Annotated in this window: 65 protein-coding genes, 2 pseudogenes and 1 riboswitch (1 of these 68 running past the window's edge); of the genes and pseudogenes, 22 read left to right on the top strand and 45 right to left on the bottom strand. The window is 59.7% G+C overall.

The window, feature by feature from the left end; translation table 11 throughout:
- On the top strand, window positions 1-169 hold the end of the coding sequence (locus IB248_RS20315) for an aldo/keto reductase (protein ID WP_018857063.1). 818 nt of this gene lie to the left of the window's left edge; the window shows 169 of its 987 coding nt (coding positions 819-987); its start codon lies beyond the left edge, outside the window; the stop codon is at window positions 167-169.
- A gap of 65 nt (window positions 170-234) precedes the next feature.
- On the opposite strand, the gene IB248_RS20310 is transcribed toward IB248_RS20315, so the two are convergent.
- From IB248_RS20310 to clpP, 6 genes and pseudogenes are all read right to left on the bottom strand, one after another.
- A complete protein-coding gene (locus IB248_RS20310; RefSeq protein ID WP_192241583.1) occupies window positions 235-2445 on the bottom strand; it encodes an esterase-like activity of phytase family protein in 2211 nt (736 codons plus the stop codon).
- Between the two features lie 71 nt (window positions 2446-2516).
- Window positions 2517-3417, bottom strand: a pseudogene (locus IB248_RS20305) (DMT family transporter).
- Between the two features lie 82 nt (window positions 3418-3499).
- Window positions 3500-3649: riboswitch (FMN riboswitch) on the bottom strand.
- 122 nt (window positions 3650-3771) lie between these two features.
- On the bottom strand, window positions 3772-4047 hold the full coding sequence (gene hupB / locus IB248_RS20300) for a DNA-binding protein HupB (RefSeq protein WP_007531759.1): 276 nt from the start codon (window positions 4045-4047) through the stop codon (window positions 3772-3774).
- A 207-nt stretch (window positions 4048-4254) separates the two neighbouring features.
- Window positions 4255-6669 (bottom strand): endopeptidase La, encoded by a 2415-nt coding sequence (lon, locus tag IB248_RS20295; protein WP_018857066.1) that lies wholly within the window; start codon window positions 6667-6669, stop codon window positions 4255-4257.
- A 413-nt stretch (window positions 6670-7082) separates the two neighbouring features.
- The gene (gene clpX / locus IB248_RS20290; protein ID WP_018857068.1) at window positions 7083-8360 is read right to left on the bottom strand and encodes an ATP-dependent Clp protease ATP-binding subunit ClpX; all 1278 of its coding nucleotides are present in this window, start codon (window positions 8358-8360) and stop codon (window positions 7083-7085) included.
- Between the two features lie 294 nt (window positions 8361-8654).
- On the bottom strand, window positions 8655-9284 hold the full coding sequence (gene clpP / locus IB248_RS20285) for an ATP-dependent Clp endopeptidase proteolytic subunit ClpP (protein WP_007792131.1): 630 nt from the start codon (window positions 9282-9284) through the stop codon (window positions 8655-8657).
- 424 nt (window positions 9285-9708) lie between these two features.
- Here clpP and IB248_RS20280 point away from each other — a divergent pair, with 424 nt between their 5' ends.
- Together IB248_RS20280 and IB248_RS20275 are read left to right on the top strand one after the other, a co-directional pair.
- Window positions 9709-10914 carry a GGDEF domain-containing protein gene (locus tag IB248_RS20280; protein WP_113470091.1) on the top strand — a complete coding sequence of 402 codons (1206 nt, stop codon included), beginning with the start codon at window positions 9709-9711 and terminating at the stop codon, window positions 10912-10914.
- A 43-nt stretch (window positions 10915-10957) separates the two neighbouring features.
- A complete protein-coding gene (locus tag IB248_RS20275) occupies window positions 10958-12202 on the top strand; it encodes a cytochrome P450 (RefSeq protein ID WP_113470090.1) in 1245 nt (414 codons plus the stop codon).
- A 75-nt stretch (window positions 12203-12277) separates the two neighbouring features.
- Here the strand turns inward: IB248_RS20275 and IB248_RS20270 are convergent, their stop codons facing one another.
- Window positions 12278-13612, bottom strand: coding sequence for a dicarboxylate/amino acid:cation symporter (locus IB248_RS20270; RefSeq protein WP_026371773.1), 1335 nt, complete (start codon window positions 13610-13612; stop codon window positions 12278-12280).
- A 239-nt stretch (window positions 13613-13851) separates the two neighbouring features.
- Between IB248_RS20270 and IB248_RS20265 the strand changes: the two genes are divergently transcribed.
- The gene (locus IB248_RS20265) at window positions 13852-15714 is read left to right on the top strand and encodes a sensor histidine kinase (RefSeq protein ID WP_018857073.1); all 1863 of its coding nucleotides are present in this window, start codon (window positions 13852-13854) and stop codon (window positions 15712-15714) included.
- Complete coding sequence (locus IB248_RS20260) at window positions 15711-17072, top strand: sigma-54 dependent transcriptional regulator (RefSeq protein ID WP_113470088.1); 1362 nt, start codon at window positions 15711-15713, stop codon at window positions 17070-17072. Before IB248_RS20265 ends, IB248_RS20260 begins: the two co-directional genes overlap by 4 nt.
- Window positions 17073-17126: 54 nt before the next feature.
- Here the strand turns inward: IB248_RS20260 and IB248_RS20255 are convergent, their stop codons facing one another.
- The 3 genes from IB248_RS20255 to IB248_RS20245 all read right to left on the bottom strand — a co-directional run bounded on the left by IB248_RS20255 (window position 17127) and on the right by IB248_RS20245 (window position 19298).
- A complete protein-coding gene (locus tag IB248_RS20255) occupies window positions 17127-17471 on the bottom strand; it encodes a cupin domain-containing protein (RefSeq protein WP_113470087.1) in 345 nt (114 codons plus the stop codon).
- A gap of 4 nt (window positions 17472-17475) precedes the next feature.
- The gene (locus tag IB248_RS20250) at window positions 17476-18759 is read right to left on the bottom strand and encodes an O-acetylhomoserine aminocarboxypropyltransferase (protein WP_018857076.1); all 1284 of its coding nucleotides are present in this window, start codon (window positions 18757-18759) and stop codon (window positions 17476-17478) included.
- 110 nt (window positions 18760-18869) lie between these two features.
- The gene (locus tag IB248_RS20245) at window positions 18870-19298 is read right to left on the bottom strand and encodes a CoA-binding protein (RefSeq protein WP_113470086.1); all 429 of its coding nucleotides are present in this window, start codon (window positions 19296-19298) and stop codon (window positions 18870-18872) included.
- Window positions 19299-19402: 104 nt separating this feature from the next.
- On the opposite strand from IB248_RS20245, the gene IB248_RS20240 reads away from it, so the two are divergent.
- Window positions 19403-19732, top strand: coding sequence for a hypothetical protein (locus IB248_RS20240; protein ID WP_113470085.1), 330 nt, complete (start codon window positions 19403-19405; stop codon window positions 19730-19732).
- A gap of 410 nt (window positions 19733-20142) precedes the next feature.
- Entirely contained in the window at window positions 20143-20979 is an 837-nt protein-coding gene (locus tag IB248_RS20235) for an EamA family transporter (RefSeq protein ID WP_192241573.1), read from the top strand.
- Here IB248_RS20235 and IB248_RS20230 read toward each other — a convergent pair whose 3' ends face one another.
- Window positions 20980-21813 carry an enoyl-CoA hydratase gene (locus IB248_RS20230; RefSeq protein WP_018857080.1) on the bottom strand — a complete coding sequence of 278 codons (834 nt, stop codon included), beginning with the start codon at window positions 21811-21813 and terminating at the stop codon, window positions 20980-20982.
- Window positions 21814-21886: 73 nt separating this feature from the next.
- On the opposite strand from IB248_RS20230, the gene IB248_RS20225 reads away from it, so the two are divergent.
- The 8 genes from IB248_RS20225 (at window position 21887) to IB248_RS20190 (ending at window position 27649) form a co-directional block, all read left to right on the top strand.
- Window positions 21887-22318: a PaaI family thioesterase gene (locus tag IB248_RS20225; RefSeq protein ID WP_018857081.1), complete on the top strand. Its 432-nt coding sequence runs from the start codon at window positions 21887-21889 to the stop codon at window positions 22316-22318.
- 224 nt (window positions 22319-22542) lie between these two features.
- Window positions 22543-23007: a 50S ribosomal protein L13 gene (rplM, locus tag IB248_RS20220; RefSeq protein WP_018857082.1), complete on the top strand. Its 465-nt coding sequence runs from the start codon at window positions 22543-22545 to the stop codon at window positions 23005-23007.
- A 2-nt stretch (window positions 23008-23009) separates the two neighbouring features.
- Entirely contained in the window at window positions 23010-23477 is a 468-nt protein-coding gene (gene rpsI / locus IB248_RS20215; protein ID WP_018857083.1) for a 30S ribosomal protein S9, read from the top strand.
- Window positions 23478-23613: 136 nt separating this feature from the next.
- The gene (locus tag IB248_RS20210; protein WP_018857084.1) at window positions 23614-23916 is read left to right on the top strand and encodes an antibiotic biosynthesis monooxygenase; all 303 of its coding nucleotides are present in this window, start codon (window positions 23614-23616) and stop codon (window positions 23914-23916) included.
- A 95-nt stretch (window positions 23917-24011) separates the two neighbouring features.
- On the top strand, window positions 24012-24971 hold the full coding sequence (gene speB / locus IB248_RS20205) for an agmatinase (RefSeq protein ID WP_113470084.1): 960 nt from the start codon (window positions 24012-24014) through the stop codon (window positions 24969-24971).
- A gap of 63 nt (window positions 24972-25034) precedes the next feature.
- On the top strand, window positions 25035-25967 hold the full coding sequence (gene argC, locus IB248_RS20200; protein ID WP_113470083.1) for an N-acetyl-gamma-glutamyl-phosphate reductase: 933 nt from the start codon (window positions 25035-25037) through the stop codon (window positions 25965-25967).
- Window positions 25968-25981: 14 nt separating this feature from the next.
- The gene (locus IB248_RS20195) at window positions 25982-26773 is read left to right on the top strand and encodes a sulfite exporter TauE/SafE family protein (RefSeq protein WP_113470082.1); all 792 of its coding nucleotides are present in this window, start codon (window positions 25982-25984) and stop codon (window positions 26771-26773) included.
- A 102-nt stretch (window positions 26774-26875) separates the two neighbouring features.
- Complete coding sequence (locus IB248_RS20190) at window positions 26876-27649, top strand: DUF4239 domain-containing protein (RefSeq protein WP_018857088.1); 774 nt, start codon at window positions 26876-26878, stop codon at window positions 27647-27649.
- Window positions 27650-27654: 5 nt separating this feature from the next.
- Here the strand turns inward: IB248_RS20190 and IB248_RS20185 are convergent, their stop codons facing one another.
- Window positions 27655-28062 carry a DoxX family protein gene (locus IB248_RS20185; protein WP_018857089.1) on the bottom strand — a complete coding sequence of 136 codons (408 nt, stop codon included), beginning with the start codon at window positions 28060-28062 and terminating at the stop codon, window positions 27655-27657.
- A gap of 158 nt (window positions 28063-28220) precedes the next feature.
- Window positions 28221-29111, bottom strand: a complete 891-nt coding sequence (locus IB248_RS20180) for an aminoglycoside phosphotransferase family protein (RefSeq protein WP_192241572.1) — start codon at window positions 29109-29111, stop codon at window positions 28221-28223.
- 293 nt (window positions 29112-29404) lie between these two features.
- Here IB248_RS20180 and IB248_RS20175 point away from each other — a divergent pair, with 293 nt between their 5' ends.
- The 4 genes from IB248_RS20175 (at window position 29405) to IB248_RS20160 (ending at window position 31253) form a co-directional block, all read left to right on the top strand.
- Window positions 29405-29548: a hypothetical protein gene (locus IB248_RS20175; protein ID WP_192241571.1), complete on the top strand. Its 144-nt coding sequence runs from the start codon at window positions 29405-29407 to the stop codon at window positions 29546-29548.
- Between the two features lie 7 nt (window positions 29549-29555).
- A complete protein-coding gene (locus IB248_RS20170; RefSeq protein ID WP_192241570.1) occupies window positions 29556-30467 on the top strand; it encodes a dihydrodipicolinate synthase family protein in 912 nt (303 codons plus the stop codon).
- A gap of 116 nt (window positions 30468-30583) precedes the next feature.
- Window positions 30584-30847: a hypothetical protein gene (locus IB248_RS20165; RefSeq protein WP_192241569.1), complete on the top strand. Its 264-nt coding sequence runs from the start codon at window positions 30584-30586 to the stop codon at window positions 30845-30847.
- A gap of 103 nt (window positions 30848-30950) precedes the next feature.
- On the top strand, window positions 30951-31253 hold the full coding sequence (locus tag IB248_RS20160; RefSeq protein ID WP_192241568.1) for a DUF1883 domain-containing protein: 303 nt from the start codon (window positions 30951-30953) through the stop codon (window positions 31251-31253).
- Here IB248_RS20160 and IB248_RS20155 read toward each other — a convergent pair whose 3' ends face one another.
- Together IB248_RS20155 and IB248_RS20150 are read right to left on the bottom strand one after the other, a co-directional pair.
- A complete protein-coding gene (locus IB248_RS20155; protein ID WP_018857095.1) occupies window positions 31254-32570 on the bottom strand; it encodes a replication-associated recombination protein A in 1317 nt (438 codons plus the stop codon).
- Window positions 32567-33970, bottom strand: a complete 1404-nt coding sequence (locus IB248_RS20150; RefSeq protein WP_018857096.1) for a DegQ family serine endoprotease — start codon at window positions 33968-33970, stop codon at window positions 32567-32569. Before IB248_RS20150 ends, IB248_RS20155 begins: the two co-directional genes overlap by 4 nt.
- Window positions 33971-34379: 409 nt before the next feature.
- Here IB248_RS20150 and IB248_RS20145 point away from each other — a divergent pair, with 409 nt between their 5' ends.
- Window positions 34380-34679, top strand: coding sequence for a lysozyme inhibitor LprI family protein (locus tag IB248_RS20145; protein WP_245267949.1), 300 nt, complete (start codon window positions 34380-34382; stop codon window positions 34677-34679).
- A gap of 35 nt (window positions 34680-34714) precedes the next feature.
- Here the strand turns inward: IB248_RS20145 and ilvD are convergent, their stop codons facing one another.
- Window positions 34715-36553 (bottom strand): dihydroxy-acid dehydratase, encoded by a 1839-nt coding sequence (ilvD, locus tag IB248_RS20140; protein ID WP_018857098.1) that lies wholly within the window; start codon window positions 36551-36553, stop codon window positions 34715-34717.
- A gap of 325 nt (window positions 36554-36878) precedes the next feature.
- On the opposite strand from ilvD, the gene msrP reads away from it, so the two are divergent.
- Together msrP and msrQ are read left to right on the top strand one after the other, a co-directional pair.
- Entirely contained in the window at window positions 36879-37826 is a 948-nt protein-coding gene (gene msrP / locus IB248_RS20135) for a protein-methionine-sulfoxide reductase catalytic subunit MsrP (RefSeq protein WP_018857099.1), read from the top strand.
- Complete coding sequence (gene msrQ, locus IB248_RS20130) at window positions 37826-38482, top strand: protein-methionine-sulfoxide reductase heme-binding subunit MsrQ (RefSeq protein WP_018857100.1); 657 nt, start codon at window positions 37826-37828, stop codon at window positions 38480-38482. The genes msrP and msrQ overlap by 1 nt, the downstream gene beginning before the upstream one ends.
- A 37-nt stretch (window positions 38483-38519) precedes the next feature.
- On the opposite strand, the gene IB248_RS20125 is transcribed toward msrQ, so the two are convergent.
- From IB248_RS20125 to tuf, 29 genes and pseudogenes are all read right to left on the bottom strand, one after another.
- A complete protein-coding gene (locus tag IB248_RS20125; RefSeq protein WP_026371776.1) occupies window positions 38520-38903 on the bottom strand; it encodes a VOC family protein in 384 nt (127 codons plus the stop codon).
- Between the two features lie 257 nt (window positions 38904-39160).
- Window positions 39161-39586, bottom strand: a complete 426-nt coding sequence (rplQ, locus tag IB248_RS20120) for a 50S ribosomal protein L17 (RefSeq protein WP_018857102.1) — start codon at window positions 39584-39586, stop codon at window positions 39161-39163.
- Window positions 39587-39631: 45 nt separating this feature from the next.
- Window positions 39632-40642, bottom strand: coding sequence for a DNA-directed RNA polymerase subunit alpha (locus tag IB248_RS20115; protein WP_007531694.1), 1011 nt, complete (start codon window positions 40640-40642; stop codon window positions 39632-39634).
- A gap of 100 nt (window positions 40643-40742) precedes the next feature.
- The gene (gene rpsK / locus IB248_RS20110) at window positions 40743-41132 is read right to left on the bottom strand and encodes a 30S ribosomal protein S11 (protein WP_003547577.1); all 390 of its coding nucleotides are present in this window, start codon (window positions 41130-41132) and stop codon (window positions 40743-40745) included.
- 134 nt (window positions 41133-41266) lie between these two features.
- Entirely contained in the window at window positions 41267-41635 is a 369-nt protein-coding gene (gene rpsM, locus IB248_RS20105; protein ID WP_016553566.1) for a 30S ribosomal protein S13, read from the bottom strand.
- A 220-nt stretch (window positions 41636-41855) separates the two neighbouring features.
- Entirely contained in the window at window positions 41856-42506 is a 651-nt protein-coding gene (locus IB248_RS20100; RefSeq protein ID WP_026371777.1) for an adenylate kinase, read from the bottom strand.
- Window positions 42503-43843: a preprotein translocase subunit SecY gene (gene secY / locus IB248_RS20095; protein WP_018857104.1), complete on the bottom strand. Its 1341-nt coding sequence runs from the start codon at window positions 43841-43843 to the stop codon at window positions 42503-42505. Before secY ends, IB248_RS20100 begins: the two co-directional genes overlap by 4 nt.
- Before the next feature lie 239 nt (window positions 43844-44082).
- Window positions 44083-44556 carry a 50S ribosomal protein L15 gene (gene rplO / locus IB248_RS20090; RefSeq protein ID WP_016553563.1) on the bottom strand — a complete coding sequence of 158 codons (474 nt, stop codon included), beginning with the start codon at window positions 44554-44556 and terminating at the stop codon, window positions 44083-44085.
- Between the two features lie 15 nt (window positions 44557-44571).
- The gene (gene rpmD / locus IB248_RS20085; protein ID WP_018857105.1) at window positions 44572-44781 is read right to left on the bottom strand and encodes a 50S ribosomal protein L30; all 210 of its coding nucleotides are present in this window, start codon (window positions 44779-44781) and stop codon (window positions 44572-44574) included.
- A 14-nt stretch (window positions 44782-44795) separates the two neighbouring features.
- Window positions 44796-45365 (bottom strand): 30S ribosomal protein S5, encoded by a 570-nt coding sequence (gene rpsE, locus IB248_RS20080; protein ID WP_007531680.1) that lies wholly within the window; start codon window positions 45363-45365, stop codon window positions 44796-44798.
- A 132-nt stretch (window positions 45366-45497) separates the two neighbouring features.
- A complete protein-coding gene (gene rplR / locus IB248_RS20075) occupies window positions 45498-45860 on the bottom strand; it encodes a 50S ribosomal protein L18 (protein ID WP_018857106.1) in 363 nt (120 codons plus the stop codon).
- A 12-nt stretch (window positions 45861-45872) separates the two neighbouring features.
- The gene (rplF, locus tag IB248_RS20070) at window positions 45873-46406 is read right to left on the bottom strand and encodes a 50S ribosomal protein L6 (RefSeq protein WP_018857107.1); all 534 of its coding nucleotides are present in this window, start codon (window positions 46404-46406) and stop codon (window positions 45873-45875) included.
- A 42-nt stretch (window positions 46407-46448) separates the two neighbouring features.
- Window positions 46449-46847, bottom strand: a complete 399-nt coding sequence (rpsH, locus tag IB248_RS20065) for a 30S ribosomal protein S8 (protein ID WP_004674934.1) — start codon at window positions 46845-46847, stop codon at window positions 46449-46451.
- Between the two features lie 12 nt (window positions 46848-46859).
- Entirely contained in the window at window positions 46860-47165 is a 306-nt protein-coding gene (rpsN, locus tag IB248_RS20060) for a 30S ribosomal protein S14 (protein WP_003573787.1), read from the bottom strand.
- A 32-nt stretch (window positions 47166-47197) separates the two neighbouring features.
- On the bottom strand, window positions 47198-47755 hold the full coding sequence (gene rplE / locus IB248_RS20055; RefSeq protein WP_016553557.1) for a 50S ribosomal protein L5: 558 nt from the start codon (window positions 47753-47755) through the stop codon (window positions 47198-47200).
- The gene (gene rplX / locus IB248_RS20050; RefSeq protein ID WP_007531676.1) at window positions 47755-48057 is read right to left on the bottom strand and encodes a 50S ribosomal protein L24; all 303 of its coding nucleotides are present in this window, start codon (window positions 48055-48057) and stop codon (window positions 47755-47757) included. The genes rplE and rplX overlap by 1 nt, the downstream gene beginning before the upstream one ends.
- 12 nt (window positions 48058-48069) lie before the next feature.
- Complete coding sequence (gene rplN / locus IB248_RS20045) at window positions 48070-48438, bottom strand: 50S ribosomal protein L14 (protein WP_018857108.1); 369 nt, start codon at window positions 48436-48438, stop codon at window positions 48070-48072.
- 260 nt (window positions 48439-48698) lie between these two features.
- On the bottom strand, window positions 48699-48938 hold the full coding sequence (gene rpsQ / locus IB248_RS20040; RefSeq protein WP_007787739.1) for a 30S ribosomal protein S17: 240 nt from the start codon (window positions 48936-48938) through the stop codon (window positions 48699-48701).
- Window positions 48939-48949: 11 nt separating this feature from the next.
- Window positions 48950-49150: a 50S ribosomal protein L29 gene (gene rpmC, locus IB248_RS20035; protein ID WP_007531673.1), complete on the bottom strand. Its 201-nt coding sequence runs from the start codon at window positions 49148-49150 to the stop codon at window positions 48950-48952.
- Between the two features lie 12 nt (window positions 49151-49162).
- The gene (rplP, locus tag IB248_RS20030) at window positions 49163-49576 is read right to left on the bottom strand and encodes a 50S ribosomal protein L16 (RefSeq protein WP_003573792.1); all 414 of its coding nucleotides are present in this window, start codon (window positions 49574-49576) and stop codon (window positions 49163-49165) included.
- Window positions 49577-49609: 33 nt separating this feature from the next.
- On the bottom strand, window positions 49610-50329 hold the full coding sequence (gene rpsC, locus IB248_RS20025; protein WP_018857109.1) for a 30S ribosomal protein S3: 720 nt from the start codon (window positions 50327-50329) through the stop codon (window positions 49610-49612).
- The gene (gene rplV / locus IB248_RS20020; protein WP_018857110.1) at window positions 50329-50718 is read right to left on the bottom strand and encodes a 50S ribosomal protein L22; all 390 of its coding nucleotides are present in this window, start codon (window positions 50716-50718) and stop codon (window positions 50329-50331) included. The genes rpsC and rplV overlap by 1 nt, the downstream gene beginning before the upstream one ends.
- A 2-nt stretch (window positions 50719-50720) precedes the next feature.
- Complete coding sequence (gene rpsS / locus IB248_RS20015) at window positions 50721-50999, bottom strand: 30S ribosomal protein S19 (protein WP_007531666.1); 279 nt, start codon at window positions 50997-50999, stop codon at window positions 50721-50723.
- Window positions 51000-51014: 15 nt separating this feature from the next.
- Window positions 51015-51851 (bottom strand): 50S ribosomal protein L2, encoded by an 837-nt coding sequence (gene rplB, locus IB248_RS20010; RefSeq protein WP_018857111.1) that lies wholly within the window; start codon window positions 51849-51851, stop codon window positions 51015-51017.
- Between the two features lie 11 nt (window positions 51852-51862).
- Entirely contained in the window at window positions 51863-52156 is a 294-nt protein-coding gene (locus IB248_RS20005) for a 50S ribosomal protein L23 (protein ID WP_016553551.1), read from the bottom strand.
- Window positions 52153-52773, bottom strand: coding sequence for a 50S ribosomal protein L4 (gene rplD / locus IB248_RS20000; protein ID WP_007531661.1), 621 nt, complete (start codon window positions 52771-52773; stop codon window positions 52153-52155). Before rplD ends, IB248_RS20005 begins: the two co-directional genes overlap by 4 nt.
- 13 nt (window positions 52774-52786) lie before the next feature.
- Complete coding sequence (rplC, locus tag IB248_RS19995; RefSeq protein ID WP_025659906.1) at window positions 52787-53428, bottom strand: 50S ribosomal protein L3; 642 nt, start codon at window positions 53426-53428, stop codon at window positions 52787-52789.
- Window positions 53429-53462: 34 nt separating this feature from the next.
- On the bottom strand, window positions 53463-53771 hold the full coding sequence (rpsJ, locus tag IB248_RS19990) for a 30S ribosomal protein S10 (RefSeq protein ID WP_003547547.1): 309 nt from the start codon (window positions 53769-53771) through the stop codon (window positions 53463-53465).
- Between the two features lie 311 nt (window positions 53772-54082).
- Window positions 54083-54209, bottom strand: a pseudogene (gene tuf / locus IB248_RS19985) (elongation factor Tu); the annotation flags it as partial.

The following is a 54209-nucleotide window of genomic DNA, read 5'->3' as shown; positions in this document are numbered from 1 at the left end:
CCTGATGAGCGATGCGGTCACTGTCGTCATTCCGGGTGCACGCAACGCCGAACAGGCACGCGCCAACGCTGCTGCAGCAAGCCTCGCGCCGCTCTCACACGAAGTGATGGAGGCCACGCGCGAGATCTACGACCGACTGGTCGCCCCTTACGTCCACCAGCGCTGGTAAGGCAGGCATTGCAAGAAAAATGGCCGGGCATAGACCCGGCCATTCTGTTTCTGGCTCAATCAATCTCAGTTCGTACCGACGAGGTTGACCTCGAAGAACAGAGTTTCACCCGAGGAATCATCCACGCCATCATTGTCCGTGACAGCGTAAGCCTTGCCGGAGGCGTCGAAGGCGAAACCTTCCAGCTTGTCGAGGACGTAGCCGTTGGTGGCAGTCTTCAGCTCCGGAAGGAAGTCGTGGGCTTCCGTCTTCTTGACGAGCGGCAACTCGCCTCCAAGCTTGCCGGGCTTCAGATCCGATACCGCGACCTTGTAGAGCTTCTTCAGCTTGGCTGCGTCACCGACGAGGTTGTCGCGCTCGATGATATAGACGCCGTCGCCCTGAGCGGAAATCTCAGACAGACCAACCCAACCGGCTTCGGACTTGTCCAGCGGATAGCGCACGGCGCCCCACTCCGTGCTCTTCGGGTTGTACGAGACGAGCTTTACGAAACCCTTCTCGTCATCCTTCCATTCGCGCTGAACAGCCATCCACAGGGTGGCATCGTCGCCGGAACCGATGATCGTCACGCCTTCGAAGCCGTAGCGGATTTCGTTGGCGGTCAGTTCGCTCGGCAGAGCGATTTCTTCCTTGATCTCGCCCTTCGGGTTTACGTGGTACAGCGCGTGCGGCAAAAGCTTCTCGCTGTTGCCTTCCGAGGCCAGCCAGAACCAGCCCTTCTCGTCGACGGCGATACCCTCGATATCGAGCTTTTGGGCCGGCTGGCCATCGCGCTTGACGGTCAGCGATTCGGTGATGACGGCCGGTTTCTTGGTGGCGTCGATAGTGTAGATCGTCGGCTGCATGCCGAGAACGCTGTCGCTGACGGCAAACAGCTGGCCCGGCTTTTCCGGAACGGCGGCAAGACCCGAAAGTGCTGCAAAGCCGAGCGGATTGCCCTCCTTCTCCGCCGCAACGATCTGCGGATAGGCCATTTCGCCTTCCGCAAGTTGATAGATCATTACGTGGGATCGCGGTCCGCCATCCTTGCCGAGATCGACTTCGTTGACGGTGGCAAACAGATTGCGCGACGGGACGGCCACGCCACCCTCGGGCGAGACGCCGGACGGAAGGATCTGGACGAGTTGCGGTTCCGCGCCGGTATCCTTGTAGACGCCGACGACCGAAGCGCGCTCCGAAAGCAGGAAGATGTATTTCTGGCCGCCGAAGGTCGCGACCTCCAAGCCTTCCGGCTCAACACCCTTGGCGGGAGAGCGCTTGTCCGGATAGTGGCCGATATTGGCGACAGCGCGTTCGAACGAGGCACCGGATTCGTAAAGTACCTTTCCGGTCTTGTCGAAAATCGTGAAGCCGCGCGAGCCGCCTTGATAGTCGCCTTCGTTCGCAACGACCAGACGGTCGTTGTCCAGCCACTTCACGGCGTCGGGCTCGCGCAACACGCCCTTGAGTTCGCCGGTGAACCTCAGCGCGCCGTCGCGCTTGGTATCGATACCCGCGAGATCGACGCTGCCCGCAGGGAAGTGCGCCTTTACCGTTGCGGTCGCCGCGTCGATAATGACGATCTCGTTGTTTTCCTGCAGGGTCAGGGCGATCTCGTTCTGGTCGTTGAAGGAGACGAATTCCGGCTCCGGATCTTCGGGTGCGATGCCCGCCAGTCCAGTCAGCATCACGTGCTTGATCGAACCGCAATCGACCGCGCCGTTCTTGACCTGGAACACGACAAGGTCGCCTGCCGGCATCTGCGGAATCTTGCCGTCGTTCACCTCTTCGTCACGCTCGTTTTCGATCGCGATCGCGCCGAGCGTCTTGTCCTTGTTGAGTGCGATCGAATCCGGCTGCCCCCCAAGGTCGCATGCGTTCTCGATCTTCTTGGTGGCAACGTCGACGATCGCGAGACGCCCAGAAGGCTTTGCCTTGCTCTTCGACGTATTGACGGCAACGAGCGCCTTTCCGGCGGTTGATGTCACGGATGTCGGCTCGCCGTCCATCATCAGCGCGCCCCCGGCCTTCGGAGCCTTGGCGTCTGAGATATCGACAAAACCAATCGCTCCGAGTGGGCTGTCGCTATAGATCAGCGTCATGCCGTCGTCGGTAGCCGTGATGATTTCCGCCGAAGTGGCCGAGAGCTTGTCTTTCTCCTGTGGCAGGTTGGATGCCACCGGAAAGGTTGCGATACGATTGAAAACGGGCTCTGCGGCGGCCGGAAACGCGGCCGTCGCCAGGAGCGCCGCAACGAGCACTGTCTTGCGCGATACAGTTGTCATGAAATCCCCCATGAGTTCACACAAGGTTTTTCTGGGGGATGGGCATGACACCGGGATGACACCGATGTCATATTTTGAACGCGCTAGCGGGTCTCCCGCTCCTTCTTCATTTCGTTCCGCATGATGAAGAGCGATGCCCCAAGGATCAGCACCGCGCCCAACCACAGATAGCCGGTCGGCGCATAGCCGAAGACCAGCCAGCCGGCGAACACGTTGAGCGGCAGCTTGAGATCGTCGAATGGCTGAATGTAAGCGGCATCGGCTGCCGAATAGGCTAACGTCAGGAAAATACTGCGCCATCACGGTCAGGAGGCCCGCCGCAACGAAAAGCAGGAGCGTCAAGCCGGTCGGAATGTCGAAGCCAGCCGCTAGCGCCAATCCGCCGTTGATCGGCGTGAGGAGCGCGAGCAGCCAAACGGTGATGGTCTCCGGTCGCTCGACTCCGGTAAGGCTCTTGGTGATCAACGAAGAGGCGCCCCAGAGAAGGGCCGAGAGGATCGGCAGGAGCGCCGCCCAACTGAAGCTGTCCGACCAGGGCTGCAGGATGATCATCGCTCCCAGGAAACCGGTTGCGGTCGCGGCCCATCGCGCAGGGCCGATATACTCACCAAGGTAGATGCGTGCGCCCATGATGATGAAGAACGGAGACGTCATTACCAGCGCAATCGCCTGCCAGATGGGTACTTGCGCAAGCCCCGCGACCCAGGTCGTTACCCCCAAAGGCAGCCAAGGCGACTCGTACAACATGACGCCAGTGATAACGCGTTCTCATTGCCCCAAGACCGGCGCGCCAGAGAAAGGGCAGCGAGAACACCAGGGCAAAGGCATATTGCCAGAAGGCTGCCGAGGCCGAGAGGAAAGCGAGCTTCATCGTCAGCCATTGCGTGACGATATTGAGGATAGAGAAGGCGATGCCCGCGGCAATCATCAGGCAGCACCGACCATTGCTCGCGAAGCGGAAAACGTAGGGGAAGTCTGATTCATGTCTTTCTTTCCGAAACCAACACAAATCAGGACGCATGAGCGCGATACCGCAGCGAGGGCAGAATCCACCCTCGCCCGCTCCGCTCATTCTCTTTCATCCGGACTGTAACCGTCGGCTCCGGAATTGCACTGGATCTGCTGACCCTCTCGGCACACGACCAAAAGGCGCTCGCGGGCTGGGGCCAAGGCCTTTACCGCCGGTAGGTACTTTCACCCCGCCCTGAGAACGGTCATTTCGTATGACATGCCGCGCGTGCCGACAAGGCCGCGAAAAGCAAAAAGGGTTCGGCCGTGGCCGAACCCTTCGAAACTTGTGCCGCCGGTCTCGTTGCCCGGCCGCCAAGTAAATTCATATCAGCCGTTGACGGCGTCCTTCAGGCCCTTGCCGGGCGTGAACTTCGGCACGTTGCGAGCCGGAATATCGACTTCTGCGCCGGTGGACGGGTTGCGGCCCTTCGTGGCTGCGCGATGGGAGACGGTGAAGCTACCAAAACCAGCGAGGCGAACGTCGCCCTTGCCCTTCAGTTCAGCCTGGACGACTTCGAAAACAGCATCAACCGCGGAAGCAGCGTCGGTCTTCGAGAGTCCTGCCTTTTCGGCAACTGCGGACACGAGTTCATTCTTGTTCATGTTTCCACCCCTTTCTAAATGGTTCGAAACGACTCAAATCTATAAGCCAGGCGCAGAATAGAGTTCATCAGGCCCGCCGCACCCCAAAGAGCCTGCAAATCAAGGAAATGCAAGCACCCGTGTGCCAATTTCACAAAAAAAGGCTGGCGAAAACGCCAGCCTTTTCAGGGTTTTTAAGCAATTGGGCACGAATGTGGCAAACAAAGCTCAGTGAGCTATGGTTGCACCCGTTTCGTCGAGCCCTTCGACCGTCGCGATGACGGGCGTTTCCACCGTGCCATCCCACTCGATTGCTTCCGGTCTGCGGACCAGCGCATGCTTAATCACCTCGCCCATGCGGGACACCGGGATGATCTCCATGTTGTTCTTCACGTTATCCGGAATCTCCGCCAGATCCTTGGCGTTTTCTTCCGGAATCAGCACCTTCTTGATGCCACCGCGAAGCGCTGCGAGCAGCTTTTCCTTGAGGCCGCCGATCGGCAGAACACGACCGCGAAGGGTGATTTCACCCGTCATCGCCACGTTCTTGTCGACCGGGATGCCGGTCATGATCGAGACGATCGCGGTTGCCATGGCAACACCGGCCGACGGACCATCCTTCGGCGTCGCACCTTCCGGTACGTGCACGTGGATGTCGCTCTTGTCGAAGCGCGGAGGCTCGATGCCGAAATCGACGGCGCGCGAGCGGACATAGGATGCCGCTGCGGAAATCGATTCCTTCATGACTTCCTTCAGGTTGCCGGTCACGGTCATGCGACCCTTGCCCGGCATCATGACGCCTTCGATCGTCAGCAGTTCGCCGCCGACTTCCGTCCAGGCCAGGCCCGTTACCACGCCGACCTGATCTTCGCGCTCTGCTTCGCCGTGGCGGAAGCGCGGAACGCCCAGGTAGTCGTCGATGTTTTCGGCCGTCACATGAACAGACTTCGTCTTGCCCTTGATGATCTCGGTGACCGCCTTGCGGGCGAGCTTCATCAATTCGCGTTCGAAGTTGCGAACACCAGCTTCGCGGGTGTACTGCTGGCTGATCGCCATCAGGGCATCGTCGCTGACCGAGAATTCATTCGGCTGCAGCGCATGTTCCTTGATGGCCTTCGGCAGCAGGTGCCGCTTGGCGATTTCGCGCTTTTCGTCTTCGGTGTAACCGGCGATTCGGATGACTTCCATGCGGTCCATCAAAGGTGCCGGAATGTTCAGCGTATTCGCCGTCGTGATGAACATCACGTCCGACAGGTCGTATTCGACTTCCAGGTAGTGATCCATGAAGGTCGAGTTCTGAGCCGGATCCAGCACCTCGAGCAGAGCCGACGACGGATCGCCACGGAAATCCTGGCCCATCTTGTCGATTTCATCGAGCAGGAAGAGCGGGTTGGACTTCTTCGCCTTCTTCATCGACTGGATGACCTTGCCGGGCATCGAACCGATGTAGGTGCGGCGGTGACCGCGAATTTCAGCTTCGTCACGAACGCCACCGAGAGCCATGCGGACATACTCACGGCCGGTCGCCTTGGCGATCGACTGCGCGAGCGAGGTCTTGCCCACGCCCGGAGGACCAACGAGGCACAGGATCGGACCCTTGATCTTGGTCGCGCGGGCCTGGACAGCCAGATACTCGACGATACGCTCCTTGACCTTATCGAGACCGAAGTGATCGGCTTCGAGGATCTTCTCGGCGTTGTTGAGATCCGACTTGATCTTCGACTTCTTGCCCCACGGAATTCCGAGCAGCCAGTCGAGATAGTTGCGGACAACAGTCGCCTCAGCCGACATCGGGCTCATCTGCCGCAGCTTCTTCAGCTCGGCGTCAGCCTTTTCCTTGGCTTCCTTCGAAAGCTTGGTCTTGGCGATGCGCTCTTCCAGTTCGGCCATCTCGTCGCGGCCTTCCTCGCCGTCGCCAAGCTCCTTCTGGATCGCCTTCATCTGTTCGTTCAGGTAGTACTCGCGCTGGGTCTTCTCCATCTGGCGCTTGACGCGCGAGCGGATGCGCTTTTCGACCTGAAGGACCGAGATCTCGCCTTCCATGAAGCCGAGCGCCTTTTCGAGGCGTGCCTTGACACTGGTGGTTTCCAGCATCTCCTGCTTCTCGGTGATCTTGATCGACAGGTGCGAGGCAACCGTATCGGCGAGCTTCGAATAGTCGTCGATCTGGCTGGCAGCGCCAACGACCTCGGGCGAGATCTTCTTGTTGAGCTTTACGTAGCTCTCGAACTCGGAAACGACCGAGCGGCTGAGCGCTTCAAGCTCGACCGGATCGTCATGCGGTTCTTCGAGAACGTGACCAAGGGCTTCGTAAAAGTCCTCACGATCCGTGTAAGCGTCGATCTCGGCGCGGGCGCGACCTTCGACCAGAACCTTGACGGTGCCATCAGGCAGCTTCAGCAGCTGCAATACGTTGGCGACAGTACCGACATTGTGAATGGCAGACGGTTCCGGATCGTCATCGCTCGCATTGATCTGCGTGACGAGCATGATCTGCTTGTCCGATCCCATGACCTCCTCGAGCGCACGGATCGATTTCTCTCGGCCGACAAACAAGGGCACGATCATATGCGGGAAGACGACGATGTCGCGCAGGGGCAAAACCGGATATGCTGTGCTCGCAACTGACGTTTTCTTCGTCATTTTATTTCCTTTCCATCGTCCCGTTTCCGGGCTCTTCTGGCGCGGCCACTAGAACCGGGCCGCACTCCACTTGAGACAACAAGTGGAGGTTCTGATTATGCTTTTCAAGCTGCGCCATGGCCGGTGTCCCCCTGGACATGACAGCTATGCTACAACGGAATACCTTCATTCTGGAGCGCCGTGCCAAGTCAGCGGCTACCACTTCCGAAGCGGCTAAAACACAAGACCGAAACACACCAACGGAATCATTCCATAATTGCCAAGGGCGGGGGAATCCGCAACGGCAACAGAAGTGGTTTCAGACCTCTTTAGCAAGATTTATCAGGGTCGTGCACTGATTTTGAAATAGAAAGGGGCCCGCCAACGGCAAGCCCCTCAAATTCACAGTTCGTATCGTAAAGATATCTCTAAAGTCACGCGGAAGCGTTGGCCTTCTCATCTTGACGATCGGCGTAGATGTAAAGCGGACGGGCGGAGCCGCGTGCCACTTCCTCGGAGATGACGACTTCGCGTACGCCTTCCAGCGCCGGCAGTTCGAACATCGTGTCGAGGAGGATCTTTTCCATAATCGAACGAAGGCCGCGGGCACCGGTCTTGCGAATGATCGCCTTGCGGGCGATCTCGCGGAGAGCGTCCTCGTGGAAGGTGAGTTCCACGTCTTCCATCTCGAACAGGCGCTGGTACTGCTTGATCAGTGCGTTCTTCGGCTCCGACAGGATCTGGATCAGTGCATCCTCATCGAGATCCTCGAGCGTCGCCAGGACAGGCAGACGGCCGATGAATTCCGGGATGAGGCCGAACTTGACCAGATCTTCCGGCTCCAGTTCGCGCAGGACTTCGCCGACACGACGGTCGTCCGGGGCCTTAACCGTTGCACCGAAGCCGATCGAGGTCTTCTCGCCGCGAGCCGAGATGATCTTGTCGAGACCGGCGAATGCGCCACCGCAGATGAACAGGATGTTCGTGGTGTCGACCTGCAGGAATTCCTGCTGCGGATGCTTGCGGCCGCCCTGCGGGGGCACCGAGGCAACCGTGCCTTCCATGATCTTCAGAAGCGCCTGCTGCACGCCCTCGCCCGATACGTCGCGGGTGATCGACGGGTTGTCGGACTTGCGGGAGATCTTGTCGACTTCGTCGATGTAGACGATGCCGCGCTGGGCGCGCTCGACATTGTAGTCGGCAGCCTGCAGCAGCTTCAGGATGATGTTTTCGACGTCTTCACCGACATAACCGGCTTCCGTCAGCGTCGTCGCATCGGCCATCGTGAACGGAACGTCGATGATGCGGGCGAGCGTCTGGGCAAGATAGGTCTTGCCGCAACCGGTCGGTCCGACCAGCATGATGTTCGACTTCGCCAACTCGACTTCGCCGTTCTTGGAGGCGTGTGCGAGGCGCTTGTAGTGGTTGTGAACGGCAACCGACAGGATCTTCTTCGCCTGGCGCTGGCCGATGACATATTCATCGAGGACCTTGATGATGTCCTGAGGCGTGGGAACGCCGTCACGGGACTTGACCATCGAGGATTTGTTTTCCTCGCGGATGATGTCCATGCACAATTCGACGCATTCATCGCAGATGAAAACGGTCGGTCCGGCTATAAGCTTCCGGACTTCGTGCTGGCTCTTTCCGCAGAACGAACAATAGAGGGTGTTTTTGGAGTCGCCGCCGTTGCTGCCGCTGACCTTGCTCATATCACTTTCCTTCCAGCACGCCGCATTTCAAGGTGAAATAACGGTCCACTCATTGGCCTGCTCCACGCTTGGAGCCCCAGCCGGCCAAGGCCGTTTAAGGGGTACGAACCGGTCCAAACTAAGCTGTCCTGGCGCCGGCGGCAACGAACTCCCCTTCGACTGCCGATGCTATGTCATAAAAATTCAACATAGCATTAATACTTGAGATTGCCGCACCCGCCACCGGGTTTCTTCCCTTGTTCGATCACAAATGAGATAGAACTGTGGCGGATACAACACCATTCCTACTTCTCACTAGGCGGCATCACCTTCCATCTCGACGCGAGATGTCAGGACCTTGTCGATGACACCCCAGGTCTGAGCCTCGTCCGCATCCATGAAGTGGTCGCGGTCAAGGGTCTTTTCAACTTCCTCGTAGGTGCGGCCTGTATGCTTGACGTAAACTTCGTTCAGGCGGCGCTTCATCTTGAGAATATCGCGGGCGTGACGCTCGATGTCAGATGCCTGACCCTGGAAGCCGCCTGATGGCTGATGCACCATGATGCGGGAATTCGGGGTGGCAAAGCGCATGTCCTTGTGGCCGGCAGCAAGCAGCAGCGAGCCCATGGACGCAGCCTGGCCGATGCAGAGCGTCGAGACGGCTGGCTTGATGAACTGCATCGTGTCGTAGATCGCCATGCCGGCAGTCACAACGCCGCCTGGAGAATTGATGTAGAGCGCAATTTCCTTCTTCGGGTTTTCGGCCTCGAGGAAGAGGAGCTGGGCGCAGACGAGCGTCGCCATGTGATCCTCGACAGGCCCGGTCAGGAAGATGATGCGTTCCTTGAGCAGGCGCGAATAGATGTCGTAGGAGCGTTCACCGCGATTGGTCTGTTCCACGACCATCGGCACGAGGGCCATAGCGGTATCGACTGGGTTTCTCATGTGCGTCCTTTGTCAACGTCTGCCGGCTATGGCCGGGAATCAAAGAAAATGCCTATCCCTACATAGAGCTTCCCTGCCCTCCTCTTCAAGACGCGCCGATGGATAACGTGAAGAGGGACCGGAGCAAGGCGAACAACTTTTCGCCCGATGTACGCTGATTCCGACGAAATAGATTCGAGGAACGGGCTACGATCGCGCTGTCGCACAGCTTTTGTCGGCATCAGGATAAACGAATTCTGAATCCGCCCGCAACTGCCCTTCATTCACAGAAAGGAAAGCCTAAAGACAACTCCGCACAAAAATGCAGTGGCGCGCAAGCACAATTAATGAAGTTGCCAGTTTTTTCCGAAAGGATACGCGCAATACAAGGGGTACTGCCGTGTTCAATGTTACGACTGGATTAGCCATTTGGTGCTCCGAAGCCATGACGCTCGCGCTGGTAGCGTTCATGGCCTGGCGCCACAATGTGCGAAACAAGGCCTATTTCTATTGGGGAACGGGCTTTCTCCTTAGCGGCGTGGGTTTCGCAATGGCGGCCCTGCGCGGGCAGATACCCGCCATCCTTTCCATCGAGATCGCCAACACGATCGCACTATCTGGGCAGAGCGCGTGGGTTGCCGGGTACCTCGCGCTTGATCGTCGCAAGCTCGAATGGTGGGCATTGCTGCCACCGCTCGTCTGGCTGGGCGGCGTCTTCCTGCCGTGGGTCAACGACGACTACACCAATCGCGTCATTCTCTACAATCTAGCCTCAGCCACCGGCGCGACGGCACTCGCGATGGCAGTCTGCATGGCAGGCAAGCGCAACGAGGGCTCGAGAGGCAAACTCGGCGCCATCTTCGTGGTCCAGGGCGTCCTGTGCTTCGGTACTGCGCTGGCAATGGCAATCCTCGGCCCCACTGATGCGGAAGCTGTCAACTTCGCGGGCAGCGCCGCGATGGCAACGGGCTTCCTGCTCATCCTGGCGTGCGCTCTCACCTGCCTCGTCATCATGGAGCGCTCGGAGAAGCATCTTCGCATGCTCAGCCTCACCGATTCTCTGACTGGCGTCTTGAACCGACGCGGCCTCTTCGGACGCTTCGATGCCATCCGGGAACGTGCATTCAACAGTAACCGTCAGGTCGCCGTGTTGCTTTTCGACCTCGACCACTTCAAGCGCGTCAACGACCGGTTCGGCCATCAGGCCGGCGACGTCGTGCTGACAGTGTTTGCCCGATTGGCCAATCAATTCGTGCCGGATGGAGCTTTCGGCCGCATGGGGGGCGAGGAGTTTGCAGCCTTCACGACCGTCGCCGACCAGACAGAAGCTGAAGCGCTGGCAGAGACGATCCGGGCGGAGTTTTGCCGTGTGCCCGTGAGCACCGGCGACGCGATCGTCCCGGCAACATTCAGCACCGGCGTTGCCCTTGCCTCAGCCATCGAGGCAAACATGGACAAGCTCGTATCGGCAGCCGATCGGGCGCTCTATGCCGCAAAGGCAGCCGGCCGCAACTGCACCGTCATCTTCGGTGAAGCCGAAGCCGCGGCACCACTGCCTCCGCAGCCGGATCAAACAAGTGGCGAACTGGTTCCAACACTCGACGACCAAATCCACGCGCTCCGCCGCGTTGGATCGCTGTCGAGAGGCTGACCCTATCTTTTCGAGGCTTGGCAAATCCGCTAAGCCTCGAAGCATGATGATCCCACCATTTCTTTCCATCGATCCCGCCACACGCCACGTCTCGCTGGACGCAAGCAATCCTGCCTTTTACAGCGATCCGAACAGCGTCTACGCGGCTCTGCACGCGCATTGCCCCACATTCTATTGGGAGCAGCAGAAGCAGTGGTTCTTCACAGGCTATGACCATGTGAACGGCCTGCTGCGCGATCGCCGCTTCGGCCGCCAGATCCTGCACATCGCAAGCCGTGAAGAACTCGGCCTTCCCGAACCGGAACAGCACGTGGCGAATTTCGATCTCGCGGAACGATACTCGCTGCTTGAACTGGAGCCGCCTGAGCACACGCGTCTGCGAACGCTCGTCAACCGCGCCTTCGTGTCTCGTCACGTTGAGAAGATGAAGTCGGAAATCGCCGAGCTTGCCAACAAGCTCATCGACGGCTTCGGGAAAAACAACGAAGTCGAGCTGCTTTCGGCGTTTGCCGACATCATTCCGGTGACGATGATTGCCCGCATGATCGGCATTCCGGAGGAAATGGGACCGCAACTCCTGGAGTGGTCGCATGCCTACATCCGCATGTATCTCTTCGGCCGAACCCGCGAGGACGAGGATGGCGCCGAACGGGCCGCGAAGGCGTTCTCGGACTATGTAAAGACGGTCATTGCCGAGCGTCGCGCCAACCCGCGGGACGACCTTCTGACGCACATGATCCACACCGAACACAAGGGCCAGTATCTCACAGAGGACGAGCTCGTTTCGACGACGATCGTATTGCTCAATGCCGGTCACGAGGCGACGGTGCACCAGATCGGCAACTCGGTGCGCATCATTCTGGACAGCGGACGCGATCCGGCCGACCTTTTTAAGGACGAAGCCACCACCGAGCGAACCGTCGAAGAGTCCCTGCGTATTTGCGCACCGGTCCACATCTTCCAGCGCTGGGCGCTGGAGCCCGTCGAGATCGACGGCATTTCGTTCAAGCGCGGCGACAAGGTGAGCCTCATTCTGGCGGCAGCCAATCTCGACCCGACAAGATTCAGTGATCCGCTGACGTTCAAGCCTGACCGCAATGAGGCCGCCAACGTGTCCTTTGGCGCGGGTATCCACTTCTGCATCGGGGCGCCGTTGGCTCGGCTCGAACTGAACGTCGTCCTGCCAATTCTCTTCGAGAGACTACCTGGGCTCAGGCTTGCCCGTACACCTGTTGTGAAGGACGTCTATCACTTCCACGGATTGGATCGGCTGGATCTCGCCTGGTAGGCACCAATGGAAAGGGTCCGCGTTCCGGAGAACGCGGACCTCTCTGTCATGCTTCCAACACCTTACGGTTTGGCGTTATTCCGCGGCCTGCAGAGCCGGCACACCGTCGACCGGTTCCGGAGGCAACCTGCCGGCCATGGCCGCAGCAAACCTCGTCTGATCAAGTTCATTTTCCCAGCGGGCGACGACGACCGTCGCGACCGCGTTGCCGACAAAGTTGGTCAGCGCGCGGCATTCCGACATGAAGCGGTCGATACCGAGGATTAGCGCCATACCTGCCACTGGAACCGAGGGCACTACCGAGAGCGTTGCGGCAAGCGTAATGAAGCCGGCACCGGTGATGCCGGCAGCGCCCTTGGAGCTCAGCATCGCGACCAGCAGAAGCAGGATCTGGTCTGCCAGCGTCAGCGGGGTATCCGTCGCCTGAGCGATGAAGAGGGCTGCGAGCGTCATATAGATGTTCGTGCCGTCGAGGTTGAAGGAATAGCCGGTCGGAATGACGAGACCGACGACAGAGCGCTTGCAGCCTGCCTGTTCCATCTTGGCCATGAGGCCCGGAAGCGCGGCTTCCGAAGAAGACGTACCGAGCACCAGCAGCAGCTCCTCCTTGATGTAACGGATCAGCGCAAGGATCGAAAACCCGTTGTAGCGGGCAACCGCACCGAGAACGACCAGAACGAAGAGCAGCGATGTCAGATAGAAGGTACCGATCAGCATTGCCAGGTTTGCAATGGAGCCGATGCCGTATTTGCCGATGGTGAACGCCATGGCGCCGAAAGCGCCGATCGGAGCTGCCTTCATCAGGACCGCCACCAGCTTGAAGACCGGCACCGTCAGTGACTGCAGGAAGTCAGCGACCGGCCGACCGCGATCGCCGACCATGGCAAGCGCGATACCGAACAGGACGGAGAAGAACAGCACCTGAAGAATGTCGCCGTCGGCAAAAGCACCAACGATCGTGTTCGGGATAATGTTCATCAGGAAGCCCGTGACGGTCGAGTCATGAGCCTTTTCCGCGTAGCTTGCGACGGCCTTGGTATCCAGCGTCGCCGGATCGATATGCATGCCGGCGCCCGGCTGTATCACGTTGGCCACCAGCAGGCCGACAGCCAATGCCAGCGTCGAAAAGACGAGGAAGTACAGCATCGCCTTGCCGGCAACGCGTCCAACCTTCTGCAGGTCCGACATGCCGGCGATGCCGGTTGCAACGGTCAAGAAGATGACGGGGGCGATGATCATTTTGACGAGCTTGATGAAAGCGTCGCCGAGCGGCTTCAGAGCCGTGCCGATATCGGGATAGAAATGACCGAGCAGGATGCCAGCACAGATGGCGGCAAGAACCTGCACGTAGAGAAGCCGATAGAAGGGAACCTTGCCGCGCGGCTGCGCGACTGGAAGTGCTGCACCCATGATGTCCTCCATGTGCCCCAAAACCAACGGTGGCCTCCCGGGGCGATTGCGTTACCAATTCAACAGCCACGCGGCTGTTTGCGGAGGTTTTGCAACATGCGTGCCAAGTTGCGACGCCGCTATTAAGATATTGATTTCGCAACAGTCTATTGTTCGTCCGCGCCGTAAAGCAAAAGAGATGAGCGCATTTTCGCACAAATTGATTTGACGTGAGTGCGGAATTACGCACAGAGTGAACAATGCTTCAATCCTCTTCGAGATCGGATTTCGGTTCCTTCCACCGTGCCAGCCGGCGGGTACGGCGAACGTGGATCCTCTTTGCTTCGGTTTCGGCAGCGCTGATCCTTGCCACGCTGTTCGGCGCGACCGTCTATGGGCGTCGCGCCGCCATCGATACGATTGTGAGCCAGAGCCGGACCGATGCGAGCCTGAAGGTGGCGCTGCTCAACGCCGTTCTGGAGAGGCCACGCGCCCTGCCCCTGCTTCTTGCCGAGGACCAGCAGGTTCTCGATGGCCTCTCGTCCAAAAGCAGCGATGCAATCGACATCTTGAACCGGAAGCTGGAGCGACTTGTCACGGGAACGCAGGCCGCGGTGCTCTACGTCATTGGTCCCAACGGTATCGCTGTCTCCTCGAGCAACTGGCGGGAGCCCATCAGCTTCGTCGGCAACGACTACGCCTTCCGCGATTACTTCCGAAAGGCGATGGATGAAGGAACCGCCGAGCATTTTGCCCTAGGCAGTGTCAGCAAGCGCCCTGGCCTCTACATTTCGCGCCGCGTCGGCAGTGCGGCGGCGCCCCTTGGCGTCGTGGTCGTCAAGCTCGAGTTCGACCAGCTTGAGAGCGATTGGCGCGATACGCATCGTCCTGTTTATGTCACCGACAATCGCGGCGTTGTTCTGATCACCAGTATCCCCTCCTGGCGTTTTATGATCAACGGTCCGGTGCCTGAGGCTGAGCTTGCCGCCATCCGCAACAGCCAACAGTTCGGCGATGCGCCGTTGGCGAAATTGCCTATCATGCGGCCCCGGCCAATCGATGCCGAGGCCTCGCTTGTTTCCGCCGTTCTTCCCGGCAGTGGCGAAGGCGAATATTTGCGCCTAGCAACGCCAGTTCCCACCACCCCATGGCATCTCGAGTATCTGGTACCGACCGATGCCCCGGTCGCCGCGTCCGTTCGAGAAATGCGCCTACTGTCGCTTGCCGTCCTTCTGCCCATTCTCGCCATCGCAGCGTTTCTCCTATGGAGGCGCCAGGCGGCCGCGACCAAGATCGCGGAAGAACAAGCCATGCGCGAGGAGCTGGAGCGAAGGGTCGTCGAGCGAACCGACGATCTCAGCAGGGCGCGCGACCGTCTGCAGGCCGAAATCTCCGATCACAGGGAAACCGAAGCAAGGCTGCAGGTCGTGCAGCAGGAACTGGTGCAGGCGAACCGGCTCGCGATCCTCGGCCAGGTGGCGGCGGGCGTGGCCCACGAGATCAACCAGCCGGTCGCGACCATACGCGCCTATGCAGACAACGCCCGCGTCTTTCTGGAACGCCGGCAGACGAATCAGGTGGACGAAAACCTGGAGGCGATTGCCGGCCTCACCGAACGGATCGGAGCGATTACCGACGAGTTGAAGGCATTTGCGCGCAAGGGCCGCGTGGCGCCGGAGCCCGTGGAATTGCTGAGTGTTATTGATGGAGCGGTTGTTCTGCTGAAAAGCCGCTTTGCCGGACAACTGGAAGCACTCGATATTCGGCCGCCTCCAGCGAGGCTATGCGTACTCGGCAACCGGATCCGGCTTGAACAGATCCTGATCAACCTGTTCCAGAATGCTTTGGAGGCCCTTGACGGGCGAGCCGACGCGAAGGTCGACGTCTCGGTGACAGAGACAGGCGACGAAGTTGCAATCAAGGTCGCCGACAACGGCCCGGGGATTTCGCCTGACATCCTGAAGTCGCTCTTCACGCCGTTCAATACGTCCAAGGAAAGAGGTTTGGGTCTCGGCCTCGTCATTTCCAAGGACATCGTGGCCGACTATGGCGGCCGCATCGACGTGACGAGCGATGCGAACGGAACCTGCTTTACGGTGCACCTGCGGAAGGCCATGGCATGACCGATGTAACGCCGATTTTTCTCATCGATGACGACAAGGACCTGCTGCGGGCAACGAAGCAGACGCTTGAGCTCGCCGGCTTTTCCGTTTCGGCTTTTTCCGACGCGGGGGAAGCACTGGCGGCATTGAGCCCGGAATTCGCAGGCGTCGTAGTTTCCGATATCCGGATGCCTGGGATCGATGGCCTGCAGCTCTTCGGTCGCGTGCGACAACGGGACGAGGATCTGCCGGTCATCCTGGTCACAGGACATGGCGATATTCCGATGGCGGTGAAAGCCATGCAGGACGGAGTCTATGATTTCATCACCAAGCCGTTTGCGACAGACCGGCTCATCCAGAGCGTGCGGCGCGCCGCCGAAAAGCGTCGTCTCGTGATGGAAAACAGGTCTCTGCGCAAGGCGACCGAAGAGGCACGCGACGACCTTCCGCTGATCGGCCAGACGCCGGCGATGGAGCGGCTGCGCCACACCCTGCGACAGATTGCCGACACCGATGTCGACGTTCTCCTGATGGGAGAAACCGGCAGCGGCAAGGAGGTCGTGGCAAGCCTGCTCCACCGCTGGAGTCGACGCGCATCCGGCAATTTCGTCGCACTCAACTGCGGTGCGCTGCCGGAAAGCGTGGTTGAAAGCGAGCTGTTCGGTCATGAGCCCGGCGCCTTCACCGGCGCGCAGAAAAAGCGCATCGGTCGCATCGAGCATGCGAGCGGCGGAACGCTTTTTCTCGACGAGATCGAGAGCATGCCGCCGGCAACCCAGGTGCAGATGCTGCGTGTGCTCGAGATGCGCGAGGTTACGCCGCTTGGCACCAACGAGGTCCGACCGGTCGACCTGCGTGTTGTCGCCGCCTCCAAGATCGATCTCAGTGATCCCCGCCAGCGTGGCGACTTTCGTGAGGATCTTTATTATCGGCTCAATGTCGTGACGATCTCGATCCCGCCACTCAAGGAGCGAAGGGATGACGTTCCGCTGCTTTTCGGCTACTTCGCCGAGCGCGCCGCGAGCCGCTTCAAGCGAGACGTGCCCACGATCCCCTCGTCGATCCATCGCCACCTGCGGGAATACGACTGGCCGGGCAACGTGCGCGAACTGTCACATTTTGCCGAACGGTTCGTGCTCGGCGTCGGGCAGGTCTCGGATCGTGCTCCGGCAGCAGAACCGGAGACGGATGGAGCCTTGTCGCTTCCGGACCGGCTCGAACGCTACGAGGCCCACATCATTCGCGAAGCTCTGAACGCCAATGACGGCGACGTCCGCCGCACGATCGCGGACCTCGGCATTCCCAGGAAGACATTCTACGACAAGCTCCAGCGCCACGGCATCGTCCGCAGCGATTTCGCCTCTTCCGACAGAAGCTAGCCCCTGTGACCGCCGTGCCGATCGGTGACCAGACCTTCGCCTTCCGCCACGCAGTCAAAGGCGGACGACATAATCCTTGCGAGTCGTTTCAACCACTTCCCAGGTTCCCCTAAAGCCGGGCCTGAGGATCATCCGATCGCCTGCGCGAAGATGCACAGCGTCACCACCGTCCTCCGTGACAACAGAGTGGCCCGAAAGCACGTTGAAATATTCCCACTCGTCATAGGCGATCCGCCACTTGCCGGGCGTCGCCTCCCATATGCCGGAATAGAGGCCGCCATCGGCCTCCTCCAAGTTCCAGGTTTTGAACTGCGGGTCGCCGGCCAGTATGCGGTCGGCATCCGGGGCGCCGAACTCCGGTTCGACGCCGTTGATGTCAAAAGTCAGGTAGTTTGCCATTGCCTCAAATCTTCGCCAGCGATTGCTCGAGATCGGCGATGATATCCTTCACGTCCTCGATGCCAACCGAAAGGCGAACGACGTCGGGCCCGGCGCCGGCGGCGATCCTTTGCTCGTCCGTCAATTGCCGGTGCGTGGTCGATGCCGGATGGATCACGAGCGAGCGTGTGTCGCCAATGTTGGCGAGATGCGAGAACAGTTCCAACCCCTCGACCAGCGTCTTGCCGGCCTCGTAGCCGCCCTTGACACCAAAGGTGAAGACGGAGCCGGCGCCCTTCGGCGAATAGCGCTGCTGCAGCGTGTGGTTCGGGTCGTCCTCGAGGCCGGCATAATTCACCCAGGCGACCTTGCTGTGCGCCTTCAACCACCTTGCGACGGCTATCGCGTTATCGCTGTGGCGCTGCATGCGCAGCGGCAACGTCTCGATGCCGGTCAGGATCAGGAATGCATTGAAGGGAGAAATGGCCGGACCGAGATCGCGCAGGCCAAGCACGCGGCAGGCGATGGCAAATGCGAAATTGCCGAATGTCGAATGCAGGACCACGCCGTTATATTCCGGCCGCGGGCTAGACAGCATCGGATAGTTGCCGGACTTCGACCAATCGAAGGTCCCGCCATCGACGATCATGCCGCCCATGGAGTTGCCGTGACCGCCCAGGAACTTCGTCAGTGAATGCACGACGATATCGGCACCGTGTTCGATCGGCCGGATGAGATAGGGGCTCGCCATGGTGTTGTCGACAATCAGAGGCAGGCCATGCTTGTGCGCCACTGCCGCGATCGCAGCGATGTCGACGAAGGTACCGCCGGGGTTTGCGAGGCTCTCGATGAAGATTGCCCGCGTCTTGCCATCGATCTGGCTTTCGAAGCTCGCGGGATCCGCGGAATCTGCCCAGCGAACCTGCCAGCCGTAATTATCGAAGGCATGACCGAACTGGTTGATAGAGCCTCCGTACAGGCGCTTCGCGGCCACGAAATTCTCGCCGGGGCGCATCAGCGTGTGAAAGACAATCACTTGGGCCGCATGGCCGGACGCAACGGCAAGCGCCGCGGTGCCACCTTCGAGTGCCGCGACGCGCTCTTCGAGCACGGCCTGGGTCGGGTTCATGATCCGGGTGTAGATGTTGCCGAACTGCTGCAGACCGAAGAGGGCCGCCGCGTGATCCGAATCGTTAAAGACAAAAGCCGTCGTCTGGTAGATCGGTGTCGCGCGTGCGCCGGTCGTGGGGTCGGGCTGTGCCCCCGCATGAACTGCCAACGTATTGAAACCCGGACCGCTCTTGGCCATGAAATCCTCCCATTCAGCTTGATCGAATGGCGGCGAGCATAGCGAACAACCGCGAAAAGTTAATCGCGTTCTTTTTCAACCCAGGCACGTTATTTGGAAAATCCAACCACTCAGCCGATGAGGCGGGGATACTCAATTGCCGGGCAGCGATCCATGGCGACCTTGATGCCGGCAGCCTCGGCTCTTGCCGCTGCCGCATCGTCACGTACACCAAGCTGAGACCATATCACCTTCGGCCGCGGGCTCATTGCCAATGCCTCGTCGACAACACCCGACAGAAATTCCGAAGCCCGGAAGACCTCGACCATATCGACCAATACCGGGACATCGGCAAGCCGAGCGTAGACCGTCTGGCCATGGATCTGCTTACCTGCCTGACCGGGATTCACGGGGATAACGTTGTACCCCCGAGACAGCAGATAGCCCATCACGCCATTGCTCGGTCGCGCGGGGTTCGGTGACGCGCCCGTCAGGGCAATCGTCTTCACGGAACGCAGAATACCGAGGATGTAGTCATCCTCATACCTATCGTGATTCAAGGACTTCGCCTCCAATAACAATCGCGTTTACTTCGGGGTTGGTTGAAACCAGGCTGATCGTTTCAGCGTATATAGGAATTAGGACGCAGCAGGAGGATTTTCCCATGAAAAAATTGGTTGTCGCGATCGCCTTCGTCATGGCCGCCTCCCCGGCACTGGCCATTTCGAGATACAATGCGCTCAACATGAGCTGCCAGGCAGCGCGCGCGGCGATCCATAACGAGGGCGCCGTGATCCTTCGGTATCCGTCGAAACGAGTGAGCGGCATGACATTGTTCGACCGCTACATTCGCAACAGCAACTATTGCGACCCCAATCAATATGCTGAATGGACGACCATTCCTACGAAGGACAATCCGAGGTGTCGCGTGCTGAACTGCCAGAATATAGACAACTTAGACGGGATGTTTATCATTCCCGATTATTCGCTGTAAAAGCTTGTTTCTGCTGTCCCAAATCGCGACGCTTTAGCCTCGCGGGCTCAAGCGCGCGTCACAAAATTTCGGCTAAGCGATGGATTCCGTGATGGCTTTTGTCACAGTTTTGTGAGAATCTGCGGTGGCAAATCCGTAGCCTCCGTCACCGTTCTATGTATATCCTGTATATGTTCACATATGTTCTTGCATATGTTAGCAACGCCTCATGGTTGAACAGGCGACCATCGAGCAAATACCTCTGGTGTACGTTCCTCTTTTATCGATTTGAGGGCCAGCATCCTCAGGTTGCTTGACGGGCGACCGGGAGCCAGTGTGGTCCGTCCTGTCATCGAACGGGATTGATTTTTACCAAGAGCGGCGTAACAACAATTCCACAATCGCTGTTTTCACACCGCCCGGTGGTCTTTTTGCCAATCCACGTCATTTTGCTCGTTCTATTTGGTGCCCTGTTGCACGCGACATGGAACGCCATGATCAAGGCGGGCACGGACAAATCGCTCGATGCCAGCCTCATTTCGGCAGGCGGTGCCGTGTGCGCTCTTCCCTTCCTGATGTTCCTGCCATTGCCGAACTCGGCCGCATGGCCATTCATCGGCGCTTCCGCTGTTCTCCAGTTCGCGTATTTTCAGCTCGTCGCAGGCGCATATCGCGCAGGCGACATCGGCCTTGTCTATCCGCTGATGCGCGGGTGCGCTCCGCTGCTGATTGCGGCCACCAGCGGTTTCATCCTGAACGAGACACTGTCGACCGGCTCGCTCCTCGGCACGATGACGATCTGCGCCGGTATCCTGACGCTGGCCTTCGAGGCGCGAAAAGGCAGCGGCCACGCGATCAGGCTGGCCCTCGCCAATGCCTGCGTGATTGCGACCTACACCTATGTCGACGGTGTCGGCGCCCGCGTCTCGGGCAATGCTGTCTCCTATACGCTATGGATGTCGCTGCTGCCGCCGGTATTGCTATTCACCTGGGCGATCTCCAAGCGCGGCGCCGTCGCAGTCGCCATGCATGTCCGCTACAACTGGTGGCGCGGCCTGATCGGTGGCGGCGGATCGATCGCGTCCTACGGCCTCGCCCTTTGGGCGATGACCAAGGCCCCGGTGGCAACTGTTGCGGCGCTGCGCGAGACGTCGATCCTCTTCGCCCTGCTGATCTCAGTCATCGTTTTGAAGGAAAAGGCCAGTCCCTGGCGCTATCTCGCCGGCGCAATCATCGCCGCAGGCGGGCTGATCCTGAAACTCGGCTAGCTATTCGCCGGTCCACTGCGGCATGCGCTTGGACAGGAAGGCCCCAATCCCCTCCTCGGCATCGGCGGTCAGCATATTGTCGACCATGACCTGAGCAGCATAGCCGTAGGCTTCCTCGACGGGCATTTCGAGCTGGCGGTAGAATGCCTCCTTGCCGATCTTCAGCGTCAACGGCGATTTGCTTGCAATGACGGACGCGTATTTGGTGACGACCTGCGTCAGATATTGCTTCGGCACGATGCGGTTCACCAGGCCGAAATCCTTCGCGGTCGAGGCGTCGATCGTCTCACCGGTGAGCAACATCTCCATCGCCTGCTTGCGATGCGCCGCGCGGGACACGGCCACCATGGGGGTCGAGCAGAACAGGCCGATATTGACGCCGGGCGTACAGAAGGTTGCCGTATCGGTGCAGATCGCAAGATCGCAGGAGGCGACAAGCTGGCAACCGGCAGCCGTTGCGAGGCCGTCGATCTCGGCGATGACAGGCTTTGGCAGGCGGGTGATTTCGAGCATGAGATCAGCGGCCAGCGCAAAGGTTTCTTCGAAGAATGCCTCGCCGCCGTCCTCATCGGCCCGATGCGCGGTCAATTCCTTGAGGTCGTGGCCGGCAGAGAAGACATTGCCGGTCGATGCGATGATGACCACGCGAACGGCAGCGTCCTCGGCGGCGCTCTGGAGCTCACCGATCAGGGTCTCCATGACGGCGATCGAGAGCGCATTTGCAGGCGGATTGCTGAGCGTCAGCCGCAGGATGCCATCGCTCAATTGCGGGATGACGAGCGCGCCCTCGCCCGCTTTGCTCGGGTCCTTCCGAAAGGATACGACTTCGGCCATGGTCTAACTCCCTGCATTGCTATTTCGTGCTAATTGTTCTGCCACAGGCGACAAGCAATTTCGAGGCAAACTCATGCAGCCGGTCATGACGATCGACGAGCTCCACCGTTTTCTGGATACGGACTTTCCGCAGATCCACACGGGTGGGCGCGTATTTGCGATCACCGAGATCACACCCGGCAGCGTCTCGATGCGGCTGGACCCGAGCGAGAGGCACTTGCGCCCCGGCGGCACCGTCTCCGGACCAGCCCTTTTCACCTTGGCGGATGTGACGGCCTATGCAGCAGTATTGGCGCATATCGGGCCGGTGGCGCTGGCGGTTACCGCCAATCTCAACATCAATTTCCTGCGCCTGCCGAAGCCTAGACCGACGACTTGCACCTGTCGGATTCTCAAGCTTGGCAAGCGGCTCGCCGTCATCGAGGCCTCGATTTTCCAGGAAAGTGCGGACGAGTTGATCGCTCATGCGACGGCGACTTACTCCATTCCGCCGCGCGAAATATGAGGTAACACAATACCACATATATAACATATTGATTTTACTGATACATTTTTGCTGCACGCCAATTCGTAAATATTGACCCCAGGCTGCTTTGCCTCTATAAACACGACCAGAAATGCAGCCTTTCCGGGCTGCTTTCTTTTTGGTGCGTCTTCGGACAGCCAAACCAAGCAACAAGAAACGCCCTCTCGCCTTCGGGCCGAGGGATCCAAAAGAGAGTAACAACTATGGCAACCTTCTCCCAGAAGCCTGCAGAGGTGGAGAAGAAGTGGGTCATCATCGACGCCGAAGGGCTCGTCGTTGGTCGTCTCGCTTCCATCATCGCTATGCGTCTGCGCGGCAAGCACAAGGCAACTTTCACGCCTCACGTTGACGACGGCGACAACGTTATCGTCATCAACGCCGACAAGGTCGTTTTCACCGGCAAGAAGTACTCCGACAAGGTTTACTACTGGCACACCGGTTATGCCGGCGGCATCAAGGAGCGTACCGCTCGCCAGCTCATCGAAGGCCGCTTCCCGGAGCGCGTTCTCGAGAAGGCTGTTGAGCGCATGGTTCCGCGCGGCCCGCTCGGCCGTCGTCAGATGAAGAACCTCCGCGTTTACGCTGGTTCCAATCATCCTCATGAAGCACAGCAGCCTGTCGTTCTCGACGTCGCCAAGCTGAACAAGAAGAACGTAAGGAGCGCCTAAGAATGGCTGACCTCTCCTCCCTGAAGGATCTCGGCACGTCCGAAGCAGCTGCTGCTCCGGCTCACGTCCGTAAGGTCGACTCGCTTGGCCGTTCCTACGCGACCGGCAAGCGCAAGAACGCTGTTGCCCGCGTTTGGGTCAAGCCGGGTTCCGGCAAGATCATCGTCAACGGCAAGGAATTCGCGGAATACTTCGCACGCCCGGTTCTGCAGATGATTCTGCGTCAGCCGATCGTCGCTGCTGCCCGTGACGGCCAGTTCGACATCGTTGCAACGGTTGCAGGCGGCGGTCTTTCCGGCCAGGCCGGCGCCGTTCGTCACGGTCTTTCCAAGGCCCTCACCTACTTCGAGCCGGGCCTGCGCTCGGTCCTGAAGAAGGGCGGCTTCCTGACCCGCGACAGCCGCGTTGTTGAACGTAAGAAGTACGGTAAGGCCAAGGCCCGCCGTTCGTTCCAGTTCTCCAAGCGTTAATCGCTGCGGAATATCGACTACGAAAGGCCGGGCGCTTCGCCCGGCCTTTTTGTTTGGTGGCTGCTTGAAGCGGCCCGTTCCCTTGCCAGTTCTACTGCATTCCAGGCGCTTCACGCGCATCCCAAGGGAGGCAGGAATGACCAAGCAAGCAATCTATGTCGAACTGAAAGCAAAATCCGGCAAGGAAGAAGAAGTGGCGACGTTCTTGAAGAGCGCGCAGGCGCTTGTCGAACAGGAGCCCGGTACCGTGACGTGGTTTGCCATTCGCTACGACCAGAGCACATTCGCCATCTTCGATACCTTTGACGATGAGGCAGGCCGGCAGGCGCATTTGAACGGCAAGGTGGCCGCGACGCTGATGGCACGAGCAGCTGAACTGCTTGCCGAAGCGCCGCAGCTGAAGACACCCGAGGTGTTGGCCGACAAGCTGCCGGGGTAAAACCAGTTTGGCCGAGCGACCAGAACCGTTTTGGCCTTTCGGTTTGAGATTCGTTTCTGGTAGGCATAGCGACCAACACCCTCGAGGAGCATCTCTTGGCCAACAAGTCGATCGACCACGCATTCACGGCAACGAGCCTCACATCGGCCGCCAGCGACCCCACCTTCGCCGGGGCGCTGTCGTTCATGCGTCGCCGCTTCACCAAGGAACTGGCCGACGCGGATGCGGTCGTCTGGGGCATCCCTTTCGATGCCGCGACATCCAATCGGCCGGGCACGCGGTTCGGACCGCAAGCGATACGGCGTGCGTCGGCGATCTTCGACAACGACCCGCAATATCCATTCAACCGCGATCTCTTTGCGGAGATGGCCGTGATCGACTATGGCGACTGCTTGCTCGACTACGGCAACCACCACGAGACGCCCGCAGCAATCGAACGGCAGTCGAAGGCGATTGTCGACAGCGGTGCATTCATGCTGACCCTTGGCGGCGATCATTTTGTCACCTGGCCGATCCTCAAGGCGCATGCCGCCAAGCACGGACCGCTAGCACTCGTCCAGTTCGATGCGCATCAGGACACCTGGTTCGACGACAACAGGCGGATCGATCATGGCTCGTTCGTGGCGCGGGCCGCGCGGGACGGCATCATCGATCCCGATCGGTCGATCCAGATCGGCATCCGCACCCACGCACCCGAGGATTTCGGCATTCATATTCTCTACGGCCATCAGCTTGAGGAGATGACTCCGAGCGATATCGCCTCGACAATCATCTCGCATACCCGCGGCGCGCCGGCCTACCTGACCTTCGATATCGATTGCCTCGATCCCGCCTATGCGCCCGGCACCGGTACGCCTGTGGCAGGTGGTCCCTCGAGCGCCAAGATTCTCTCGGTGCTGCAGCGTCTGCACCAGCTGGATATCCGCGGCGCCGACGTCGTCGAGGTCTCGCCGCCCTACGATCATGCGGACATCACCGCCATTGCGGGGGCGACGGTCGCGATGTATATGCTTGGCCTACATGCCGAGCGCCGCGCAAGCGCGTCACACGGCTGACTCATCCCTCTTACAAAATGATTCCGGACTTCTTTCTAACCTGTTGAAAGTGTGAGCGAGACAATGGCACCGAAGATCTTCATCGATGGCGAACATGGCACGACGGGCTTGCAGATCCGCACGCGCATGGCCGGCCGCCGCGATGTCGAGCTTCTGTCGATCCCGGAAGCGGAGCGTCGCAACGCCGCGATGCGCGAGGACATGCTGAACAGCGCCGATATCGCGATCCTCTGCCTGCCCGACGACGCTTCGAAGGAAGCGGTGCAGATGGTCTCGGGCAACAACAACGTGCGTGTCATCGACACCTCCACGGCGTTCCGTGTCAATCCTTCCTGGGCCTATGGCTTCGCGGAGATGGACAAGGAGCAGGCAGAGACGATCAAGGCGGCGCGTTTCGTCGCCAATCCGGGCTGCTACCCCACCGGCGCGATCGGCCTCATCCGGCCGATGCGCGCTGCCGGCATTCTGCCCGACGGCTATCCGGTCACGGTCAATGCGGTCTCCGGCTACACCGGCGGCGGCAAGCAGATGATCGCGCAGATCGAGGATCAGAGCCGGGAGGATGCGATCACCGCGCCGCACTTCCTCTACGGGTTGACGCTGGCACACAAGCACGTGCCCGAGATGAAGATCCACGGCCTGCTGGATCGCGCACCGATCTTCTCGCCGTCTGTCGGCAAGTTCCCGCAGGGCATGATCGTTCAGGTACCGCTGCATCTCGACGATCTTGCCGAGGGCACGACGCTCGAAAGCATCCACGCTGCTCTTGTCGCTCACTATGCGGGCCAGGACATCGTGACGGTGGTGCCGCTGGACGAGAGCCGCAAGCTCCCCCGTATCGATGCCGTCGAGCTTGCCGGCAAGGACACGATGAAGCTCTTCGTGTTCGGCACGCCGGGTGCGTCTCAGGTCAACCTCGTTGCGCTGCTCGACAACCTTGGCAAGGGTGCCTCGGGCGCCGCGGTTCAGAACATGGACCTGATGCTCGCCTCCTAATCCCGGAACCGATCATGTCGCTTGAGACGCTGCTGGCGAACACGAGCGCGTGGTTTGTTGCCGCCCTACCAGACCGCGGCATTTCATCGCTCGTCGCCATAGCCTTGATTGCGGGACTGGCACGCGGCTTCTCCGGATTCGGCGCGGCGCTGATCTTCGTTCCGCTTGGCGGCGCAATCATAGGTCCGAAGCTGATATCGCCCGTCCTGCTCGTCATCGATGGCCTGGCGACGCTTGGTATGATTCCCCCGGCTTGGCGCAGCGCAAACCGGCGTGAAGTCTTCACCATGGCAGCGGGCGCGGTGCTTGGCGTGCCTGCCGGGACGGCAGCGCTGGCGCTGGTGGATCCGCTGACGTTGCGCTGGGCGATCACCGCGATCGCCATTTGCCTGCTTGCGTTGCTGGTTTCCGGGTGGCGATACCATGGCGAGCCACTGGTATCGCTGACCTCCACGACAGGTCTCGTTGCCGGCCTCTTCAGCGGCGCTGCCCAGCTCGGTGGACCGCCGGTCGTTGCCTATTGGCTCGGCGGCAAGACCGATTTTGCCCGGGTGCGGGCAAACGTCATTCTCTATTTCGCGATCTCCACCTGCTTCAGCGTCGTCAGCTACTATTTTGGCGGGCTGTTCGTTGAGGCCGTGTTTGCCCTGACGATCGTTATCCTGCCGAGTTACACCATCGGTCTCTATGCCGGCTCGAAACTGTTCGGGCTCGCCAAGGAGAGCACGTTCCGAATGATCTGTTATCTGCTGATCGCAGCCTCCGCCATCATGGGAATGCCGCTGCTCGATGGGGTCCTCCGGTAGGGTCCAACACACCGCCGAATGGCGGAGCGCGAAGCCGCGCAACCGTCGTTGATCAATGGTCCACTGCCGCATAAAGTCGTGCCCGACCTTGGGGGAGCGCGCATGAGTGCAGTCGTCCTGTTCGGTGTTGCCTTTATCGGCGGTACGGTTCTCGTAACGCTGGTCTTCTATTTTGTGATGCGTCTGATCATGGGCGGCGATCCGACTGGCAAGGACAGAGAGCTAGCCGGCGCCATCGTCATGCGAATATCGTCGCTGCATGCGCTGATCCTGGCGCTCGTCTTCGCCCAGGAGATGATCGAGTACCAGCAACTGAAGTTCGAAAGCGTCACGGAAGCGAACGCAATCGCAGACGTGTATTTCGACGCTGATCGCTACGGCGTCAACGAGAAGGCGCCCATCCAGCAAGCGCTCTTCGAGTATGTGCAGATCGTCGTCGACGAGGAGTGGCGCATGCTTGGAGACACTGGGCAGCTATCGCCCACGGCGTGGAACAAGTGGGACAGCGTCTATCAGCGGGTGCTCGACCTGACGCCGACCAATGTGCGCCAGCAAAGCATTCGCGAACATATGCTTGGTGATGTGCACCGTATCGCGGAGGCGCGGGACAAGCGTGAAAACAGCGGCACCGATTCCATCAGCATCATCTTCTGGTTCGCGGCGATTTCGGGGCTCGTGTTCATGGCGCTCGGCTACTATCCCTACCCGCCGGATGCGCGAAACCTGCTGCTGCTTTCGGTGCTCGGCGCGTTCACCGGCATCATTCTTTTCTTCATCTACGCGTTCTCAGACCCCTACAACCCGCCGGCTACGATGAAGCCGACGGCGTTCGAGCGCCTGCTCGATGAATTGGCAAACCCTCCGCCCTCCGGATAGCTGACCTATCGAGCCATCAGCGGCGAGCGCGTCTTCAGGACCAACGCGTCCCCCGGTCCATGCACCGCCGCGTAGAGCAGGCCTGCGAGGAAGGTGAAGTGATCCACGAAGAAACCGAACTCGGCCTGATTCGCGCTCCAATGGCTTGGGCCATGGAAGGCGAAGGCCAGGAATATCACGTAGATGCCGGCCAGAACCGAGGCTTCCGAGAAGAAGGCTCCCGTCAGGAATGCCAGCGTCAGGGCAAGTTCGAAGAACGCCGCTATCCACGCCAGGAAGAGCGGGAAAGGAAAGCCCGCCGCGGCGATATAGCTCGCGGTGGCTTGTATATCCATGAACTTGAAACTCATGGCCATCGCGAAAATGGCGCCGAAGATCAGTCGCGCCAGCAGAATTGCGAACGTTTTGCTCATGCTATCTCTCCCTCGGCCCGAAGCCGTTCGTTGTCCAAATTTCCGGCTTTCTGCGTCCCGCGATTGCGGTTCCACTAACCTTCCCCCATAGGACGCAGCGGGACCTTCTCTCCCGACATCCAGCCGCCATTATTTTCGACAGCGCAATTCCGAGAGCGTCATGCCCACGCCAGGTAATCGGCCAGCACGTCTTCGATGACCTGCCAAGATCTCCTGACGTCTACGGGATTTGCGCCGGCCATGCCGGCGGCGACGATCAGGGCCTTCCATAGCGTCCATCCGCGGCCGCGTGCCCACGTCCCCGCGTCGAGCGGACGTGCCTTTCGAAACACCTGGCGGCTCTGTCCCTCGAACATGTGCCAGGTGATTGCGAGATCACAGGCGGGGTCGCCGACGCCCGACGTCCCGAAATCGATCACGGCATCGAGGCGACCGTTCCTGACTAGAAGGTTGCCATAGGCGACGTCGCCATGAAACCACACAGGCGCGCCTTGCCACGAAGTCGAAAGCGCGGCTTCCCAGACGTCCGTCGCCAGTTGCGTGTCGATCCGACCATCCAAACGCACAAGCGCCTCGCGCGTTTGCGCGTCGTAGACATACAGCGATCCGCCGCGAAAAAAGTTGTGCGAGCCGGGCGGAGGTCCCCCTCTGGCGTCCACCGCCTGCAACGCATCGAGGAAACCGGCCAGGGTAGTGGCGAACTCACTGAGGTCGTCGATGCGTTCCGTCAGCGCCGTCTCACCGTCACGCCACTCATAAACCGACCACGGCCAGGGATAGCTCTCGTCCGCCCTCCCCATCGCCAGAGGCACGGGTATCGGCAGAGGCAGCTGCGGCGCAAGAACCGGCAGCCACTGCTGCTCCTTGGCGACCTGTTCGGCATAGTGAGCAGCGCTCGGCAACCGAACCGTCATCGCCGCGCCAAGGTGGAATGTCCTGTTGTCCCATCCGCCGAACTCGACGGGCCGGATCGCCAGATCAGCCCACTCCGGAAACTGCGTGGCAATCAGCCGACGCACGAGCGCGGTATCGATTACTGGGCCATCCATTGTTCTGGCAGTCCTCCCTGAAGGTGCCGGCATAATGTCGGCCTTTCCCAGCAGAGATCAATCCTAAGGTTGTCTTCGACCTTTCGACTTTGAATCAAGACCCTGAGAAGATGAATCCAAGCTCGCCGCTAATCGCCTGAAATTCATGGTATTTCTCCGGCGCCGCCGCCTTCGTCGGATCCGCGTCTTTATGCGATTTCTATATCACGCTGCTTGTACTCGAATGGAATTCCTACCGTGAATGGCGTTAGCCTTCCCATGAAATGCAAAGGTTGAAAGCCATGCGAGATTTCATGCTACCCAATGCCCCGATCCCCCGCCCGCGCCGCCCGGCACCGAAACGGCAGGTGCGCGAGCGACGCACGGCCCAGGCGCTCATCCTGTTCGGGGTCGTGCTTGCCGCTGTTGAACTCTACGTCATTCTGGGCGGCCTTTGAGCGCAGCATGCCAGCTGACAGACCGTTGCGCCTCGGCGCCACCACGACCGCGCTCATCACGCCGTTTCGCGACGGAGCACTCGACCTTCCCGCACTGGAACGACTGGCGGAGCGACAGATCCGCGGCGGTGTCGACGGGCTTGCCGTCTGTACACTGACCGGAGAAGGACCGACCCTCACCAGAAGCGAGCGCGCCGCAGTCATCCGGACCTGTGTCCGCGTTGCCGGCGATCTTGTTCCCGTCATTGCCGCAACCGGCACGAACGCTACGGCAACGACGATCGCCTTTACGCTAGACGCCGAGGAGCTTGGCGCCAGTGCTGCCCTAGTGACGCTTCCGTACTATTCCAAGCCTGGACAGAAGGGCATTGTCGGTCACTTCGCTCAGCTCGCGACCGCAACGAGCCTTCCCTTGATCGTCGAAAACAACCCGATGCGCACGGCAATCGATATGACCTTGCCGACACTCGCCGCGCTCGCCGATATCCCGTCAATCGTCGGCTTGGCCCTTGCGGAGGGCAACGCCGTCGCTAGGTGCCCGGTGCCCTTCTGGCGTCAACGCTTCCTGCTTCTTTCCGATCGCGACGCAACGGCCCTCTCCTTCCTCGGCAGCGGCGGCAACAGCATCATCTCGGCTGGCGCGAACGTGTACCCGCGTCTGTATGCCTCGCTGCAGCAGGCGGCGCTCGGCGGCAATCTCCCAGCTGCGCGCTTGCTCGATGACAGGCTGGCCCCACTGACAGGAGCGCTAGGCCCCGAGGCCGACCCCGCTGCAATCAAGAACGCGTTGCGGACATTGTTGCCGATCGATCCGGAAGTCCGAATGCCGCTTCTGGCCCTGGATGCCGATGGAGAACAGCTTATTTCGCAGGCGCTCTCGCGCGTTTCCGAGATTCAAGATGCCGCTTTATATATATGATATTTTTATATTTTCCTGATCACCGGCCAATGGAAGGCGAATGCGAGTACCACTACCTTCCTGAGCGTGGCACAGCGCTGCAATCCAGCGCAGAAGACAATTCGAAAGGAAATTCGATGCCCTCTCTTCAATCTGCGTCCGCAATCGAACCCCTCCAACGCCAGGGTTCTACACGCTTCACCATCGGCCAAGACCGAAATGGCCGCTGGGTCGTGCAGGACCGCAAAGGGCTCGTTGGAGGCGTCTTCATCAGCGAACACGCAGCACGCCATTTCGCAGCCGATGAATGCGATCACAAGCCCGAGCAGATTTGCCGCGCCGCGGATGGCATCGTCCTGCAGTTCGGCGCGCTAGAGCGCGGCGAAAAGGAAATCCACTGATACATCGTGATTGGTGGCGGGCCAGCTGGCCCGTCGCCAATGGCAAACGCTTCCTTAACTGGAAGGGCCTATGGTGCTGGCGTAGAGAAGATGCCACGAGACCATGCCGAAACCAAACTTTCGCTTTACCCACTACGATCTGAAGCAACAGCGCGCCGGGACGATTATCGAGGTGACGTTGAACGCGGTGGCGAATGTGCGCCTGATGACTGCGCCGAACTATCAGCGCTTCACCGAAGTCCTCGACTTCAAATATGTCGGCGGCGTCGCGCGGAAGTCTCCCATCCGTCTGTCCATTCCCGACAGCGGACATTGGCATCTGGTCGTGGACATGGAAGGCCATCATGGCCTTGCGGAATCAGCGGTGAAGCTCGTCGCTCCCGCAGGGCAGATGCGAGCCTCCTGATCAGCGCTGATTGCGCTCCTTCCTGAGCTTTGCCCACCATTCAAGGCGTTTGCGGATATCCCGCTCGAAGCCGCGTTCTGGTGGATCATAAAAGGTCTGTCGGCCCATTTTCTCCGGGAAGTAATCCTGGCCCGAAAAGGCGTCCGGCTCGTCGTGATCGTAACGATAGCCCTCGCCGTAACCCTCGCCCTTCATCAGCTTCGTCGGCGCATTCAGGATGTGCTTCGGCGGCAGAAGCGAACCATTCTGCTTGGCGGCCATGGTCGCGGCCTTGAAAGCCGTATAGACGGCGTTCGACTTCGGTGCGGTCGCGAGATAGACGCAGGCCTGCGCCAATGCCAGTTCGCCTTCGGGTGAGCCCAGGTAGTCGTAGGCGTCCTTCGCCGCGTTGCAGATCACCAGCGCCTGCGGGTCGGCAAGGCCGATGTCCTCGACAGCCATGCGAACGAGGCGCCTGCCTAGATAAAGGGGATCTTCGCCGGCGTCGAACATGCGCGCGAGATAGTAGAGCGCTGCATCGGGGTCGGAGCCACGGACGGACTTGTGAAGCGCGGAGATGAGGTTGTAGTGCCCATCCTGGGCCTTGTCGTAGACCGGGGCGCGGCGCTGCACGATGCGCGTGAGGCCCTCCGTATCAAAAGTCTCCTTCTCGCGCGCGGCACGCCATACTTCCTCGGCAAGCGTCAGAACGGCGCGTCCGTCACCGTCCGCCATTCTAAGCAGACTGACACGGGCGTCTTCCGTCAGCGGCAGCGCCTTGCCTTCGGCAGCCTCGGCACGCTTCATCAATTCTTCGAGGCTTTCATCGTCATGCGACTTGAAGGTCAGCACCCGTGCGCGGGACAGCAAAGCCGCATTGAGCTCGAATGAGGGATTCTCGGTGGTGGCGCCCACGAGGATGACGGTGCCGTCCTCCATCACCGGAAGGAAACTATCCTGCTGCGCCCTGTTGAAACGATGAATCTCATCGACGAAGAGCAGCGTCTGCCGGCCATCCATTCGACGCAGCCGTGCCGCCTCGAATGCCTTCTTGAGATCGGCCACGCCTGAAAAGATCGCGGAGATCTGTTCGAAGGCGAGACCCGCCTCGCCCGACAACAATCGGGCGACAGTCGTCTTGCCGGTGCCGGGCGGCCCCCAGAAAATCATCGAGCCGAGCGAACCGCTCTCGATCATGCGCCGCAACACGCCGTCTTCGCCGGTCAGATGCTCCTGGCCAGTGACTTCCGAAAGCGTGCGGGGCCGCAGGCGATCGGCAAGAGGCCGCCGGTTGGCGACCTCCTCGGGAATGCGCGGTGCAAAGAGATCGTCACTCATCGGAAAAACTGTCGGATTCGCTGGCCATCGCGCTCGATCTCGACGCGCCAGAAGCTGGGATCCTCGTCGGCGATCGCTGCGAGTTCCTTGGTATTCTTCACTTCCGTGCCATTGATCGAGATTATGATGTCTTTTGGCTCAAAGCCGAGGCGAGCGGCAAGGGAGTCTTCCTTCACCTCGGAAACAACGACGCCGGTCGATTCCGAAGGCATGCGCAGCTCGTCGGCAACACGCGGTGAGAGATTTTCGACAACAGCGCCCGTGAAGGGCGTGCGGCCACCGATCGTACGCTGGTCGCGTGGCGCCGTCTCGGGCGCTCTGTCGAGCGCTAGTGCGATCTGCTGCTCGCGGCCGTTCTCGACCACGGTCAATTTAACCGACTTGCCAAGCCCTACCGTGGTCAGGCGATAGAGCAGCGCATCCGGATGCTCGACCGGAATGCCATCGACGGCGGAGACGATCTGCCCGGCTTTCAATCCGGCCTTGGCCGCCGGGCCACCCTCGGTAACCTTGACGACAAGCGCACCGCGCGCCTTGTTGAGGCCGAGCGCTTCGGCAACCTCGGACGTCACCGCATCGAACGTGGCGCCAACATAGGGCCGCTCGAAGGACTTCACGCCGGCATCCGCAGACGCAAGGAACACCTTCACGAGATTGGCCGGGATCGCAAAGCCGATGCCGTTCGAACCGCCGCCGCGCGAGAAGATCGCCGTGTTGATCCCGATCAGCTCGCCATTCATGTTCATCAGCGCGCCGCCGGAGTTGCCGGGGTTGATCGACGCATCCGTCTGAATGAAGAAGCCAAACTCGTTCTTGACCACCTGATTACGTGCCAGCGCCGAAACGATACCGCTGGTGACCGTCTGGCCGACACCGAAGGGATTGCCGATCGCCAGGACGAGATCACCGACCTCGACGGCATCGGAATTGCCTAGCGCGAGGGTCGGGAAGGTCTCTTTGGTGTCGACCTTGAGGACGGCAAGGTCGACACGGTCATCTCGCAGGACAACCTTGCACGGAAACTCCCGCCCGTCCGAAAGCGCGACCTTGATGTCATCCGCGCCTTCCACGACGTGGTTGTTCGTTACGATCGTTCCGTTCGCCTCGACGATGACGCCCGATCCCAGCGACGACTGCTTCTCGCTTCGGTTCGGCATCTGCTGACCGAAGAACTCTTCAAAGAAGGGGTCGCCCCCGAAAGGAGACTGCCTGCGGACGGTCTTTTCGGCATAGACGTTCACAACGGCGCCTGCCGTCTGCTTGACGAGCGGCGCGAAGGAGAGCTGCATCTCCAACTGGCTCTGCGGTACGGTCTTGGCGGTTTGAGCATTGGCGGAAACCGGCAGCGCAAGCACCAGAGCCACGAGAGGCAGGGCCGTGCGCTTCAACAGGTCATGCATGGGGATTCCTTCTGAAATTCGCTCTTGAACACGTTGTAGCGCCGGACGCTAGAAAGGAAAGAGGGCGGAAGCATGGAAGAACAAGGCAGCTCACGGACTACTGATCAAGCTTCGCAAACTGATTCAAAAACGAACTCTATGCGACTGATATCTAATGCCAAAGGCAAGCCGAAGTCACCCGAAGGAGACATCGCGCTCGAAGCATGTTGCACCTCTGCCCCATTCCTGGTGCCCAAGCTGTTGAAGCGCCGTTCGCCCACCGATTCCTTTAAGCCAAAGCAGGACCCGTCCTTGCCGCGTCGGCCAACTGCATCATGTTTGTCGCTGGACCCAATGAAACAGGAACTGATGCATGAGAGCTTTTCACCCCACGCTTTTCCCCGTCGCAGCATTCACCCTTTCAGCGCTCATGGCAGGCGCTTCCCATGCCGCGAGCTTTGATTGCGACGCAAAGGAACTGAAGCCGGATGAAACAGTGATCTGCGAAAACCGCGCGCTGAACGATGCCGATGTGAAGATGGTAACGACGTTCAACCTGCTGTCTGGGCTTATGGCGATGGGCTCGCGCGGCACCTTGCAGGACGAGCAAACGGCCTGGCTCAAGAAACGCCAGGAATGCGCCGCAGACGCGGCATGCATCAAGGCTGCCTATGACGAGCGCCTGAAACAGCTCGATGAAACCTACAAAAAAATAAACCGGCCGCTTTAGCGACCGGTCCATTTCACATTCTCTTGACAAGAAGCTCAGCGGCTGCCGAGATCGCGAACGGCTCCCCGATCGGCGCTGGTTGCGAAGGCGGCATAAGCCTTCAGCGCCGTCGTGACGTTGCGCTTGCGCTGCTCGGCCGGATGCCAGCCCCTCTCCTCCTGCTCGGCACGACGGTTCGCCAGCTCCTTGTCGTCGACGCGCAGGCTGATGATGCGGTTCGGGATGTCGATGTCGATCATGTCACCTTCGCGAACCAGACCGATCGTACCGCCGTTTGCCGCTTCCGGCGAGACGTGGCCGATGGAAAGCCCGGAGGTGCCGCCGGAGAAGCGGCCGTCGGTGATCAGCGCACAAGCCTTCCCGAGGCCCTTCGATTTCAGGTAGCTCGTCGGATAGAGCATTTCCTGCATGCCGGGGCCACCCTTCGGGCCCTCGTAGCGGATGACGACGACATCGCCGGCAACGACCTGGTTCGACAGGATGGCCTTCACGGCCGCGTCCTGGCTTTCGTAGACCTTGGCCGGGCCGGAGAACTTCAGGATGGATTCGTCAACGCCTGCCGTCTTCACAATGCAGCCGTCAAGCGCCAGGTTGCCCTTCAGAACAGCAAGACCGCCGTCCTTCGAGAACGGATGCTCCACGGAGCGGATAACGCCCTTTTCGCGGTCCGTGTCGAGATCGTCCCAACGCGCTTCCTGACTAAAGGCGACTTGGGTGGGGATGCCGCCGGGCGCGGCGCGGTAGAAGTTACGGACCGTCTCGCTGTTGGTGCGGGTAATGTCCCAGCGGTCGATCGCGTCGCCGAGCGTTTCGGCATGGACCGTCGGGCATTCGCGGTTCAGCAGGCCGCCCTTGTCCAGCTCGCCGAGGATCGACATGATGCCGCCGGCGCGGTGAACATCTTCCATATGGACATCACTCTTTGCCGGTGCGACCTTGGAGAGGCAGGGAACGCGGCGCGACAAGGCGTCGATGTCGGCCATCGTGAAATCGATCTCGCCTTCGTGAGCAGCCGCGAGGATGTGCAGGACGGTATTCGTCGAACCACCCATGGCGATATCGAGGGCCATCGCGTTCTCGAACGCCTTCTTGGACGCGATCGTGCGCGGCAGAGCCTTGACGTCGTCCTGCTCGTAGTAACGGCGCGCGAGATCGACGATCAGGTGACCAGCTTCGACGAACAGGCGCTTGCGATCGGCATGCGTTGCGAGCGTCGAGCCGTTGCCGGGCAGCGACAGGCCGAGCGCTTCGGTCAGGCAGTTCATGGAGTTGGCGGTAAACATGCCCGAGCACGAGCCGCAGGTCGGACAGGCAGACCGTTCGATGACCTTGACGTCCTCATCACTGATCTTGTCGTCGGCGGCGGCAACCATGGCGTCGACGAGGTCGAGCGCGTGGGTCTTGCCATGCAGGACGACCTTGCCGGCTTCCATTGGGCCACCGGAGACGAAGACGGTCGGGATGTTGAGGCGGAGTGAGGCCATCAGCATGCCGGGCGTGATCTTGTCACAGTTGGAGATGCAGACCATCGCGTCGGCGCAGTGGGCGTTGACCATGTATTCGACGCTGTCGGCAATCAGTTCGCGCGACGGCAGCGAATAGAGCATGCCGTCATGGCCCATCGCGATGCCGTCGTCGACGGCGATCGTGTTGAATTCCTTGGCGACGCCACCAGCAGCTTCGATTTCGCGGGCCACGAGTTGACCAAGGTCCTTGAGATGGACGTGGCCAGGCACGAACTGGGTGAAGGAGTTCACCACCGCAATAATCGGCTTGCCGAAATCCGAATCCTTCATGCCCGTGGCGCGCCAAAGGCCGCGCGCACCCGCCATGTTGCGGCCGTGGGTCGTGGTTCTGGAACGGTAGGCTGGCATTGGCGTATTCCTTACGTGTCGGAAATCGTCGGCGATTGCGGGTCGCAGGCTTCAAGCGGCCGGGTTGTCGCCGTTTTTTGGAATTGTCCTAATCCAAACGGTGTGGGCTGTCACTACCGGGAAGGCCGAAACCGGTACGCTTCGGCTCCTGGGCACATCGAGCTTATACGGTCACGGCAGTCGTTTCGTTACAGACTATTGCATCAAGCAGCGAACACAAAAAGTTGGCTTTTCGCAGCCGTGCCTGTGGGCATAAACAATGATCTAAAGATGTGTTTAATGCGTTGAAGGTTTATACCGAGCTTACTTGCTCAGGAGGTTTCCGATGCCAGCCTATCGCCCCCCCAAGATCGCATCCTCGGAGATTACGCCGCAACAACTCTATCTGCGCCGCCGCGAATTCCTCGGCGCTGCGACGCTGGGCGCCATGGCGCTGTACGGAGCCGGCAAGGCCAGTGCAGCGGCACTGTCGGTCGTCGAAAGCAAATATACGGTCGATGAGAAGACGACACCCCTGAAGGACGTCACGACCTACAACAATTTCTACGAATTCGGCCTGGATAAGGGCGATCCCGCTGCGCTCTCCGGCGACTTTAAACCGCTGCCTTGGACGATTAAGGTTGACGGCATGGTCAACAAGCCCGGCACGTTCGATGTCGAAGCGCTGATCAAGGAATTCCCGATCGAGAGCCGCACCTACCGCATGCGTTGTGTCGAGGCGTGGTCGATGGTCATTCCGTGGGATGGCTTTCCGCTTGCTTCCCTGCTCAACAAAGTCGAGCCGCTCGGAAGCGCAAAGTACGTCGCCTTCGAAACGGTCGTGCGGCCAGAAGAGATGCCGGGACAGAAAGGCATCTTCCAATCGCTCGACTGGCCCTATGTCGAAGGCCTGCGGCTCGACGAAGCGCGTCACCCACTCGCCCTGCTCGCCGTCGGTCTTTATGGTCAGACCTTGCCGAACCAGAACGGCGCGCCGATCCGGCTGGTCGTGCCATGGAAGTATGGCTTCAAGGGCATCAAGTCGATCGTCCGGATCACCCTGACGGATAAGGAGCCGAAGAACACCTGGCAGGTGACCAATCCCCAGGAGTATGGCTTCTTTGCCAACGTCAATCCGGAGGTCGATCACCCACGCTGGAGCCAGGCGACGGAACGGCGCATCGGCGAAAGCGGCTTTTTTGGCGCCAGCCGCCACCCCACCCTGCCGTTCAACGGCTATGCCGACGAGGTCGCCAGCCTCTATAGCGGCATGGATCTTCGGAAGAACTTCTGATGCCGGGATTTTCGCTCAGCCTTGCGAAGCGGTGGCAATCGGCCTCTGTCTGGGCGCTCTATGCCATCGGCCTGTTGCCCGCCGCATGGACCTTCTATCTCGGCGCGACCGATCAGCTCGGCGCCGATCCGGTAAAGACCTTCGAACTGTTCCTCGGCCTTTGGGCGATCCGCTTCCTTATCCTGACGCTCGCCGTCAGCCCTGCCCGCGATCTGTTCGGCTGGAACTATCTGCGCTATCGCCGCGCGCTTGGGCTCCTCTGTTTCTATTACGTGGCGATGCATTTGACTGTTTACATGGTGCTGGACCAGGCACTTGATCTCTCAGCTGTGCTCAACGACGTGCTGAAGCGGCCCTTCATCATGTTCGGCATGGCCGGGTTCGTCATGCTCGTTCCGCTTGCCGTGACGTCGAACAATCTTTCGATCCGCCGCCTCGGACCGAACTGGGTCCGGCTGCATCGCCTCGTCTACATCATCGCCGCTGCCGGCGCCGTACACTTTGCGCTATCGACGAAGGTCATCGACCTCGAGCAATACGTCTATGTCACGGTGATCATCCTGCTGATCCTCTACCGCTCATGGCGGCCGATCGCGCGGAGCAGGAAACGCGGCCAGGGCCGCCAGCGCACACGGGCTGCAGCGACCGCCTCATGATTTGCGCACGCTCCTTCGACTATCGGCTAGCGACCAATCACGATTCTGTCGCTGGCTGATTGATCATGGCTTCGATGTTGTAGCCATCGGGATCGAGAACGAAGGAGGCGTAATAGCCTGATGCATATTGTGGGCGTGGGCCGGGGGCGCCATTGTCCTTTGCGCCAGCATCAAGCGCGGCGTGATAAAACGCATCAACTTCGGCCTTGCCTCGAGTGCGAAAGGCGACGTGCACACTCGTCAAAGGCGGCTGGCTGTCGACCTGCTGGATCTCGAAAAGGCACCCATTGCCGATATCGAAGGCCCAGAACACGCTCTCCTTTCCGAAGGAAAGTTTGTATCCTAGCGGTGCAAGCGCCTTCTCATAGAAGAGCTTGCTCTTTGCCAAGTCACTCACAGCAACGGTTATATGGTCTATCAAGCGCCCACTCCTTGAGACGTTGGCGGGAACACCAAGCTAGCTCCGATCTCAAGACTGCTCAACATGCCAAGCGGCAGCACGATACAGCATTTGCGGCTGCATCCAAGGGCAGCGATCCGCTCCTGAATACGCCTTGTCTTGGTGGAAACACGACGACCCCGTCCACGACCGCCGTCTCCCGTGCCCAGCAAGGGCTACAAACGAAAACAGCCGGGCTTTGCAGCCCGGCTGTTTTGCTTCCGGCAAACCGGAAAGGATTAAGCGGCTTCAGCTGCAGCAGCTTCGGCTTCAACGCGAGCCTTGTCGGCTGCGCCCTTGGCGTAGGTGTCGCGGTCAACGAACTCGATGACGGCGAGAGCGGCGTTGTCGCCCTGGCGGAAGCCAGCCTTCATGATACGCAGGTAACCGCCGTTGCGGGTTGCGTAGCGCGAAGCGATCGTGTCGAAGAGCTTCGAAACAACAGCGGCGTCGCGGATCTGCGAGATCGCCTGACGACGAGCATGCAGGTCGCCCCGCTTGCCGAGGGTGACGAGCTTTTCAACGATCGGACGGATTTCCTTTGCCTTCGGCAGGGTCGTCACGATCTGCTCATGGGTGATGAGCGAAGCCGCCATGTTGGCAAACATTGCCTTGCGGTGGCTAGCGGTTCTGTTCAGCTTGCGGCCGGATTTACCGTGGCGCATTGCTATTCTCCTTCACATGCAGGCATCTCGCCCGCCGTTTGATGGTTAGTATTGGTCTTCGTAGCGCTTGGCGAGATCTTCGATGTTCTCAGGCGGCCATGCCGGCACTTCCATGCCGAGGTGCAGGCCCATGGAAGCGAGAACTTCCTTGATTTCGTTCAGCGACTTGCGACCAAAATTCGGCGTGCGGAGCATTTCTGCTTCGGTCTTCTGAATGAGGTCGCCGATGTAGACGATGTTGTCGTTCTTCAGGCAGTTTGCCGAGCGAACGGACAGTTCGAGTTCGTCCACCTTCTTGAGGAGCGCCGGGTTGAAAGCGAGTTCGGTGACGGCTTCTTCTTCGGCTTCCTTCTGCGGCTCGTCGAAGTTGACGAACACGCCAAGCTGATCCTGGAGGATGCGAGCCGCGAAAGCGACGGCATCTTCGCCGGAGATCGAACCATCGGTTTCGATCGTCATGTTCAACTTGTCGTAGTCGAGAACCTGTCCTTCGCGGGTGTTTTCAACCTTGTAGGACACCTTCTTGACCGGCGAATAAAGGCTGTCGACCGGGATGAGACCGATCGGAGCATCTTCCGCACGATTGCGGTCGGCCGGAACGTAGCCCTTGCCGTTGTTGACGGTGAATTCCATGCGGATTTCGGCGCCCTCGTCGAGCGTGCAGATGACATGCTCGGGGTTGAGGATTTCGATATCGCCGACCGTCTGGATGTCGCCAGCCGTTACAACGCCCGGGCCCTGCTTACGCACGACCATGCGCTTTGCGTCATCGCCATCCATCTTGATGGCGATTTCCTTGATGTTGAGGACGATGTCCGTGACGTCTTCGCGGACGCCCGGGATCGACGAGAACTCATGCAGCACGCCATCGATCTGCACAGCCGTCACTGCGGCACCGCGCAGCGAGGACAGCAGAACGCGGCGAAGCGCGTTGCCGAGGGTGAGGCCGAAACCGCGCTCCAGCGGCTCTGCTACGAGCGTCGCCTTGGTGCGCGAGCTCGAAGAGAACTCGACCTTGTTCGGCTTGATCAATTCCTGCCAGTTTTTCTGAATCATATTTTTGCCTTCCGTTCGTTACCACCATCCAATCGTGGCAACCGAGCTTGAGAAGCACCGGGAGCGAAAACCCGCTCACCGGTGTTGTGAATGGCGATGATCAGACGCGGCGCTTCTTGCGCGGGCGGCAACCATTGTGCGGGATCGGCGTCACGTCACGGATGGACGTGATCATGAAACCAGCAGCCTGGAGCGCGCGCAGAGCGGATTCACGACCCGAACCCGGGCCGCAAACTTCGACTTCCAGCGACTTCATGCCATGTTCCTGAGCCTTCTTGGCGCAGTCTTCAGCAGCGATCTGAGCAGCGAACGGGGTCGACTTGCGCGAGCCCTTGAAGCCCTTGGCGCCAGCAGACGACCAGGCAATGGCGTTGCCCTGAGCGTCGGTGATGGTGATCATCGTGTTGTTGAAGGTCGAGTTGACGTGGGCAACACCCGACGAAATGTTTTTACGTTCGCGACGACGAACGCGTACGGCTTCCTTGGCCATCTAAATCCCTTTCTTGGATCTCTGCACCGCCGTAATACCAGCGGCTACACCGGAACGAGACCTTACGGCCCTGCCCCAAACTCAAAAGAGGCCGGCGCAGACCGCCAGCCCCCTCACCTCCGGTTTCCCGGAAATTACTTCTTCTTACCAGCGATGGCCTTTGCCGGACCCTTGCGGGTGCGGGCATTGGTGTGCGTGCGCTGGCCGCGGACCGGAAGGCCACGGCGATGACGCAGGCCACGGTAGCAGCCGAGGTCCATCAGACGCTTGATGTTCATCGAGGTTTCGCGACGCAGATCGCCTTCGACCTGATAGTCACGGTCGATGGTTTCACGGATCTGCAGAACCTCGGAGTCCGTCAGCTGATGGACGCGCTTGTCAGCCGACAGGCCAACCTTCTCCATGATTTCCTGCGCGAATTTTGGACCGATCCCGTGAATGTAGGTCAGCGCGATAACGACGCGCTTCGCAGTCGGGATGTTGACGCCAGCGATACGTGCCACGCCTATTCTCCTTGCGTTCCCGTTGCCATCCGGCAAGAGGCTTTTCGTTATGCAGCCGAACCGGCCGCTCGTTCAGATTTGGGTTCGTACATGTCAAAACGACCGAACCCGGACTTCTCTGGAAATCCGCGCCGATCGCATAAATGTCGCGAGTTGGCGCGGTGTTTAGCGGAATCAGTGCTGAAAAGCAACCGCTTCCGCCAAGTTTTATTTTCAAAGACTAAAGCTTCGAAAGTATCTTATCGATCTCGCTGGTGACGTGATCGATATCCGCCATGCCATCAACCGACTTCAGCTTGCCCTTGGCATAGAAGTAGCCGATCAATGGAGATGTTTCCTTGTAGTAAGCCTGCAGGCGCGTGACGACCGTTTCGCGGTTGTCATCCGGGCGCCGCTTGAAGTGAGTCGAACCGCAGCGGTCGCAAACGCCTTCAATCTTCGGCTTGACGTTGGTGTCGTGATAGCCTGCACCGCAGTTGGCGCAGGTATAGCGTCCCGAGACACGGTCAGCGAGGACGTTGTCGTCAACCTGGATCTCGATCACGGTCGAGAGCTCAAGACCCTTGCTTTTCAGAATGGCTTCCGTTGCGTCGGCCTGAACCAGCGTGCGCGGGTAACCGTCGAGAATGAAACCCTTGGTGCAGTCCGGTGCATCCAGACGCTCGGAGACGATGGCATTGACAATCTCATCGGAAACAAGCTTGCCAGCATCCATGACGGCCTTTGCACGCTTGCCCACCTCCGTGCCAGCCGCAACGGCAGCACGCAGCATGTCACCCGTGGAAAGTTGCGGAATTCCGTACTTCTCCACGATCCGCTGAGCCTGGGTCCCCTTACCCGCGCCCGGCGGCCCTAACAGTATGAGTCTCATCGCCCCCTCTTTCCTCCGCGCAACTTCGATTTCTTGATCAGGCCTTCATACTGCTGTGCGATCAGATGACCCTGAATCTGCGCCACCGTATCGAGAGTTACGCTAACCACGATCAAGAGCGAAGTGCCACCCAAGGACAAAGGAATGCCCGTCTGAGACACAAGAATTTCAGGCAGAATGCACACGAAGACGAGGTAGATCGCGCCAATCACCGTAATGCGGGTCAGCACGTAGTCGATATACTCAGCAGTCCGCTCGCCCGGGCGAATACCCGGGATGAAGCCGCCATGCTTCTTCAGATTGTCGGCGGTGTCCTTCGGATTGAAGACGATAGCGGTATAGAAGAAGGCGAAGAAAGCGATCAGCAGGCCGTAGAGCAGCATATAGAGCGGCTGGCCGTGGCCGAGCGCGGCGACGATCGAGGTCGCCCAGGCCGGCAGTGCGGTCGTGTTGGCAAAGCCTGCAACGGTCGCCGGCAGCAGCAGCAGCGAAGACGCGAAGATCGCCGGGATAACGCCCGAGGTGTTGAGCTTCAGCGGCAGGTGCGACGTGTCGCCCTGGAACATGCGGTTGCCGACCTGGCGCTTCGGATACTGGATCAGCAGGCGGCGCTGCGCACGCTCGACGAAAACGATGATCGCGATAACGGCGATCGCAATGACGATGACGGCGAGAATCAGCGTCGTCGACAGGGCGCCGGTGCGGCCAAGTTCGAGGGTGCCGGCAAGAGCCTGCGGAAGGCCTGCGGCGATACCGGCGAAGATGATCAGCGAGATGCCGTTGCCGATGCCGCGCGAGGTGATCTGCTCGCCGAGCCACATCAGGAACATCGTGCCGCCGAGCAGGGTCACGACCGTCGAAATGCGGAAGAAGATGCCAGGATCGACAACAAGGCCGTTGCCGCTCTCAAGACCGACGGAAATGCCGTAAGCCTGAAGCGCACCGAGGAGTACCGTGCCGTAGCGCGTATACTGGTTGATGATCTTGCGGCCCTGTTCGCCTTCCTTCTTCAGGTTTTCGAGCGCCGGAACGACCGAAGTCATCAGCTGCACGATGATCGAAGCGGAAATGTAAGGCATGATGCCGAGCGCAAAGATTGCCATGCGCTGCACGGCGCCGCCCGAGAACATGTTGAAGAGGCCGAGAATGCCGCCTGCCTGGCCACGGAAGGCCTGGGCATAAGCTTCTGGATTGAGGCCGGGGAGCGGAATGTGGGTACCGAGCCGGTACACGAGGAGAGCTGCCAGTGTGAACCACAGGCGCTTCTTGAGATCCTCGGCTTTGGCGAAGGTCGAGAAATTGAGGTTAGAAGCCAACTGTTCCGCTGCAGACGCCATGCGATTCTCCGCGCTACCAATTCCGGGCTCTAGCCAAGCGAGGTGCAGGACCCGGTATCAGCATTCTGAATTATTCAAAAGCGGGTTTCGGACGGATTGCGAACGCAACCTATGCCTCACCCTTGTGTTCGTTCCTACCGTCCATGACGCACGTGCGTCCAGCCGGTTTTTGTGAGGCTCACATATGGGAGCAAAATCGCCCGGTGTGAAGCACCCCGGGCGACTTATCATAAGATTAATTATTCTGCAGCTGCGGCAGAAAGAAGCGTGACGGAACCGCCAGCTTTTTCGATCTTTTCGACAGCCGGCTTGGAAGCGCCAGCAACTTCGAACTTGACCTTTGCCTTCAGCTCGCCGTCGGCGAGAACGCGAACGCCGTCCTTGACGCGACGGATAACGCCGGCAGCCTTGAGAGCTGCTGCATCAACCGTGGACTTGGCGTCGAGCTTGCCAGCGTCGATCGCAGCCTGAACACGCTCAAGCGACACGACGACGAAGTCGGCCTTGAAAATGTTGTTGAAGCCGCGCTTCGGCAGGCGACGGTAGATTGGCATCTGACCGCCTTCGAAACCGTTGATAGCGACGCCGGAACGGGACTTCTGACCCTTCACACCGCGACCACCGGTCTTGCCCGAGCCCGAACCAATACCGCGGCCGAGGCGCTTGCGGCTGTGGGTCGAACCTTCGTTGTCTTTAATTTCATTGAGTTTCATAGCGAATCTCCCGGCTTACTTCTCGTCGACGACGCGAACGAGATGCTGGACAGCACGGATCATGCCACGAACGGAAGGAGTATCTTCCAGCGTGCGGCGACGGTGCATCTTGTTGAGTCCGAGGCCGATCAGCGTGCGCTGCTGGACGTCCGGACGACGAATCGGGCTGCCGATCTGTTCGACAATAACCGTCTTCGCTTCAGTCTTCTTGGTAGCCTTAGCCATCTGTCAGACTCCTCTTATTCTTCAGAGGCATTGCCAGAAGCGGCACGGCGAGCCTGGAGCGTTGCATACTTGATGCCGCGCTGAGCTGCGATGTCCTTCGGGTGAACCTGGTGCTTCAGAGCGTCGAAGGTAGCGCGAACCATGTTGTATGGGTTCGAGGAACCGGTCGACTTGGCGACAACGTCGTGAACGCCGAGCGTTTCGAAAACAGCGCGCATCGGACCACCGGCGATGATACCGGTACCGACCTTGGCCGAACGAAGCAGAACCTTGCCGGCGCCATGGCGGCCATGAACGTCGTGATGCAGCGTACGGCCGTCACGCAGCGGTACGAAGATCAGTTCGCGCTTGGCAGCTTCAGTCGCCTTGCGGATTGCTTCCGGCACTTCGCGTGCCTTGCCGTGACCGAAGCCAACGCGGCCCTTCTGGTCACCAACGACGACGAGAGCGGCGAAACCGAAACGGCGGCCACCCTTAACAACCTTGGCAACGCGGTTAATCGCGACCAGCTTGTCGACGAATTCGCTATCGCGCTCTTCACGGGCCTGGCGGTCTTCCCGCTGCGGCCTTCTTTCCTGTGCCATTGTCCTCTTCCTTTTTCTTTTCCGGGTGCAATCGGCAAACAAAACGAGGACCGCATCGGCCTCCCCTTTTCGGGACGCCTGCGGTCCGGTGATATCCGGCCGGTACCCTAAGGCTGCCGGCCGGAAACTTTATTAGAAGGACAGACCGCCTTCGCGGGCTGCTTCTGCCAGGGCCTTGATGCGGCCGTGGTAGATGAAGGCGCCACGGTCGAATACGACGTCCTTGACGCCTGCCTTCGAGGCGCGCTCAGCAACGAGCTTGCCTACGAGGGCAGCTGCTGCCGTGTCAGCACCGGTCTTCAGAGAACCGCGCAGGTCCTTGTCGAGGGTCGAGGCAGACGCAAGCGTCTTACCAGCGACATCGTCAATGACTTGAGCATAGATGTTCTTCGACGAGCGATGAACCGACAGGCGCGGACGGCCGTTGGCCACCGACTTGAGGTGACGACGCACGCGGTTGGCACGACGTGCAAGTGCTTCTTTCCTGCTAGCCATTTCGCGTGATCCTTACTTCTTCTTGCCTTCTTTGCGGACGATCCGCTCTTCGGCATACTTGACGCCCTTGCCCTTGTAAGGCTCAGGACCGCGGTATTCGCGGATTTCAGCGGCAACCTGGCCGACCTGCTGCTTGTTGATGCCGGTGACGACGATTTCCGTCGGCTTCGGCACAGTGATCGTGATGCCCTGCGGCGGCTCATACACAACGTCATGGCTGAAGCCGAGTGCCAGCTGCAGGTTCTTGCCCTGAAGCGACGCGCGGTAACCGACGCCGTTGATTTCGAGCTTGCGCTCAAAGCCGTCCTTAACGCCCTTGAAGATGTTCTCGATCATCGTGCGGGACATGCCCCACTTTGCACGAGCATTCTTCGTCTGGCTGAGCGGCGTCACGACGACCGCATTATTTTCGAGCTTCACGCCGACTTCGTCGTTTGCGACGAAGAACAGCTCGCCCTTCGGGCCCTTAGCGGTAACCTTCTGGCCATCGACCGTAGCCGTGATCCCAGCAGGCACCTGAACGGGCTTTTTACCGATACGAGACATTTTTATATCCTGTCTGTTCGCTATGGAGATCCCTGCTCAGCCTTAGAAGACCGAGCAAAGAACCTCGCCACCAACGTTCTGTTCGCGAGCCTGGTGATCGGCCATCACGCCCTTCGGGGTCGAAAGGATAGTGATGCCGAGGCCGTTCGCGACCTGCGGAATGGACTTGACCGAGACATAAACCCGGCGGCCCGGCTTGGACACACGGCCGATCTCACGGATCACCGATGCGCCTTCATAGTACTTGAGTTCGATGTTGAGCTCAGACTTGCCATTGCCGAAATCGACAACGGAGTAGCCACGGATGTAGCCTTCAGACTGCAGAACATCGAGAACACGTGCACGGAGCTTCGAAGCAGGCGTCGAGACCGACGACTTGCGGCGAGAAGCGCCGTTACGGATGCGAGTGAGCATATCGCCCAACGGATCAGTCATTGTCATCTAACCTGCTCCTTACCAGCTCGACTTGACGATGCCCGGCACCTTGCCGAGATTGCCGAGTTCACGCAGCGCGATACGCGACATGCGCAGTTTGCGGTAGTATGCGCGCGGACGGCCCGATACTTCGCAACGGTTGCGAATGCGGGTCTTGGATCCATCGCGCGGCAGGGATGCCAGCTTGATCGAGGCCTTGAACCGCTCTTCGATCGGAAGAGCCTGGTTCATGATGATCGCCTTCAGAGCTGCGCGCTTGGCAGCCTGGTTAGCGACCGTAGTACGGCGGCGCTTGTTCTTTTCAACTGCGCTTGTCTTCGCCATGTGCGGTTCCTTTTCTACGCTCGTCGTTACGGTTACTGACGGAACGGGAAGTTGAACTCTGTCAGGAGAGCCCGCGCTTCGTCGTCCTTCGTTGCCGTCGTGCAAACGATGATGTCCATGCCCCACATCTGATCAACCTTGTCGTAGTTGATCTCAGGGAACACAATGTGCTCCTTGATGCCCATGGCGAAGTTGCCACGGCCGTCAAAGCTTTTCGGGTTCAGGCCGCGGAAGTCGCGAACGCGCGGAAGCGCGATGTTCACGAGACGGTCCAGGAACTCGTACATGCGAGCGCCGCGCAGGGTGACCTTTGCGCCGATCGGCATCTGCTCGCGGACCTTGAAGCCAGCGATGGAGTTGCGTGCACGGGTGATGACCGGCTTCTGGCCGGCAATAGCGGCCAGGTCGGCTGCAGCAACAGTCGGCTTCTTCGAATCAGCCGTTGCTTCACCAACACCCATGTTGATTACGATCTTGTCGAGCTTCGGAATCATCATCTCGTTGGCGTAGGAGAACTTCTCCTGCATCGCCGCACGAATGCGCTCGACATATTCCTTCTTGAGCCGTGGCTCGTACTTTGCGTCAGCCATCAGATCACCTCACCGGAACGCTTGGCCACACGGACCTTCTTGCCGTCAACAACCTTGAAGCCAACGCGGGTCGGCTTGCCGTCCTTGTCGACGATTGCGACGTTGGACAGGTGAACCGAAGCTTCCTTGCTGATGATGCCGGCTTCCTGGCTCTGCGTCTGGCGCTGGTGGCGCTTTACGACGTTGACGCCACGAACAACGGCGCGATCTTCCTTGGGCAGAACCTGAAGGACTTCGCCGGTACGGCCCTTGTCCTTGCCTGCGAGCATGACGACCTTGTCGCCCTTACGAATCTTTTGCATCCTTCGCGCTCCTTACAGTACTTCGGGAGCCAGCGAGATGATCTTCATGTGGTTCTTGGCGCGAAGTTCGCGCGGAACCGGTCCGAAGATACGGGTGCCGATCGGCTCTTTCTTGTTGTCGATGAGGACTGCTGCATTCGTGTCGAAGCGGATGATGCTGCCATCAACGCGACGGATTTCCTTGGCGGTACGAACAACCACCGCCTTCATCACGTCACCCTTCTTCACGCGGCCGCGCGGGATCGCTTCCTTGATCGAAACGACAATAATGTCGCCGATCCCGGCATACTTGCGCTTCGAGCCGCCCAGCACCTTGATGCACATGACACGACGTGCGCCGGAATTATCCGCCACGTCGAGGTTTGTTTGCATCTGAATCATATCAGGTCGCCTTTTTGGTTTACCGGAATGGTTGGGCTTTCGCCCCCTACCCCGGCTTATGAAAATTGTCAGCCGGCCGCTTGCCACAAGGACAGGCGAAAACACGGCAATAGCTTGAATAGCGCGGGATCGATCGTGCCAGGGTGGTTTCCCGTCGGGACCTTCCGTGCGCTCAAAGCAAAAGAACGCTCGACGAACGAGCGTTCTGACGCTGCTTCATACAGATATTTCCGCGAGACGCAAGGCCTCGCGCAAAAATCTTACTTGGCCTGGGCGGAAACGACCGTCCAGCGCTTGTCCTTGGAAATCGGCGCGCATTCCTCGATGGATACGGTATCGCCGATCTTGTACTGGTTGTTTTCGTCGTGGGCCTTGTACTTCTTGGAACGACGAACGGTCTTCTGGAGCAGCGGGTGAGCGAAACGACGCTCAACGCGAACTACGACAGTCTTCTCGTTCTTGTCGCCAACGACAACGCCCTGCAGAATGCGCTTCGGCATGATGTTTTCCTTTACGCCTTTGCTTCTGCCGCCTTCTGGCGGGCAATGGTTTTCACGCGGGCGATGTCCTTACGGACTTCGTTGATGCGCGAGGACTTTTCCAGCTGACCGGTTGCCTTCTGGAAGCGCAGGTTGAACTGCTCCTTCTTCAGGTCGGCGAGCTTGTCCTTGAGCTGATCGGCCGTGAGGCCGCGTACTTCTTCGGCTTTCATGTGCCTTGCTCCTTACTCTGCAATACGCTGAACGAAGCGCGTCTTGACCGAGAGCTTGGCAGAGCCGAGGCGAAGCGCTTCACGAGCGATTTCTTCGCTGACGCCGTCGATTTCGAACATCATACGGCCTGGCTTGACCTTGCATGCCCAGTATTCGACAGAGCCCTTGCCCTTACCCATACGGACTTCGGTCGGCTTTGCGGTTACCGGAACATCCGGGAACACGCGGATCCATACACGGCCGGCGCGCTTCATGTAACGCGTGATCGCGCGGCGGGCCGCTTCGATCTCGCGTGCATTCACGCGGTTCGGCTCTTGAGCCTTAAGGCCGAATTCGCCGAAGGCCAGGTCAGAACCACCCTTGGCGACGCCCTTGATGCGGCCCTTGAATTGCTTGCGGTACTTGGTACGCTTTGGCTGCAACATTTTCTTATTCTCCGAACTTATCCACCAACGCTATTAGGCGTTGTCGCGGCGACGATCGCGATCACGGCTTGCCGGACCCTGAGCGTCACCCTCGAGTGCGCGGCGCTCGGAGGCCATCGGATCGTGCTCAAGGATTTCGCCCTTGAAGATCCAAACCTTGATGCCGCAGATGCCAAAAGCGGTTTCCGCTTCAGCTGTGCCGTAGTCGATGTCAGCGCGCAGCGTGTGCAGCGGAACGCGACCTTCGCGGTACCATTCCGTACGAGCGATTTCAGCACCGCCGAGACGGCCTGCGCAGGTGATCTTGATGCCTTCGGCGCCAAGACGCATTGCAGACTGAACGGCACGCTTCATGGCGCGACGGAAAGCAACACGACGCTCGAGCTGCTGAGCGATCGACTGTGCGACGAGCGTAGCGTCGACTTCCGGCTTGCGAACTTCAACGATGTTGAGGTGCGTTTCGGAATTCGTCATGTCCGACAGCTTCTTGCGGAGCTTGTCGATGTCTGCGCCCTTCTTGCCGATGATCAGGCCCGGACGAGCCGAGTGGATCGTGACACGGCACTTCTTGTGCGGACGCTCGATGACCACCTTGGCGATACCAGCCTGCTTCAGTTCGCTCATCACGAACTTGCGCATCTTCAGGTCTTCGTGCAGCAGCTGACCGTACTCGGCATTGTCCGCAAACCAGCGGCTATCCCAGGTACGGTTGATGCCAAGACGGAAACCGATTGGATTAATTTTCTGACCCATTATGCGGCCTCCTCTTGTGCCTGCACTTCGCGGACAACGATCGTCAGGTGCGCAAACGGCCTCTCGATGCGAGAAGCGCGGCCGCGGCCACGAGCGTGGAAACGCTTCATGACGATCGACTTGCCGACATAGGCTTCGGCGACGACCAGGGAGTCGACGTCGAGGTCGTGGTTGTTCTCGGCGTTGGCGATCGCAGACTCGAGCGTCTTCTTGACGGCGCCTGCGATACGCTTGCGGGAGAATTCCAGCTCAGCGAGTGCACGATCGACCTTCTTGCCGCGGATAACCGCAGCAACGAGGTTGAGCTTCTGTGGGCTGACGCGGAGCGTGCGGGCGACTGCTTGCGCCTCGTTGTCCTTCAGCCGGCGTTCGGCTTTTGCCTTGCCCATTGTTACTTCCTCTTTGCCTTCTTGTCCGCACCGTGACCGTAGTAGGTCCGGGTCGGAGAGAATTCACCGAATTTGTGACCGACCATGTCTTCATTGACGCTGACCGGAACATGCTTGCTGCCGTTGTAGACGCCGAAGGTGAGACCGACGAACTGCGGCAGGATCGTGGAGCGACGGCTCCAGATCTTGATTACTTCTGCACGTCCGCCTTCACGAACCTTCTCAGCCTTCTTGAGAAGATAGCCGTCAACGAACGGACCTTTCCATACTGAACGAGCCATTGGAGACTTCCTCTCTTACTTCTTACGCTGATGACGCGAGCGCATGATCATCTTGTCGGTCGACTTGTTCGACCGGGTGCGCTTGCCCTTGGTCGGCTTGCCCCACGGAGTAACCGGGTGACGACCACCAGAGGTGCGGCCTTCACCACCGCCGTGCGGGTGGTCGACAGGGTTCATGACGACACCGCGGTTATGCGGACGCTTGCCGCGCCAAACAGTACGACCGGCCTTGCCGTCGTTGATGTTGGCGTGATCCGGATTCGAAACCGCACCGATCGAAGCAAGGCAGGTGCCGTGCACGAGGCGCTGTTCGCCAGAGTTCAGGCGAAGGATCGCCATGCCCTGGTCGCGACCGACGAGCTGTGCGTAGGAACCGGCGGAGCGAGCGATCTGACCACCCTTGCCCGGCTTCATTTCCACGTTGTGGATGATGGAGCCGACCGGGATGAACTGCAGCGGCATCGTGTTGCCGGGCTTTACGTCGACAGCCTTCTCGGAAGCGATGACCTTGTCGCCGGCAGCGAGGCGCTGCGGAGCGAGGATGTAGGCCTTTTCGCCGTCAGCATAGGTCACCAGCGCAATGAAAGCCGTGCGGTTCGGATCGTATTCGATACGATCGACGGTGCCTTCAACGTCGAACTTGCGACGCTTGAAGTCGACCAGACGGTAGGTGCGCTTGTGACCGCCGCCGATGAAGCGGGCGGTGATGCGGCCGAGGTTGTTACGACCGCCGCTCTTGGTCAGACCTTCCGTCAGCGCCTTGACCGGCTTGCCCTTGTAGAGCGAGGAGCGGTCGACGATGACCAGCTGACGCTGGCTCGGGGTCGTAGGATTGAATGTTTTCAATGCCATTTTATTATTCCTCAGAGACCGGTGGAGACGTCGATCGTCTGGCCTTCAGCCAGCGTCACAACTGCCTTCTTCACGTCCTGCTGCTTGCCGACAAAACCTTTGAAACGCTTGGTCTTGCCCTTGCGGAGCAGAGTGTTGACGGCCGTGACCTTGACGCCGAACAGCGCCTCGACTGCAGCCTTGATTTCCGGCTTCGACGCCTTCTTGGCGACGTTGAAAACAACCTGGTTGTTTTCCGATACCAGCGTGGACTTTTCGGTGATCGCCGGCGAGACGATCACATCATAGTGGCGAAGGTCGGTCACTTGAAACGCTCCTCTAGAGCTTCGACGGCAGCCTTGGAAAGCACGAGCTTGCCGCGGCGCACGATGTCGTAAACGTTGATGCCCTGGATCGGCAGAACATCGATGTTCGGGATGTTCTGAGCTGCGAGCTTGAAGTTGCCATCAAGTTCAGCGCCGCCGATGAAGAGCGCGTTGGTCAGGCCGAGCGTCTCGAAAGCCGATGCCAGTGCCTTGGTCTTTGCTTCTGCAGCAACCAGGCTGTCGATGATGATGACATCGTCGGACTTCAGCTTGGCCGAGAGGGCGTGACGCAGACCGAGAGCGCGAACCTTCTTCGGAAGGTCGTGTTCGTGGCTGCGAGCGACCGGGCCGTGGGCCTTACCACCGCCGCGAAACTGCGGAGCGCGAGCCGAATGGTGACGAGCGCGGCCCGTACCCTTCTGCTTGTACATCTTGGCGCCGGTGCGCGAGACGTCCGCGCGGCCCTTTGCCTGGTGCGTGCCCTGCTGCTTCTTGGCAAGCTGCCAGCGGATGACGCGGGCGAGAATGTCTTCGCGGGGCTCGAGACCGAAAATCGCGTCAGAAAGAGAAACCTTCCCTGCGTCTTTTCCCTCGAGGGTCTTGACGTTGAATTCCATTGGTCCGGCTCCCTTACTTCGCTGCCGATTTGACGGCATCGCGCACGATGATCCAGGCACCCTTGGAACCGGGTACTGCACCCTTGATCAGGATCAGACCACGATCTTCGTCGGTCGAAACCACTTCCAGGTTCTGAGTCGTTACGCGCGTCTGGCCCATGTGACCAGCCATCTTCTTGTTCTTGAATACCTTACCGGGATCCTGGCGCTGACCGGTCGAACCGTGCGAGCGGTGCGAAACCGAGTTACCATGCGTAGCACGGCCACCACTAAAATTGTGGCGCTTCATGACGCCGGCAAAGCCCTTACCGATCGTCGTGCCCGTCACATCGACGAGCTGACCAGCTGCGAAGTGACCAGCCTTGAGCTCGGTGCCAACCTCGAGGAGATTGTCTTCCGTGACGCGGAATTCCGTAAGCTTGGCCTTCGGCTCGACGTTGGCAACAGCAAAGTTACCGCGCATCGCCTTCGACGTATTCTTGACCTTCGCCGTGCCAGCACCGAGCTGGACTGCGGCATAGCCGTTCTTCTCAACAGTGCGCTGGGCCACAACCTGGCAGCCATCCAGACGCAGTACTGTTACCGGGACATGTTCACCAGCGTCGTTGTAGACGCGGGTCATACCCACCTTCTGTGCAATCACACCTGAACGCATCGGTTCAATCCTTCCAAATCCGCTCGAGCAAGGCTCAGAGCTTGATCTCAACATCGACACCGGCGGCGAGATCGAGCTTCATCAGCGCGTCTACCGTCTGCGGGGTCGGATCTACGATGTCGAGGAGGCGCTTATGCGTGCGCATCTCGAACTGCTCGCGGCTCTTCTTGTCGATGTGTGGGGACCGGTTGACCGTAAACTTCTCGATGCGAGTCGGAAGCGGAACGGGGCCCCGGACGCTTGCGCCGGTGCGCTTCGCCGTCGACACGATCTCGCGCGTCGAAGCGTCGAGAATGCGGTGATCGAACGCCTTCAGGCGAATGCGGATATTTTGGCCGTTCATTCGACGTTATCCTTGTGTTTGTTTCCCACGTGCCTGTTAGGCAGACACGGGTTGTTCTTTTTTCCTAAGGCGGACCACCGGTTTCAAAGATCGAGAGGGGCACCGGAATGCGGCATCCCTATCCAGTCTTCAGGCCTTACGGCCACCTTATTGCTTGTTGTAGTCACCCGCTCCAATGAACGAAGCAGGGCGCAAATCGCGCTCGCGCGCCATTTGCAACATTTCTCTGTAATAAGCAAGCGGCTAGCGCCGCTTGCATCATAATAATGTCATCGAATCGGCCGCTTCAGGCGAAACGGCCGGTCTTTCGATTACTCGACGATCGAGGCGACGATGCCGGCGCCGACGGTACGGCCGCCTTCGCGGATAGCGAAGCGCAGCTTTTCTTCCATCGCGATCGGAACGATCAGCTCGACGTCTACAGTGACGTTGTCGCCA

The organism is Rhizobium sp. RHZ01, assembly GCF_014851595.1.
In the GTDB taxonomy this organism is placed as follows: Bacteria; Pseudomonadota; Alphaproteobacteria; order Rhizobiales; family Rhizobiaceae; genus Rhizobium; species Rhizobium altiplani.
Note: the sequence above shows the minus strand (reverse complement) of the source record. Positions and strands in the feature narration are given on the sequence as shown.

Excerpts from the sequence above, each read along its gene's own strand:
- IB248_RS20115 (WP_007531694.1), bottom strand. The coding sequence starts at position 40,642 with ATGATTCAGAAAAACTGGCAGGAATTGATCAAGCCGAACAAGGTCGAG.
- rpsQ (WP_007787739.1), bottom strand. The coding sequence starts at position 48,938 with ATGCCGAAGCGCATTCTGCAGGGCGTTGTCGTTGGCGACAAGAACGAG.
- rpsI (WP_018857083.1), top strand. The coding sequence starts at position 23,010 with ATGGCTGACCTCTCCTCCCTGAAGGATCTCGGCACGTCCGAAGCAGCT.
- IB248_RS20310 (WP_192241583.1), bottom strand. The coding sequence starts at position 2,445 with ATGGGGGATTTCATGACAACTGTATCGCGCAAGACAGTGCTCGTTGCG.
- IB248_RS20280 (WP_113470091.1), top strand. The coding sequence starts at position 9,709 with ATGACGCTCGCGCTGGTAGCGTTCATGGCCTGGCGCCACAATGTGCGA.
- ilvD (WP_018857098.1), bottom strand. The coding sequence starts at position 36,553 with ATGCCAGCCTACCGTTCCAGAACCACGACCCACGGCCGCAACATGGCG.
- argC (WP_113470083.1), top strand. The coding sequence starts at position 25,035 with ATGGCACCGAAGATCTTCATCGATGGCGAACATGGCACGACGGGCTTG.
- IB248_RS20230 (WP_018857080.1), bottom strand. The coding sequence starts at position 21,813 with ATGGCCGAAGTCGTATCCTTTCGGAAGGACCCGAGCAAAGCGGGCGAG.
- rplV (WP_018857110.1), bottom strand. The coding sequence starts at position 50,718 with ATGGGCAAGGCAAAAGCCGAACGCCGGCTGAAGGACAACGAGGCGCAA.
- rplO (WP_016553563.1), bottom strand. The coding sequence starts at position 44,556 with ATGAAACTCAATGAAATTAAAGACAACGAAGGTTCGACCCACAGCCGC.
- rpsH (WP_004674934.1), bottom strand. The coding sequence starts at position 46,847 with ATGACAATGACTGATCCGTTGGGCGATATGCTCACTCGCATCCGTAAC.
- hupB (WP_007531759.1), bottom strand. The coding sequence starts at position 4,047 with ATGAACAAGAATGAACTCGTGTCCGCAGTTGCCGAAAAGGCAGGACTC.
- rplB (WP_018857111.1), bottom strand. The coding sequence starts at position 51,851 with ATGGCATTGAAAACATTCAATCCTACGACCCCGAGCCAGCGTCAGCTG.
- IB248_RS20145 (WP_245267949.1), top strand. The coding sequence starts at position 34,380 with ATGGCAGGCGCTTCCCATGCCGCGAGCTTTGATTGCGACGCAAAGGAA.
- IB248_RS20240 (WP_113470085.1), top strand. The coding sequence starts at position 19,403 with ATGAAAAAATTGGTTGTCGCGATCGCCTTCGTCATGGCCGCCTCCCCG.
- rplM (WP_018857082.1), top strand. The coding sequence starts at position 22,543 with ATGGCAACCTTCTCCCAGAAGCCTGCAGAGGTGGAGAAGAAGTGGGTC.
- lon (WP_018857066.1), bottom strand. The coding sequence starts at position 6,669 with ATGACGAAGAAAACGTCAGTTGCGAGCACAGCATATCCGGTTTTGCCC.
- rplD (WP_007531661.1), bottom strand. The coding sequence starts at position 52,773 with ATGGAATTCAACGTCAAGACCCTCGAGGGAAAAGACGCAGGGAAGGTT.
- IB248_RS20170 (WP_192241570.1), top strand. The coding sequence starts at position 29,556 with ATGCCAGCTGACAGACCGTTGCGCCTCGGCGCCACCACGACCGCGCTC.
- IB248_RS20160 (WP_192241568.1), top strand. The coding sequence starts at position 30,951 with ATGCCGAAACCAAACTTTCGCTTTACCCACTACGATCTGAAGCAACAG.
- rplE (WP_016553557.1), bottom strand. The coding sequence starts at position 47,755 with ATGGCTGACGCAAAGTACGAGCCACGGCTCAAGAAGGAATATGTCGAG.
- rpsN (WP_003573787.1), bottom strand. The coding sequence starts at position 47,165 with ATGGCGAAGACAAGCGCAGTTGAAAAGAACAAGCGCCGCCGTACTACG.
- rpmC (WP_007531673.1), bottom strand. The coding sequence starts at position 49,150 with ATGAAAGCCGAAGAAGTACGCGGCCTCACGGCCGATCAGCTCAAGGAC.
- IB248_RS20100 (WP_026371777.1), bottom strand. The coding sequence starts at position 42,506 with ATGAGACTCATACTGTTAGGGCCGCCGGGCGCGGGTAAGGGGACCCAG.
- rplC (WP_025659906.1), bottom strand. The coding sequence starts at position 53,428 with ATGCGTTCAGGTGTGATTGCACAGAAGGTGGGTATGACCCGCGTCTAC.
- rpmD (WP_018857105.1), bottom strand. The coding sequence starts at position 44,781 with ATGGCTAAGGCTACCAAGAAGACTGAAGCGAAGACGGTTATTGTCGAA.
- IB248_RS20260 (WP_113470088.1), top strand. The coding sequence starts at position 15,711 with ATGACCGATGTAACGCCGATTTTTCTCATCGATGACGACAAGGACCTG.
- clpX (WP_018857068.1), bottom strand. The coding sequence starts at position 8,360 with ATGAGCAAGGTCAGCGGCAGCAACGGCGGCGACTCCAAAAACACCCTC.
- msrQ (WP_018857100.1), top strand. The coding sequence starts at position 37,826 with ATGCCGGGATTTTCGCTCAGCCTTGCGAAGCGGTGGCAATCGGCCTCT.
- IB248_RS20275 (WP_113470090.1), top strand. The coding sequence starts at position 10,958 with ATGATGATCCCACCATTTCTTTCCATCGATCCCGCCACACGCCACGTC.
- IB248_RS20225 (WP_018857081.1), top strand. The coding sequence starts at position 21,887 with ATGCAGCCGGTCATGACGATCGACGAGCTCCACCGTTTTCTGGATACG.
- secY (WP_018857104.1), bottom strand. The coding sequence starts at position 43,843 with ATGGCGTCTGCAGCGGAACAGTTGGCTTCTAACCTCAATTTCTCGACC.
- IB248_RS20255 (WP_113470087.1), bottom strand. The coding sequence starts at position 17,471 with ATGGCAAACTACCTGACTTTTGACATCAACGGCGTCGAACCGGAGTTC.
- IB248_RS20165 (WP_192241569.1), top strand. The coding sequence starts at position 30,584 with ATGCCCTCTCTTCAATCTGCGTCCGCAATCGAACCCCTCCAACGCCAG.
- rplQ (WP_018857102.1), bottom strand. The coding sequence starts at position 39,586 with ATGCGCCACGGTAAATCCGGCCGCAAGCTGAACAGAACCGCTAGCCAC.
- IB248_RS20250 (WP_018857076.1), bottom strand. The coding sequence starts at position 18,759 with ATGGCCAAGAGCGGTCCGGGTTTCAATACGTTGGCAGTTCATGCGGGG.
- IB248_RS20270 (WP_026371773.1), bottom strand. The coding sequence starts at position 13,612 with ATGGGTGCAGCACTTCCAGTCGCGCAGCCGCGCGGCAAGGTTCCCTTC.
- msrP (WP_018857099.1), top strand. The coding sequence starts at position 36,879 with ATGCCAGCCTATCGCCCCCCCAAGATCGCATCCTCGGAGATTACGCCG.
- IB248_RS20150 (WP_018857096.1), bottom strand. The coding sequence starts at position 33,970 with ATGCATGACCTGTTGAAGCGCACGGCCCTGCCTCTCGTGGCTCTGGTG.
- rplR (WP_018857106.1), bottom strand. The coding sequence starts at position 45,860 with ATGGCTAGCAGGAAAGAAGCACTTGCACGTCGTGCCAACCGCGTGCGT.
- rplN (WP_018857108.1), bottom strand. The coding sequence starts at position 48,438 with ATGATTCAGATGCAAACAAACCTCGACGTGGCGGATAATTCCGGCGCA.
- IB248_RS20175 (WP_192241571.1), top strand. The coding sequence starts at position 29,405 with ATGCTACCCAATGCCCCGATCCCCCGCCCGCGCCGCCCGGCACCGAAA.
- IB248_RS20195 (WP_113470082.1), top strand. The coding sequence starts at position 25,982 with ATGTCGCTTGAGACGCTGCTGGCGAACACGAGCGCGTGGTTTGTTGCC.
- rplF (WP_018857107.1), bottom strand. The coding sequence starts at position 46,406 with ATGTCTCGTATCGGTAAAAAGCCCGTTCAGGTGCCTGCTGGGATCACG.
- IB248_RS20180 (WP_192241572.1), bottom strand. The coding sequence starts at position 29,111 with ATGGATGGCCCAGTAATCGATACCGCGCTCGTGCGTCGGCTGATTGCC.
- rpsE (WP_007531680.1), bottom strand. The coding sequence starts at position 45,365 with ATGGCACAGGAAAGAAGGCCGCAGCGGGAAGACCGCCAGGCCCGTGAA.
- rplP (WP_003573792.1), bottom strand. The coding sequence starts at position 49,576 with ATGTTGCAGCCAAAGCGTACCAAGTACCGCAAGCAATTCAAGGGCCGC.
- rplX (WP_007531676.1), bottom strand. The coding sequence starts at position 48,057 with ATGCAAAAGATTCGTAAGGGCGACAAGGTCGTCATGCTCGCAGGCAAG.
- IB248_RS20155 (WP_018857095.1), bottom strand. The coding sequence starts at position 32,570 with ATGAGTGACGATCTCTTTGCACCGCGCATTCCCGAGGAGGTCGCCAAC.
- IB248_RS20185 (WP_018857089.1), bottom strand. The coding sequence starts at position 28,062 with ATGAGCAAAACGTTCGCAATTCTGCTGGCGCGACTGATCTTCGGCGCC.
- IB248_RS20190 (WP_018857088.1), top strand. The coding sequence starts at position 26,876 with ATGAGTGCAGTCGTCCTGTTCGGTGTTGCCTTTATCGGCGGTACGGTT.
- IB248_RS20265 (WP_018857073.1), top strand. The coding sequence starts at position 13,852 with ATGCTTCAATCCTCTTCGAGATCGGATTTCGGTTCCTTCCACCGTGCC.
- rpsS (WP_007531666.1), bottom strand. The coding sequence starts at position 50,999 with ATGGCTCGTTCAGTATGGAAAGGTCCGTTCGTTGACGGCTATCTTCTC.
- clpP (WP_007792131.1), bottom strand. The coding sequence starts at position 9,284 with ATGAGAAACCCAGTCGATACCGCTATGGCCCTCGTGCCGATGGTCGTG.
- IB248_RS20210 (WP_018857084.1), top strand. The coding sequence starts at position 23,614 with ATGACCAAGCAAGCAATCTATGTCGAACTGAAAGCAAAATCCGGCAAG.
- rpsJ (WP_003547547.1), bottom strand. The coding sequence starts at position 53,771 with ATGAACGGCCAAAATATCCGCATTCGCCTGAAGGCGTTCGATCACCGC.
- rpsK (WP_003547577.1), bottom strand. The coding sequence starts at position 41,132 with ATGGCCAAGGAAGCCGTACGCGTTCGTCGTCGCGAACGTAAAAACATT.
- rpsC (WP_018857109.1), bottom strand. The coding sequence starts at position 50,329 with ATGGGTCAGAAAATTAATCCAATCGGTTTCCGTCTTGGCATCAACCGT.